Source organism: Acidobacteriota bacterium, from assembly GCA_026393675.1.
Taxonomy (GTDB): domain Bacteria; phylum Acidobacteriota; class Vicinamibacteria; order Vicinamibacterales; family JAKQTR01; genus JBAXOX01.
The window spans coordinates 1-57,671 of record JAPKZQ010000019.1; the positions used below are offsets into that span (position 1 = coordinate 1).

Here is a 57,671-nt window from a genome sequence, read left to right on the forward strand (position 1 = left end):
CGTGGGGGACGTGCTGGTGGCGCAGGGGAACCTGGCGGGGGCGCTCGAGGCGTTCGGGCGGGGGTTGGCGATCCGAGAGCGGCTGGCGGCGGCGGACCCGGGGAATGCGGCGGGGCAGCCCGACCTAGCCGTGTCGCACTACAAGCTGGCCGGAGTAGCTCATCTGCATGGCGACAGGTCGCTGCGGGCGGCAGAACTGCAGCAGTGCTTTGCGTTGCTCTCCGGGATGAAGAGCCGCGGTTTGCACTTCGATCCGCAGTTGCAGGCGATCTACGAGCAGCTTGCCGGCATGTTCCGCGAGTGAGTCCAGAAGACTGCGAGCGTCACATCCTCGCGGCCCAGGCCGCACCGCACGCGCGTCCGCCCGGCCTCATCGTGCCGGCGGCTTGGCGTCGGGGCATCTGACGTTTCCTTTTCAGAAGGGAATGAAACATGCTATAGTTTCCTCGTGGATAAGGAAACTCTGAAATACGTCCTGGCCCAATCCACCACGCGGCCGTTGCCGCCGGCTACACCTCGGACGCTGGAGTTGCCGCTGGACTCGGGCAAGGTCGTCGCGCTTATCGGCATCCGGCGCACCGGCAAGACCTATCTGCTCTATGAGACGATGCGGCGGCTGGAGGCCCAAGGGGTGGGTCGGCGTCAGATGGTGTACCTCAACTTCGAGGACGACCGCCTCCTGCCCATTCAGGTCCGTGAACTCGACTTGATTCTGCGGGCGCACGAAGAACTGTACCCCGAGGTGTCGGGCCAAAGGAAATACCTGTTCTTCGATGAAGTGCAGAACGTCCCTTCATGGGAGACTTACCTGCGGCGTCTGCATGACACCGAGGATGCCCGCCTGTTCGTCACCGGGTCCTCCTCGCACCTGCTGTCGCGTGAACTCGCCACCGGACTGCGCGGACGAAGCGTGTCCTTCGAGGTGTTTCCGCTGTCGTTCGCCGAGTTCCTGAGATTCCGCAGACTGGAGCACAAGCCGTATTCGCGGACATCCGAAAGCCGCATGGCTTCGGCGTTGGAGGAGTATCTGAAGACGGGCGGCTTACCGGAAGTCGTCCTCGCCGACGAGTCGATGCGACCGCGCATCCTGAAGGAGTACGTAGACCTGGTGTTCTACCGGGACGTGGTGGAGCGCTACGGGGTAGGCAATCTGCTCGTGATGCGGATGCTGCTCCGTCATTGCCTGGGCCATCCAGCGGCGCTCTTCAATGTCCACAAGCTTTACCAGGACTTTCGCTCCCAGGGGCTGGCGCTGTCAAAGGACACCCTCTACAACTACCTCGGCTATCTCGAGCAGTCGTTTGTCGTCTTCCCGCTGCCGGTGGCCGAACGTTCGTTGCGGAAGCAGGCGGTGAACCCGAAGAAACTCCATGCGATCGATTGGGCGCTGGCGTATCCATTTGTCGCGGAACCCAGCATCGATGTGGGTAAGAAACTGGAGACGGCCGTATTCCTGCACTGGCGTCGCAAGCGCGAGGACTTGGGCTATCTGGCTGGGGATCGTGAGGTTGACCTGGTCGTGAACCGGGACCGTCCCGAGCACCTGATCAACGTGGCCTGCTCTGTTTCGGCGTCACAGACGTGGGGGCGCGAGATCGCCGCGCTGGAGGCCGCTGCGGTGCGGTTCCCGCGTGCGAAACGCGTGCTGGTGACGCACGAACACACGACGCGCAAACCACCAGCCGGCATCCAGATGACCGATGCCTGGCGCTATCTGCTGGCCAACCCGAAAACAGGCGCCTGACGACAGGCTCCATGTCCCAAGCGAGGCCCGGCTCGGATCTGCCACGCACTCACAACAGCGGGCTCAGCGACGTGGCGGTCGTATAGCTACTTTCGAAACCGCGTCCGCGAAGTTGAGCTCGGTCGTCGTCCTGGGGCGCTGAGCGGCGCGCGTTGGCCTCAGCCGCAGTGACTGAATGTGATGCGCGGCGAATCTCGCGGCGAGTGATGCCCAATTCGCGCCTGTTCTCTTCATTTCCGCTTGCTCGTGCCTGACCCGATCCCCCTCGTCGATTCCCACCGCCGTATCCTCTCGATACGAGGTTGCAATGGCGAGCCTGTGGATGCGCGGGGAAACGGGAAAAAAAGTCGAGGTGCCGATCGGCGGCCGGACGGTCGCGCTGACCGCCGGGCCGGGTGTGGCAACAGCCGCGCCGAGCGCGGGAACAACGCTCATTCGCGCCGGCGCCGAGCCCTCCTCGCCCTGGGTGCTCATCGCTGACCATGCCGTTCACGCGACCGTCAACGGCGAGCCGATCCCCACAGGCATCCGCGTCCTCGACAGCCGCGACGAGATCCGGTGCGGGCCAACCGCGGCGGTGTTCACCGACGAGCACCACGCGCGCGTCGAGCCGTTCCCCGGCGCCGCGAACCCGGTGCGCTGCGCCCGCTGCACGTGCGACATCGCACCCGCCAGCCCGGCAATCCGCTGTCCGGTCTGCAACAGCTGGTACCACCAGCAGGAACACGGCGACTTCCCGTGCTGGACGGCCGTGCCGTTCTGCCAGGCGTGCGGCTGCGCCACCACGACCGACGGCGACGGCTGGGAGCCGGAGGAGTTCTGATATGGGGCGCACCGTTGTCGTCGTTGGCCTCGGCAACATCGGCTCACAGGTGGCACCTCACCTCGCCCGCATGCGGACTATCGGCCGCGTCGTCCTGATCGACCACGGGAAGTACGACGAGACGAACGTCGAGACGCAGGCGATCACGCCCGGCGAGGTGGGCAGAGGCAAGGCACAGGTTCAGGGGCTTCGGCTGAAGAGGATTAACCCCGCGCTCGAGGTGACGAGCATCTCCGCGCCGGTCGAAGCGGTGCCGCTCGGCCGGCTGCGCGCGGACGCGATCCTGGCGTGTGTGGACAGTCGCGCGGCTCGCCAGTACCTGAACCAGGCCGCGCGGCACCTTGGCGTGACGCTTGTCGACTCGGGCGTCCAGGCCGACAGCTCGCTCGCGCGGGTCTCTATCTTTCGTAGCGCGCCGGAGTGCGCGTGCCTCGAGTGCGGATGGGACCAGACGGACTACGACGCGATCGAGCAGACCTACCCCTGTCAGCCCGAAGGCCAGACACCGGCGCCCACGAACGCGCCGGCGCAGTTGGGAGCATTCGCGGCGGCCGTGCAGGCGATCGAGCTACAGCGCCTCTTTGCGGGGGATGCGAACGGCGACCTCGGCAGCCACGAGATCGTCATCGACGCCGCGTCGCACCGGCAGTTCGTGACGAAGTTCGTTCGGCGGAGCGGCTGCCGGCTGGCCGAGCACGGCGCGTGGGAGATCCGCACGCTCAATCGCTGGCCGGAGGACCTCACGCTCGCACAGGCACTGGCGCTCGGCGGAGTGGGCGCGGCGCACCACACCTTGCTTCGGGTCGAGAGCACACCGTTTGTGACGAAGCTCACCTGCCTGGGCTGCGGCGCCGCGAAACCGCTGCTGCGCCTGCGCCGGTCGCTCACCGACCGCGAGCGCACGTGCACGTTGTGCCGCAACCGGATGGAGGCGCTCGGCCAGGACATCGCCGACCGGCTCTGCGGCGACGCGTTGCCTGCTGACGCTGCGGCCCGCACGCTGCGCAGTCTGGGCCTCGATCCGGGCGACATCTTCAGCGTGAGCCGCGCCGGGCACACGCGGTTCTACGAACTCAGCGGTGCGACATCAACCCGGGGCGCGCGGTAGGAGGAGCATCGTGACCGACAAGATTCTCGCGGCGTTCCTGGCGCGGCAATACGAAGACGGGATGGCCCTCGCGCGCGACAGCGATCTCGTGGAACTCCTGCCGATCGGCACGCCGCCGGTGCAGCGCTACGTGGCGCGCTTCCACTGCACGGGGCTCTGCCGCACGCCGGCCGGCGACATCATGGAGATGCAGGGCGCGGAAGTCGGTATCTTCTTCCCGGACGACTACCTGCGCCGCACCGACCCGTACCAGATCCTGATCTGGCTGGGCCCGCCGGACACGTGGCACCCGAACATCTCGAACCGCGCGCCGCTGGTGTGCCTTGGGCGGCTCGGCCCGGGCACGCGTCTCGTGGAGATCCTCTACCAGCTGTACGAGGTCATCACGTACCAGCGCTACGCCACGCACGACGCGCTCAACCAGGACGCGGCCGCCTGGGCGCGCCAGAACCAGGATCGGTTCCCGGTCGACGCCCGTCCGCTGAAGCGCCGGTCGCTGCAGCTCAGGATCGAGACGCAGCCGGCCACTGGAGCCGCGTCATGACGCCGCAGATCGCCGTGCGCGACGAGCAGCGGCTCGACATCGCCGTGGATCGCGAATACGACTGGCTCGTGCTCAGCGCAGACCTGCCCGATGCCACGCGTAGCCGGGCGCCGTGGGACGCGCTGCAGGGCACCGCCGCGTCGCCCGGGTCCGCAAAGCTCGTCATCGCGCCGGCAGCGCGGACCATCGGCCTGCGCGCTGATGTCCCGGCAGAGGACGGGATCGATGTCGTGGCGCGGACGCGCGAGGCGCGCGAAGGGATGAACAGGCTCGCCGCGGGCGCGGACGACGGGGCTGACCGCCTCCGCCAAGGCTACGGCGGTCCGCCGAAGCTCTACGCGAGGGCGGAAGTTCCGTCCTACAGCAGCACCGACAGCCGCGCTGGAGAGAGCGGCCGCACCGCAGAGGCGGACCAAGCCCCGGAGATTGACCTCGGTGCGTTGGCGGCCGAGGCGGGCTGGGCGTTCGTGCAGCGCGCCTCGGGGCGCCTCGCAATCGACCTCGGCGTTCCGGGCCAGTTCCACCAGGCGATTGTCGAGCCCCGAAACGCGGGCGGATGCCGCGCCCGGGTCGAGCTCGCGCGGCTGGGCGATGCGGCCGACGACACGCGCACCGCCATTGCCGTCCTGCTGCTGACGCTCGCGTATGTGGTCCGCTTCGTCCGGGCCGGCGCCGAGCCGCGCGACGGCACAACCTCGGTTTTTGTGGAGGCGGATATTGAGCACGCTGCCACGGCGCCCGAGCTGCATCACGCGCTCTCGGCCTTGTCGGTCGCCTGCCGCATGGCCGGGCGCGAGGTGAAGGCGCTCATGGACCCGGATGTCGCACACACGTACCTGGCGGCCCGCGGGTGGGCCGTCTCATGCACACGGTGACACACAACACAGGAGAGACACATGCAAAACGCAGCTGCAACCGCACGCACCGCGATCGATGACCTGCAAGTGAGCGACGTGACAGGTCAGAAGCTCAGGAGCGTCGGCAACGTGCCGGTCGATTGCACCGTCGGCGAACTGATCCAGGGAGTACTGGGCGACATGAAGCTGCCGAAGAACGACGGCGCTGGCCGCCCGCTGGTCTATCACGCGCGTCTCGATCGCGAGGGCCGCCATCTGCACGGCGCGGAGACGGTTGGCGACGCGCTCCAGTCGGGCGACAAGGTGGTGCTGACCCCGAACATCGAGGCCGGCGCCTGACGGCCATGCTGAACAACCCGTGGGACTACTTGCTCGCGATCTACCGGGAGGACCGGACGCCGCTCGCCCAGGCGCAGGTCGACCCGGACTGGGAACCCGCGCGCGAATGGGTACGGCTGTCGGCCCTCAGCGAAGGCCGAACGCTCGGCGCGCGCAACTGTGCGGAGGTGCGCCCGATCTGGAACCCCGGCGGCGGAGCAACTCTCAGCGGATTCCGCGTCGCAATCGAGACGGACGGCCAGCCGCGCGAGGCGTCCTGCGACTTTACGGCACGCTACTTCCGCGACCTGGCGCAGCAGGCGGCGGCGCCGCTCATCGAGGCCGGCCGCCTCGCGGCCGGCGATGTGTTCCGGTATCTCGTGATGGCGACGGCCAGGGCGCGGGGCGACGGCGCGGCGGGCATGCCGTCGTTCACGGTGCGCGACATCACGCCGCCGCCGACGCTCGCCAACGCGCCGATGCTGCCGCTGCTCGGCCAGTCGGTGGCCATCGGCGAGCCGGCGCCGCACGAGGCGCCGGTCTTCGTCCCGCGGCACGTGCTGGACGAGATCACGGCCCTCACCAAGCAGGCGGCGCCGCTCGAAACAGGCGGCGCGCTTGTCGGCCACCTCCATCGCGACGCCGCGGCCCGGCAGGTGTTCACGCGCGTCACCGCCCAGCTCCCGGCGAAGCATACCGAGGCGTCGGCCGTACGGCTCATGTTCACCGCCGACACGTGGGCCAGCCTGCGCCTCGAGATCGGCGCGCGCGGCTGCGACGAGCTCATGGTGGGCTGGTGGCACAGCCACCCGGTCCAGGAGTGGTGCCGGCTCAACCAGTGCCCGGAGCGCGAACACGACGCGTGCGCGCTGGCGAAAAACATCTTCAGCGAGCACGACCGTGCCGTCCACCGCACCGTCTTCACGGGCGCCCACACCGTGGCGCTCGTCGCCAACGACGTGTCGCCAGCCGCCGTCCGTTTCTCGGTCTACGGCTGGAGCCTGGGCATGCTGCAGGCGCGCAGTGTGTTTGTGTTGGGAGCAGAGGCGCCATGAGCAGGCGCAGCCTCGCGACGTTGGTGGAGACGCTGGCGAGCGAGGGATCAAGGAGGGCTCGACCCATGTCACGCAACGCGGCACCCGAACTCGACGCGGCGACGGCCAAGCGGCTGTCAGCCATGGGCGATGGCGCGCCCGAGCCCGAAGAGAAGCTGCAGTGGCTGGCCGAGTGCCGCCGCAACACACCCGAGCTGACCGACACGCTCGATCGGCTTCTGCTCGGCGACGTCTACCGCTACCACGCCGGCCTCACGCGGGCGCGCGAGGCCCAGGAGGAACTCAAGGCGCTGCTCGACCGGCTCACGGCGCCGCCCTGGCAGCCCGCGGTGTTTCTCGGCGCTGCAAGCACGCCTGGGGGTGAGGCCGCGATGGTCGCCTACGGCTCCTCGCGTCGCGTCGTGCAGTTGAACGACGGCGTGAGCCTCGACGCGCTGTCGGCCGGCGACGAGGTGTTCCTCACGAAGGACCTCAGCGCCATCGTCGCGCGTTCGGAGGCCAACACGCTGCGCGTCGGCGACGTGGCCGTCTTCGATCGCTACACGCCGGACGGGCGCCTGGTCCTCAACGCGCGCGACGAGGAGACCATCGTCGATGCCGCCTCGTGCCTCTCGTCGGGCGTGCTGAAGAACGGCGACCTCGTCCGGTGGGACCGCGCCATGGGCATGGCCTTCGAGGTGGTCGAGCGATCCGGCGGGAACGACATCTTCCTGGAGGACACGCCGACCGAGACCTTTGCCGACATCGGCGGCCTCGACGCGCAGATCGACGAGTTGCAGCGGGCCGTGTTGATGCGCTTCCACCACGGCGCGCTCGTCGCGAAGTACGGCCTCAAGCCGAAGCGCTCGGTGTTGCTGTGGGGGCCGCCCGGCACGGGCAAGACGATGCTCGCCAGGGCGCTGGCGAGCCAGCTGAGTGCGATCTCGCGATCGGGCCGGGCCCGGTTCGCGTCGATCAAGCCCGGAAGCCTGAACTCCGTCTGGTTCGGCCAGTCCGAGCGGAACTACCGCGAGATCTTCCGCGCCGCGCGGGCCGCGGGCGAGCGCGACCCGGACATCCCGGTCGTCCTGTACTTCGACGAAGTCGATGCCATTGGCGCCGCGCGCAGCTACGCAGGCACGCGTGTCGACGATCGCGTGCTCACGGCCTTCATGGCGGAGCTCGACGGCCTCGAGGCGCGCGGCAATGTGATGGTGGTGGCGTCCACCAACCGCCGCGACGCGCTCGACCCGGGCCTGACGCGTCCCGGCCGCCTCGGCGACTGCGTGATCCACGTGCCCGCTCCTGGCCGCAAGGCGGCCCGCGCGGTGCTCGCGAAGCACCTGCGCCCCGACATTCCGTATGCGCAGAACGGTCACGGCGCCGACATGGCGGCTACCCGCGAGGAGATCCTCGACGCGGCCATCGCGCGCCTCTTCGCGCCCAATGGCGAGAGCGACCTGGCGGTGATGATGTTCCGCGACGGCAAGCGCCGCGAGGTGAAGGGGCGAGACCTGGTGAGCGGCGCGGTGCTCGCCAAGATCGCGCTCGCCGCCGTGGAGCGCGCGTGCATCCGCGAGGCGTGCGAGGGCGCTTCCGGCCTGCGCCTCGACGATGTGGTCGGCGCGCTCGATGCCGAGATGACGAGCGCGGCGCGCGTGCTGACGCCCGCGAACTGCCGCGCCTATCTCACTGGCCTCCCGCAGGACGTCGATGTGGTCAGCGTCGAGATGGTCGAGCGCAAAGTGCCTCGCCCGGAACTCTACATGGTGCAGGGGTAAGCGATGAACGCGAGCGATACCAGGCTGCCGAAGCTGTGCGGAACCGACGTCGAGGTCGGCAATTTCATCCTCGGCATCGAGCGCGCCGCAGGGAGCGGGGCGGAAGCCTCGCGGGCGCTGTTGCGCGAGATCGAGGGCTACCCGCAGGCACGCACGAGCCACTCGTACGTGCCTGCATGGACCGGCGGGGACCACCGATTGAACGGACGATACGGCGTCCGCGCCCGCGAGAAGGACAGTACGGCCATTGCGACGTACGTGCCGGACACGGCCGGCGCCGGCCATGCGCTCGCGATCGCGCCTTACTACAACCCGGGACCGGCGGCCTCCGCGTACGACCGCCAGGACTGGGGACGGAAATTCCTGGCGAATGGTTCGTGCGCGTACATTGATCTCGATCACCTGGAGCTCGCGTCCGCCGAAACGTTGAGCGCGTACGACCAGCTCGCCTGCATGCACGCGCTGCTGCGCGTGGCGCGCGGGGCGCTCTCGGCGGCCAACGCCAGGTTGCCCCGGGGCCAGCGCCTGCAGGTGCTCGTCAACAACAGCGACGGCAGCGGCAGCAGCTACGGCAGCCACGTGAACGTGCTGCTGAGCCGCGCTGCGTGGAACAACATCTTCGACCGCAAGGTGCACTACCTGCTGTACCTCGCCGCGTTCCAGATCTCGAGCATCATCTTCACGGGGCAGGGCAAGGTGGGCAGCGAGAACCACACGCCGCCGGTGGGCTACCAGATCTCGCAGCGCGCCGATTTCTTCGAGACGCTCACGGGGCCGCACACGACGTGCCGCCGCCCGATCGTCAACTCGCGCGACGAGCCGCTTTGCGGCCTCGGCCGCAGCTCGGCCTACGCGGGCCCGACCGACAACAAGGCGCGGCTGCACGTGATCTTCTACGACAGCACCCTCTGCCACGTCGCGACGCTGCTGAAGCTGGGGACGCTGCAGATCGTGCTGGCGATGATCGAGGCCGGGCGCATCGACGCGCGGGTCATCCTCGACGACCCCCTCGACGCGGTCGTGCAGTGGAGTCACGACCCGTCGCTCCAGGCCCGTGCGCGACTGGTCGATGGCACCGAGACGACGGCGGCGGAACTGCAGGCGCGGTTTGTCGAGGCCGCGCGCGCTTTTGTCGAGGACGGGGGCTGCGAGGGCATCGTGCCGCGCGCCGGAGACATCGTGTCGCTCTGGCAGGACACAGTCGACCGGCTGCTCACGAGGGACTTCGACGCGCTCGTCCCCCGGCTCGACTGGGTGCTCAAGATGTCGATCCTCGATCGCGCCATTGCGCAGCGCCCTGGCCTCACATGGTCGTCGCCGCAGATCAAGCACCTGGACCACGTCTACTCGAGCGTCGATCCCGACGAGGGCCTCTACTGGGCATACGAGCGCGCCGGTCTCGTGGATCGCCTCGTCACTGACGAGAGGGTGAACTGGCTCGTGGAACATCCGCCCGAGTGCAGCCGCGCATGGACGCGCGGCATGCTGCTGCGCCACGCGGGCGCGGTGGGTGTCGAGGACGCGAATTGGGACTGGGTGCGCATCGCCGCAACCGGCCGCGGCGGGTGGCGCATCCCACGAACCATTCACCTGGCCAATCCGCTGGCGTGGGATCAGACACAGGCCGGGCGCGTGTTCGATGAGCACGCGGACCTTGGGGAGATCGCAGACAGACTCGATGCCATGGCCTCGCAGGCCGATGGCGCAACCGAACGGAGGAGCAGCCATGGATGTGCGTGAACGACGACCGGATGAGCGCGAGTGGGCGAGGCCCGACCCGGCAGCGGGTGAGGGCGATACCGGGGCGCTGGATGCCGCGCGGGCCGCGGGCGAGCGCTTCCTGCGCGCGGGGGACCAGGCCATCGAGCTGGCCCTCTCGGGCAACAGCGAGGCGTTTCTCCGATCGAGCCGGCAGGAGGGCGGCGAGTAGCCGCGGGCTCGACCATCATGCTCGGCACCGACGCGCAGGCGCACCTCGTGACAGTCGGCCTCGACCCCGAGTCGCCGCTCGGGGCGCGGCTCAAGGCTTGTCGCGTGCGCGTGCGCGCCGAGGACCCCAACACGTTGATCCTGCAGAACGTGCCGGCAAACCGCCGCTTTTTCAGCAAGGCCGGCACGAACCTGATGGTCAGGCGGACGAAGGCGAATCTGCCGTTTCTGGTCGCCGTCGACGAGGACCTGGAATACACGGGCACCGATCCCGTGCTGGCCAGGGCGTTTGCCGGCGGCACGACGCAACAGGGATGGCGCATCATCTTCCTCGACTCGCGCATCGAGTCCGGGTTCGCCATCATCGTCGAAGATGCCCTGCGCGCCGTCGGGTTCGAAGACAAAGAACCCGGCTGGAGACCGGCGGGGGCGCCGGAGGCGAAGCCTCAGGGGAGCATGCTGGCGAGATTCGGCAGAGAGGTCGAGGCTCCGTCTGGCGATCAGAGCCGCGACGGCCGCGAGACTGTCGCGGGCATCGCGGCGTCGCTTGTCGCGCTGCATCCGCGGCTCCCGGTGATCCTCGGCGGGCCCGGCGTCGGCAAGTCCCACCTGCTCGCGCTGCTGGCCGGCCGCCTGCCGGCGATCGTTGCCGGGACCACGGTGGTCAACATCGACCTCGGCCATCTCTTCATGGGCACACTCCTCGAATCGGAGCGCGAGAATCTGCTGGCCGCGGTTCTGGATGATGCCGCCGGTGCCTCGCACGTCGTGCTGGCGCTGGAGCGGCTGGATCTCGTGCGCGCCGAGACGCGCCACGGCACGGCGGCGCTCGCCCGGGCCGTCGAGGGCGGCGCGCGCATCGTCGCGACGGTCGCCGCGTCGTCGCTGGCGATGTTCGACGACTCGCCGCTTGCGCGGCATCTCCACGGCGTCCCGGTCGCAGCGCTGTCGGTGGACGACACCTGCGACGTCGTGCGCGCCGCGCTGCCGTGCATCTCGGCGCACCACCGGGTACGCGCCGTCGACGAGCACGTTCGGCCGCTGGTGGAGCGGGCGGCCACGCTGGCCGGCCACCTGCCGGCCACGGCGCTGGCGCTTGCCGACGCGGCGTGCGCCCGGGCGCGAATCGACGGCCGCGACGAACTGGACATCGCGCATGTCTACATTGCCGCCTGCGCGTTCCGGGAGCACGAGGAGCAATAACCCATGGCCGAGCGGCTGTTTGGTCTCGAGACCGAGTACGGCATCGTCGGGTCGACGAGCGACCAGGACGGAGCGCGGCGCGATGCGATCGCCTACGACCTCGCGACGCGCGCGCGTGACGAGGTGCCGGGCATCCAGGAACTGTCGGGCAACGGCATGTTCCTGCAGAACGGCGCGCGCTTCTACATCGATTGCGGACACCACCCGGAGATGACCACGCCCGAGGTGACGAACCCGTGGGACGCCGTGCGCTACATTCTGGCGGGGGAGCGGATCCTCGAACAACTCGCGGCACCGCACCATCACCGGGCGATCGCGGCGGTGCCGCTCCTGCTGAAGACCAATATCGACTACCTGACCCGATCGTCGTGGGGGTGCCACGAGTCGATCCTGCACACGATGGACCCCGCTGGGCTGCCGAACCAGATCATCCCGCACCTCGTGTCACGGGTGATCTACACCGGGGCCGGCGGCTTCAACCCCTTCTCGCCCGGCGTGGAGTTTGTGCTGTCGCCGCGGTCGCTGATGATCGAACACTCGACCTCGCGCGAATCAACCCGGGGGCGCGGAATCTTCCACACCAAGAACGAGGCCCTGTGCAACGGCGATCACAAACGCCTGCACATCATTTGCGGCGAGAGCCTGTGCTCGGAGATCGCCATGTGGCTGCGCACGGCGACGACGGTGCTCGTCGTGGCGATGGTGGAAGGTGGCGTGCAGCCTGGTGTCGAGGTGATCCTCGACGAACCCGTCGGCGCGCTGCAGGCGATTGTTGGCGACCCGACGTGCCGGATTCGCGTGGCCGCCGCCGGCAGGCGCGTCACACCCCTTCAGATCCAGCGCCACTTCCTCCGCCTGGCAGAAGAGCACGCCCGCGCCGACTTCATGCCGCCGTGGGCCGAGACGGCGTGCCAGCAGTGGCGTACCATGCTCGACCGGCTGGACGGCGCGCCAGACTCGGTCTCGACCACGCTCGACTGGGCCATCAAGCGCGCCGTGTTCGAGCGCGTGCTGGCGCGCCACGGGTTCGACTGGGCACGCGTGGCCGCCTGGACGGAGGTGCTGGTCGAGATGTGGACGCGCCTCCGCGACGACGGCTCAATCGAGGAGATGCCACAGGTCGAACACCTGCTGGACCCCTCAGAAACACTGCAGTGGTGGATGCGTGCAGTGAGCTCGCTCGTGCACGCGAAAGGGGTCACGTGGGACGGCGTCGGGGCCTTCATCCGACTGCGCCAGGAACTGTTCGAGTGCGACATGCGGTTCAGCCAATTGGGCGGTGAGGGGATCTTCGCGTCGCTCGATCACGCCGGCGTACTCACGCATCACGTGCCCGGCGTGGACAACATCGAGCACGCCATGGAGAACCCGCCGGCGATCGGGCGGGCGAAACTGCGCGGCGATGTGATTAGACGCGTGCTGCCGAACCGCGCGGTGTTCGGCGGAACCTGGGAGTCCATCATCAACCACGCCGAGCACACCGCTCTCGACCTGTCGAACCCGTTCGAGACCGAGGAGCGCTGGAACCGGATCGTGAAGCAGGCGGAGCGCCGGCCTTAGGTGTCGCCGCCCGAAGGCGCGGAGGATAATTGAGTGGCTCTATGCGCCCGTGCGGCTCGACCGCTTTACGGCCAGCCGCCGCCCGAGCCGACGGTTCGTCTGGATGATGTCGCCCTGCAGACCCGGTTGGCAGAGTTGTTTGCGAAGCTTGCAGACGTACTTGTTGATCGTATCGGGGTTCGGCGCCTGGCCGCCGGTATGCTTGCCGATCCGTACGGACAGATCCCGCAGCGTCTTGAACCCCACACCCTCGTCCCGGCTCAGGCCCGTATCCTCGGCCAGTGCCAGCAGCAGCGCGCCGAGATGCGGCTGCAGCAGGAACGGATCCTGGCCGTTGAGGCTGACGACCAGCGAACCGTCGGGCCTCTGCTTGGTGGTGAGCTTCGATACCCACGCGACAGGCGCAGTCGTCGACCGCAGCGTCCCGCTCGCTCTGGGGCGCGGCCCCCGGCCGCCGTCGTTGGCCGACGATGCCGGCGCATCCGTGTGCCGGTCGTGCAGATCCCAGTACAGGTCGTCGATCCGTTCTTCGAGCCGGACGGCGATGTTGTACAACTGCTTCAGATCCCACAGGACATCGACAAGCGAGCGCCGCGGCGGGCGGCGTGACGAGCCCGCAAGCGGCGCCGGAGGTCGGTCTGGCGCGATCGGCGTGGTCGACCCGCCGCCGGGCACGTTCGCCAGCGGCTGAGGTGTCTGGGGCGTGCGAACCGGGATCATGGTAACGGCGCCCTCCTGCCCACCGGATTCGCGGTGATGCGCGCGACCTGGTTCGCGCCGCCCGCCGCGACCGGCGACACCACCATGAGGAGCAAGGGGCATGCCGAACCGTGAACTCAACGCCCGCGGAGTTGGCCACCGCTGGATCTGCTTCGCGCCTAAGGGGTTGTTTCAACGGGCGTCACTCCCCGCCACTCGCCGGATTGTTGAGTCCTTCGGAATCCTCTAGTAGAATCACGCGACTCCACAGTTGAGAAACCAATGCCACAATCCTGGCGCGCTCTCTGTTACGACATCGAGGCGGACCGTCTCGCACCGCGAACGCTGCCGGCGAGCGCCGACGCAATTGTCCGTAAGGGCGCGGACCCGAAACGCATTGCGATTGTCGTCGCCAGTCGCGACGAGGCATCGGTCGCCGTGAAGTCAGTGCCGGGCCTGAAGGGTCTCCGGCCACGGACCAAGGATCCCAGAAAGGGCCTCTCGATCTATGTACCCGCGCGCGGCGCTCTGGCCGTGCACGTGTCCGCACCATACCGCCATCCGGGACAAACCGAGCGCGGCATCCGCGCTCTGGCCGGATCGCCCGCTGGCAAGCGCTGGCCGGGTGTCTACCTGCTCGAGATCGACGCGAAGCTCTTCGGCGAGCTTTGGGCCCGAGCCTGGTTTGCCATGTCGGCTGGCTCCGAAGAGCGGGTCTCGTCCGAGAGCGAGGAGGCACTTGGCATGTCAAGCGGGCCGGCTGACTTCGACGCAGAGGGAGAAGATGTCGCGATTCCCGAGTCGTTGAGCCAGTCCTTCGTGGGAGCCTCGCTGGAGGCGGAGGAGGTGCGGCGGCGCATCGTGATGGCCTCGCTCACCGGGCACCCGGTCCTCATCATGGGCGAGACCGGGACAGGCAAGGAGATTGTCGCGCGCCAGATCCACCAACTGGGCAGGCGCTGCCACGCAAGCTTCATCACGGTCAACTGCGCGGCGATCGCCCACGACCTCCTCGAGTCCGAGCTCTTCGGCCACCTCAAGGGCGCCTTCACCGGCGCCACGTCGAACAAGAAGGGCCTCTACGAGATGGCTCAGGACGGCACGCTCTTCCTTGACGAGGTGGGCGATCTGCACGCGGCACACCAGGCCAAGGTGCTGCGCATGCTGAACGACGGGGACTACCGGCGCGTCGGCTCGCACAAGCGCCGGAAGGGCAACGCGCGGATCATCGCGGCGACCAACCGGAACCTCCCGCAAATGGTGGAGGCCGGGACCTTCAGGGACGATCTGTACTACCGGCTGCTCTCGTTCGTCATCGAAACGCCCGCGCTGCGCAGCCATCCCGACGACATCCCGATGATCGCAGCGTTCCTGTGGCCGAGGGTCACCGAGGGCACCGCGTGCGATGCCAAGCTGTCGCGCACCGTCGTCGACATGCTCAAGGACTACCCATGGCAGGGCAACGTGCGGGAGTTGCGCGCCTTCCTGGCGAACCTTTCGACACTTGCCGGCCCGCGCCCGCTGACCCCATCGCTCGTCAGCAAAGCCTTCCTGGCGTGGACGCGCATCAAGACACGCGGAGAAGATCGGTAGGGACACCCGCTCGGCAGGGATGCCGACCTACGGCCCTCCGTCGTGCGCTCTGGAGAGCCAGACCTTCACGGCCTCGACTGTCTGGGCCGATGGCTGGCTGTTGCACTTCGTCTTGAGCTCGCTGATCACCCGGCGCACTCGGCGCTCCCGCCGCCTGTCGAATGTCGGGTAGGATCTACAGGAGAGCTGTCAACGACATCGCGAGCCATAAAGGAAGGTCACGTGCCTGTTCGAGGTATTCGCGGCGCCATCAATGTGAGCGCCAACACCCGCGACGCCATCCAGGAAGCCACCACACGCCTGTTGCTCGCGATGTGCGAGGCCAACCGCCTCGATTCGTCAGCCATCATCTCGGCGTTCTTTACCGTCACGACCGATCTCAACGCCACGTATCCGGCTGCTGCGGCCCGGGCCCTCGGATGGCTCGATGTGCCGCTGCTCGACGCCCAGGAAATCGAGGTGCCAGGCGGCATGGCGCGAGTGGTCCGTGTCCTGCTGCACGTCGAAATGAGCATCCCTCGCAGCCAGGTCCAGCACATCTATCTGGACGACGCCGTGGCGCTTCGCCCTGACCTTCCGCAGACCCTGTGGTGATGGTGAGCCGCCGGCGTTCGACCGTGAGCCCGCGCCCCGCGAGACCCCGCCTGTTGAAGGGCGCGGAGGTGGGCATTGTCGGGACGGGGCAAATCGGCGGGTCGGTTGTCCGGTGCTTGAGCCGCCTTCGACCTGACATCACGGTGTGCGCCTTCGATCTCGACACGTCGCTCGGCGCGAAGATCCGGCCGTTCGCGCGTTTCTGTCGCACGCTGGAGATCCTGGTCCGCCAGTCGGATGTCGTCATGTTGGCGGTTCCCGTCCAGGCGGTTGTCCGCCTGTTGCCCCGCATCGCGAAGCTCGCGGGCCAGCGTCCATCCCGCCGCAGACTCATCGTGTGCGATACGTCCACAGTCAAGGCGACGGTGGTCGCGGCTGCCGTGCGACACGAGGCCGACTTCGATTTCGTTGGTCTGCACCCGCTGGCCGGAACGGAAGGCCAGGGTTGGGAGGCCGCCGATGCCGCCCTGTTCAAAGGTCGCCCAGTGGTCATCTGTCCAGCCGGTCAGCGGGCCGGCCGCGTCGCACGAGAGCTGATCGGGTTGCTCGGCGGGAATCCGGTGGCCATGAACCCGCGCGATCACGATCGGCTCGTGGCGGAAGGGATCGGACTGCCTCACATCCTGGCGTTTGCGGCGGCTGGAATGGGCACTCGCGCTGTCGGTGGAAACCTGCTCAAGGGGGGCTCGTGGCGGTCGCTCACACGCGTGGCGGCGTCAAGTCCCGCGATGGTGGCGGGATTCCTTCATGAGAATCGCGACCACCAGCTTCGTGTGCTGGCTCGGTTCAAGAAGGACCTCGATGCTGTCGCAGGGGCCCTTCGTCAACCAGCGGTCGGCGCACTGGAACGGCAGTTGGCGGCGTGGCAACGACGGGTGACGACCACAAGCAGCGGAAGAGGCTGACGGGAAGAAAGGCCGACATGGCGATCGTGTACTTCGGGGATGGTTTCGTGGACGAGGCGGACGCGCGGATTCCAATCACGACGCATGCGCTACATTACGGCACGGCCGTGTTCGAGGGCATTCGTTCCTACGGCGACGGGACGTCGGCCTCGCTCTTCCGTCCCCACGATCATTACGAGCGCCTGCTGCGAAACGCGGCGTGGCTGGAGATGAAGCCGCGATGGGATAGCGCCGCGCTTACGAAGCTCACTATCGAACTGCTCCGACGGAATCGGTTCTTCGACGATCGCTACATTCGTCCGTTGTTGTACAAGACGTCACAGACGATCGGGGCCGGGCTTCCCGACGGCGAGGCGCTCGCGATGGTGACCGTGCCGATGCCGCGTGGGCCCGTGCTGCGACCGGCTGTCCGGGCGACCTGGTCGAAATGGAGGCGGTTTCCGGCCGCGGCGTGTCCGGCTGGCGCCAAGATCACCGGACTCTACGTCAACTCGTCGCTGGCCAGGGCCGACGGCCTGGCGCGCGGATATGACCAGCCAATCCTGCTCAACATGTCTGGAGATGTGGCCGAAGGGTACGGCGCCAATATCTTCATCGCGCACGGGAGCCGGGTGGCCACGCCGCCGGTCGAGGCCGACATCCTCGGCGGCATCACGCGCGATGCACTTCTGCGCTTCTTCGGCGAACAGTCGGGTGTGTCGGTCTCGACTGATCCGCTCAGCCCCGCTGACCTCCTGCGCGCCGATGAGGTGTTCCTCTGCGGCACCGGGATGGAGATCCTGCCCATCCGCGAGATCGAAGGCCGGACCATCGGTGACGGCACCGGCCACGGCCCGCTTCTTCGACGCGCCGCGGACTGGTATCGGCGCATGGTGTCGGGTGAGGCCGACGCCCCCAAAGGCTGGCTCGTGCCGGTGAGCTAGACTCGTCGGCGAGACCCGTGAGCCAGATAGCGTCACCAGGCCCGGAGTTTTTTTGTTATCCTCGGGCCAGTGACTTCCCGCAAATTGTGGATGACGCTGGCGATAGGCGCGGTGGCTGCCGCCATCGCTGCGGCCGCCGGCCGCCTGCCTCTGGTCGACACCCTCGAGTGGAAACTGTACGACCAGCGCGTGCGTTGGGCGGCCAATCCCGCCACGGCCCGCCAGGATATCGTCATCGTCACCATCGACGAATCCAGCGTGCGCCGCCTCGAGCCGGAGGTCGGGCGCTGGCCCTGGCCCAGGGTCGTACATGCTGACGTCATCGACTTTCTCGCCGCGGCCGGCGCCAAGACGATTGTTTACGACGTGCTCTTCACGGAACGGGATCGCCGAACCGGATTCGACGTCGGGGGCACAAGCTGGACTGGCCAGGAATCCGACCGCGCGCTTGCGGAGTCGGTGGCCCGCGCCCGCAACGTCGTCGTGCTCGCCGACGCCACCTTCGAAGGCATGGTTGGCGACACCAAAAGCCGCCCGGTCAATCCAGGCCCGTTCGAATCGCGGCCAGACGTGTTGCTGCCATACGACGAACTCGCGCGCGCCGCACGCCTGATTGGGCACAACTACTTCGTGCTCGATCCGGATGGACCGGTGCGTCGTGCCGTGACCTTTATCGATCACGGCGGCCGCCTGGTTCCCTCGCTATCAGCTGCCGGCTGGATGGTCGCCGCATCGCTCGATCCCGCCAGCGCCAGGGCCGGCGGGCGAGGTGTCATCGTCGGGAGCCATGACATTCCGCTCGTGACCGACGTGTTGCCGGCATTCGACCGCGCCCAGCCGCGGAGGACCGCCCGACGCCTGCTCATCGACTTCCGAGGGCCCGCCGTGCTCGAGGACGGGAAACGGACCACGTACAAGTGGTATTCGTTCTACGACCTGTTCTACGCGCGGCAGGAACAGCTTGCCGGCGTCGCACCCTCAGTCTCGCCGGCGCTCTTTCGCGACCGGATCGTCGTCATCGGGACGACCGCCGCCGGCCTGCACGACGTGTTTACCGTGCCCTTTGCGAGTGGCGGCAAGATGCCGGGATCCCAGATTCACGCAGCCGTCATCGACCAACTACTCTCGTCGCGGTTCATCGAGCCGGCGACGACGACACTCCGCGCGGCGCTGGTGGTCATGACGGCGCTCGTCACCGCGCTACTGATCGTATTTCTGCCGCTGCGCTGGGCTGGTCCCTGCGTGCTGCTGGTGCTGTCGACCGTGATCGTCATGGCCTTCCACGCATTCACACGCGGCGCGTGGTGGCCGCTCGCCCAGCCCGGGATCGGCTGGATGACAGCCGTCGTCGGCGGCCTCGGCTATCAGTACTTCGTCGAAGGACGGGACAAGCGCGCCGTGAAGCGCTTGTTCTCGCGCTACCTCTCGCCCGACGTGTACGCGCTGGTGCTGGCCAACCCCGCACTGGCCGAACTGGGCGGCAAGCGGCGCGAGATGACCGTGCTGTTCTCGGACATCCGCGGCTTTACGACCATGACCGAGCGCGGCCAGCCCGAGGCAATCGTCGAGCAGTTGAACACGTACTTCTCGGCGATGGTGGATGTGCTGTTCGCCCATCGCGGCACGCTCGACAAGTTCGTCGGCGACATGGTCATGGCGTTGTTCGGCGCGCCGCTTGCAGACGACGAACATGCCGATCACGCGGTACAGGCGGCGCTGGCGATGATGGCGAGGCTCAACGAGTTGAATGCCGAGTGGAAGGCGTTGGGCCTGCCCGAACTCGCGATCGGCATCGGCATCAATTCCGGCGAGATGATCGCGGGCACCATCGGATCGGATCAGGTGAGGAGTTACACGGTCATCGGCGATGCCGTCAATCTTGGTTCCCGGATCGAATCACTGAACAAGCAGTACGGGACCTCCATCCTCATCAGCGAAAGTACGGTCAGACAGCTCAAACACCAGTATGATCTGCATACACTGGGCGATGTGGTCGTGAAGGGCAAGAGCCAGGCGGTGGCGATCTTCGAGGTGCGGCCGCCGCGTGCGGACGGGCCAACTCAGCCGGTGAAGGGACGTTCATGAAACGGATGTGGCTTGCAGGCGTGCTGGTGTTGACCGTGACTGTTCCGGCGGCTGCCCAGATCGGCGGAATCCTCGGCAAGGCGAACAAGGCCGTCGAGGTCGGCAAGAAAGTGGCCGACCTCAGGATCAGCGACGAAGACGAGCGTGAGATTGGCGCCGCTGTGAGTCAGAAGGTGCGGCAGCGGTACGGCGTGGTGCAGGACCCGGCCGTCCACAGATACGTGAGCCTGGTTGGCGCCGTCGTCGCGCATGCCAGCACGCGTCCCGGCATCGCGTGGCAGTTCATCGTGCTCGACACCGATGGCGTGAACGCCTTTGCGGCGCCCGGCGGATTCATTCACATCACCCGTGGAGCGCTCGCGTTGATGGGGAGCGAAGCCGAACTGGCCGGCGTGCTCGCTCACGAGGCGATCCACGTCACCGAGAAACACACAATCAACGCCATCCGCAACAACAAGCTGAAGGATTTGGGCCTCGAGATGGCTCCGGGTGGCGGCCTCACCAAGGAAGCCATCAACAAGATTGCCGGCGAGGCTTACAACCTGATCTATGCCGGATACTCACGCGGCGAAGAACTCGAGTCCGACCGGCTCGGCATCGTGCTGGCTGACAAGGCCGGCTACAACCCGAAGGGACTCGGCGGCTTCCTGACCGCGTTGACGGCGCGCAATAAGAGCGCGAGTGAGAAGCAGGGCCTGTTTGCCTCGCATCCGGAAATGAAGGAGCGCCTCGAGAAACTCGACAAGATGATTGTCGACCAGAAGCTCACGGCCACAGCCGTGCTGGCCGATAGGTATCGCGCGGCCATCAGCTACAAGCCGGCGGCGCAGACCGAGATCGCGCAGGTGGCGGCCGGCACGTCGGGCCTGACGGGCGGCGCCAAGGAAGAGCCGAAAAAGGACGAGCCGGCACCCCCGAAGAAGCGAGGCTTCGCCCTTGGGGGCCTGTTGAAACCGGGAGGCGAGGAGAATAAGACGGCGCAGGTGACCGGCTCGGGCGGCTCCCGCGGTGTGGATACCGAGCGTGGTGCCAAGGGCGGCGGCAATCCGGCCATCGTGGTCGTGACACTGACGGCTGCCGACATCGAGCAGTTCAAGAAGGACGGCAAGCTCAGGTAACCACGGTGCCCACGCTCACGTTTCACATCGTCGCCGATATCGCCCTGTTGGCGCTGGCCGTCGCGGTCCGGGTCGTGACCGTCAATCGGCTCGTCCAGCGAAAGCTGCTGCTGACGCTGATAGCCGGTTTTGCGTCGCTGGCAGCATCGGCCCTTCGCGTGGCCGGTCTGGTCCCGCCGGATCTCGTGGCCGACGTCACGGGTATCGACAACCTGCTCGCCGCGCTCGCGGCCATCAACTTTGTGGTGGTCGTTTCCATCAACCCGCTGCGCGAGGATCGAATCCCGGGCCGGTTTCCCAACATCGTCCAGGACGCGATCATTGTCGGGCTATTCCTGGTCGTCGCCACCGCGGTGCTGCAGGAGAAGTTCCTGACGACCTCGGCCGTTGGCGCGGTCGTCGTGGGCTTTGCCCTGCAGGATACGCTCGGGAACGCGTTCGCCGGTCTCGCGATTCAGACCGAGAAGCCGTATCGGGCGGGGCAGTGGATCCGGGTTGGCGAGCACGAGGGGCGCGTCGAGGAGATTACGTGGCGCGCGACCAAACTGCGCACCAAGGCGGGGACCTTCGTCATCGTGCCGAACAACGTGATGTCGAAGGAGGCGATCGTCAATTTTTCTGAGCCCATCATTCCGACGCGGATGTTCATCGACGTGGGCGCGTCGTATCATGCGCCCCCCAACGAGGTGAAGGCGGCGATTGCCGAAGCGATGAGGAACGCCCCGCTAGTGCTGGCGTTGCCCGAGCCCGATGTCGTGCTGCTGGACTTCGGTCCGTCGGCCGTGACGTATCGGGCCCGTTTCTGGATCGACGATTATGCCCGCGACGAACCCGCCAGAAGCCAGGTGCGGACGTCCATCTGGTACGTCTTCCGCCGGCGGAACATCGAGATTCCATGGCCGATCCAGGTTCAGTACGGTCGTGAGGAGGTTCCCGGGCGTTCGCCCGACACGACCCCGCGCATCGCGGCCTCGCTCGCGCAGGTCGAACTGCTGCAGTCGCTCACCGACGCCGATCGCCTCGAACTCGCAGCTCTCTGCGATGGGCGGCTCTACGCGGCGCACGAGGTCGTCGTGCGGCAGGATGCGCCAGGGAACTCGATGTTCGTCGTGTCGAGCGGTAAGGTCGAGATCGTGCTCGAGCCGGATGGACGCCCGCTCGCGGTCACCGGGGCGGGTGGCTTCTTCGGTGAGATGTCGCTGCTCACGGGGAGTCCTCGCACGGCGACGGTTCGCGCGCTCGAGGACTGCACGCTGGTCGAGTTGACCTCCGAGGCATTTCGGAGATTCGTGCTCGAGAAACCCGCGGTGCTCGACGTGATTGCGGCGGCCGTGATGAAGCGCCGGGGCGAGATCGACCAGCGGCGTTCGGAGACAGCCACTCCCGCCGCGCCGGCGGAATCGGCGACGAGCTTCCTTGGACGTATCAGGAAGTTCCTCAGAATTCCCACCTAACGGCACGCGGGTCGCGTCGCGCTCGTGCTTGCCCTGGGCGCGCGACAGCGCGGCTGGGCTGAACATTCTGAACTGCCAATACCAAAACCGAAATAAGCACATGTTAATACACATCCAGATAGTATCAATGCTAGAAATTGCTATTTATGAACCCATGAACTAATATTGCTTCTGAGGTGACACACAGGTGGCCGACGTGTCAGCTTCGTCCGGCAGAATCAGGGGATTGCGAGATCGGCTGGAGCTCACGCAGGCCCAACTCGCTGATCGGCTGGGAGTCTCGTTCGTCACCGTCAACCGGTGGGAGCGCGGCCACGTTCAACCTTCGGATCTCGCCGTCAAGCGCCTAAGAGAACTGGAGTCAGAACTAGGTCCGGCTCACGTTGCCAGTCCAGCTGCTCACCAGAGTTCCACCCCTCCAGTGGTTGACTACCTTGGCGATCCAGATCGCGTCCGGCTTGTCGTGGAGGCCGAACGCCTGTCGTTTGGACACCTCGCAAACCCCGTGTTCGCCATCGAGACGTCGCTGATTCACCCGCTGCCACACCAGCGGCTCGCGGTGTACGAGCACATGCTCATCTTGCCGCGCCTCCGTTTCCTTCTGGCAGACGATGCGGGCGCGGGCAAGACGATCATGGCAGGCCTTTACATTCGGGAGATGCTCGCACGCCGATTGTTAAAGCGAGTCCTGATCGTCGTTCCCGCCGGCCTGGTTGGGAACTGGGAACGAGAACTTCGCCGGCTCTTCAACCTCGGTTTCGGGATCGTACGCGGCTCGGACGCAAAGCGCGAGAATCCGTTTACTGGACAGGCTGGCGATCAGGTCATCTGCAGCCTCGACACGCTCGCCGGCCAGCCCATGTTCAGCCGACTTCAGGACCCGGCCGTTGAACCCTACGACCTCGTCATCTTCGATGAGGCGCACAAACTGTCCTCGTCGAGAGACGCTGATCTGACAATTCATAAGACGGACCGTTACAGGCTCGCTGAAGCGCTTGCGGGTGCGGTATCCGATGACGATCGGTGGACGTTGCACTGGTCGGTGCGGCACCTGCTGCTCCTGACGGCCACCCCTCACATGGGGAAGGACTTTCCCTACTACGCCTTGTGGCGGCTGCTGGAACCCGAAGTGCTCTCGACCTCTGACGCCTTCGCCTTGTTTCCCACAGAGGAACGAGCCAAACGGTTCATTCGGCGAACCAAGGAAGAGATGGTTCGTTACGACGGCACGCCACTCTACACGGAGCGACGGTCCGACACGCTTGGGTTTGATCTGACCCCAGGCGATGTCAGCGAGCAGGCACTCTACGACCGCGTCACCGCATACATGCGTGGGTTCTACAACCGCGCTGGCATCTTGAACAAGTCGGCGGCCCGCCTGGCTCTCAGCGTGTTTCAGCGGAGACTGGCCAGCTCTACGTACGCCGTGCTCAGATCCCTCGAGCGCCGCCTCGAATGCCTCGACGAGATCGTCGCGCAGGTGCGCGAGGGCCGCCTGTCTGTCGAGCAGATCCGTGCGGCGCAACAGAAACTGTCCGGGCTTGAAGACCCGTTTGACACGAGCACCCCCGATGATGAGTCCGCCGATGGGGACCGCGAATCGCATGAGGGTGAGGAAGACAAACTGCTCAGACTCGTGCTCGTCACGTCGATGTCCGATCTTCAGGCGGAGCGACAAGAAGTGCAGAGCCTCATCCACCTTGCTCGCGGCGTCCTGGCGATTGGACACGAGTCGAAGTTTGAGACCCTACGCGAACTGATCCTGGGCGCCGACTTCAAGGACCAAAAGCTCATTGTCTTCACCGAGCACCGTGACACGCTTGCGTGGCTCATTCAGCGCTTCGAGGCGATGGGTTTCACCGATTCGGTCGCCTCCATCCATGGAGGGATGGGCTACCGTGAACGCGACGCCGAAGTCGAACGCTTTCGCAAGCCCGGAGAGGAGGGTGGGGCTCAACTGCTGGTCGCCACTGACGCGGCTGGAGAAGGTATCAACCTGCAGTTCTGCTGGCGCATGGTGAACTACGACGTGCCCTGGAATCCCGCCCGGCTCGAGCAGCGGATGGGGAGGATCCACCGATACGGCCAGGAACACGATGTGGTCATCGTCAACCTCGTCGCCAACCAGACGCGCGAGGGGCAGGTGATTGGGACCCTTCTGCGCAAACTCGAGGCCATTCGTCGCGAGATGCGATCCGACAAGGTGTTCGATGTCGTTGGGCGCCTCTTCGAGAATGTGCCCATCGCCGAGTACATGGCGCTGGCAGCCATCGACGGGGATGCGACACCGGGTGTCTCACGAATTGAAGGAGTGCTCACGCGAGCCCAGGTTGAAGCGATAGACGCGCGCGAACGGACCCTCTTCGGCGAAGGCGGTGACGTCAAGCCACATCTCGCGCGTCTCCGAGCGGTCACCGCGCGCGAGACGCTGCGACGGCTTCTTCCCGGCTACGTGCGTCAGTTCATTAACCATGCGGCGCCCGTGATGGATCTCGGCATCCATGGGGATCTCGAAGGCGTGTTCGCGCTGCGTCCCTTGCGAGCTGGAGCCACCGACAGGATGCTGGAAGCCATGGAATCGTACCCGGCGTCGGTGCGTGGGCGACTGAGCGTCGCGCGACCGGACCCGACGTCTCCCGCGATCTTCCTCCATCCCGGCGAGCCCGTGTTCGAATACCTCCGTCACGCGGTGCTCGGGCGTTGTGCAACCGACGCTGCTCGTGGGGGGGCGTTCGTGGACCCGTGTGCGCGAGAACCGTACCTCCTGTTCGTGGCGGAATGGCAGCTCGTCGAGGCTGGCACCGACGCCGTCTCACTGGCTTCCCAAGCCAGCACACTTCAGACCGAAGTCACTGCGGTGCGGGTGCTTCTGAACGGCTCAGTTGAGACAAGCCCGCTCGAGCAGATTCTGCTGCTACGCGGAGCGGACCGTTTTCCCACCTCAGCCAGCAGATTGGCATCACGATCGGCGGACATGCAGACGCTGGCGGAGGAACACCTACGGACCCATCTGGTGGAACCGGCGGCAGACGGGCGCAAGGACGAGATCCTCCGCACGTTGAGCCAACGTGAGGACCTCCTGGTGTCCGCCTACGACCTGCAGGCTGCTGACCTGGCCCGCCAGCGGGCAAGGCTGACGGAGAAGGTTCAGCACGGCCAGCTTGGTGCAAGGGTCGTACTCGACCGCGTCAAAGAGCAGCAGCGCGCGGCCGAGGGTCGCAAGGCGGCTGCGCTCGCCGAGTTGAGATCCGAACCGGAGCGGGTGAAGGCGGGTCCGTTCAGGATCCTGGCGAAGGCGCTCGTCGTGCCGTCGAGCGTTCCCGAGGATCAGAGGCACTACGACGCCGAGGTCGAGGCGGCCGCCATGGAAGTCGCACGCGCTTGGGAGGAGGCTGCCGGCGCCGTGGTCAAGGACGTTTCGACGCCTCCCCGCGCCAGGGCTCTTGGGCTGGGCGACTACCCGGGGTTTGACCTGCTCGCGATCTACCCAGGCGGTGAACAGCGGGCCATCGAGGTGAAAGGGCGCGCCACGCAAGGCGATGTCGAAGTATCGGAGAACGAATGGGCGCGTGCGTGCAATCTGCGGTCAGGCTACTGGCTGTATGCCGTCTTTGATTGCGCCTCCGCCCGCCCACGACTCGTCCGGGTACAGGATCCCTTTGCCCAGCTGCTGGTGCGCTCGCGCGGTGTCACCATCGACGATGCCGCCATTCTGGCTGTGGGCGAAGTGGCCGACATGTCGGCGTCTGCGTCGAAGGTGTTGCCTGAGACGTTGCGTCCGCTGTTCTGGGACCACGCCTTCGATGCGCTTCGATGGCCCACTGACCGCGATCTCGTCGTCGGCCGTGTGCTCCAGCACGGAGGAGACGACGCCGTTCGATGGATCCGGGACACAGCCGGGGACGCGGCGCTAGCCGACTGGATTCGTCTACGCCAGGGCCGCGGCATCGACCAACGCCAGCTTCGCTTCTGGCAGGCCGTTCTTGGTTTGTCGGCCGCTGAAGTGGATCCGTGGGTTGAGATAGCGCGTGAGAGTGCCTGGGGCGCAAGGAGCCAGCAGTGATCGAGTTCCACGAAGAGATCCTGACCGGAACCCAGCAGGGGATGATCGCCCAGCTCGGGGCGGTCGCTTCAAAATTCGGTTATTACCTGGCCGGTGGTACTGCGATCGCGCTGCACGTCGGTCATCGTCGATCGGAGGACTTCGACTGGTTCGTCCCCACTCCTGGGCCGGTATCGCAGGCCGTTGTCGAGGCAATTGGGACTGGGGGCCTTGCGCTGGAGATCGACGACGTGGCCTCGGGCACGTTGCTGGGACGCATTCAAGGCGTGAAGGCGTCGTTCTTCGACTATCCGTACCCGCTGCTCGACGAGACCCTGGACTGGCCTGCGGCGAACGCCAGGATCGCGTCAGTGCGCGACCTGGCTGCCATGAAGCTGTTGGCGATTGCGCAACGAGGCTCTCGCAAGGACTTCGTCGACATTTACGAACTGCTTCGCCGCGGCGGCGACCTGAAGGTCATGCTGGCGGATTTCCAGGCGAAATTCCGAATGACAGAAACGATCTCCGTCAAGCGCGGCCTCGTGTACTTCGACGACGCGGAGAGAGAACGAATGCCGGAGATGCTGGTGGCGCTCTCGTGGCCCGATCTCAGGAACCGTCTTCTCGCCGAACTTCAGGCCCTGACACGTTTGTAGGCACCGGATTACGTCCTCATGACTGACCGACCCCGGCTAATCGAAGTCGCGTTTCCTCTGGAGCAGACGTCGATTGACTCCGTGCACGAGAAGAGCGTTCGGCACGGGCACATCTCGACGCTGCACATCTGGCCCGCCCGGCGGCCGCTGGCGGCTTGTCGCGCGGCCCTGATCGCCACACTGCTGCCTGACCCGGGTACCTCCGAGAAACGTCGCGAGCTGTGTGAGCGAATCGGTGGCCGCGTCGAGGAAGTGTTGATGCGCAAGCCCGGCCCGGGCGGCGCCTCGGAAGAACGCATTGTCAAGCAAACCACGGGCGGCATCCTTCATTGGGGGCGTGAGACCGAGAACAAGGCCGACCTCGACTTCTTCCGGGAGGAAATCAGGAAGGCCTACGGTGGACGTGCGCCGCGTGTCCTGGACCCCTTCGCCGGCGGCGGGGCCATTCCCCTGGAGGCGATGCGCCTTGGATGCGAAGCCACGGCGATCGATATCAACCCGGTTGCCTGGTTCATCCTGAAGTGCACGCTGGAATATCCACAGAAGCTGGCTGGACAGAAGCGACCACTGCCGGACTTCGTGAGGACCGACCGCGAATTCATGGAGTCGTTCTTCAAGGCTCAGGGCTTGAAGGGCGCCATGCTGCGCACGCAACTCAGGAAGCTCCACCTCGACGACGCCAGCAACGCCAGCGGTTCGGTCCCGGCCAGGAGGACTCGAAGAATCACAAACGACGATCATCCCGTTCTTGAAGGGTTGGAGATCGAAGAACACACACTCGAAGCAGATCTCGCCTGGCACGTTCGGGCCTGGGGTTGGTGGGTACTTCGGGAAGCGCGCCGCGACTTGGCGAAGTACTACCCGGTCTACGCGGACTGGCAGCCGTTGAGAGATGTCGCCGAATGGCGTGAGAAGCACCCAGACGAGTGGCGGCCCCTGACGTTGATCGCCGCGAAAGACGAGGGGACGCCGGACGTTGCATCCATGAACGTGGACCTGACGCCGGAGTTTCTCGAGGACGAACGGAACCCGCGTTGGGTGGCGAAGCCTCCAGTGGCTTACCTGTGGGCCCGAACAGTCACGTGCAAGAACTGCCGCGCCACCATTCCGCTCCTCAAGACGCGCTGGCTCGCCAAGAAAGGCACCAAGCGCGTTCTCCTGACGATGATCCCGAACGAGGACAGGACTGGCGTGGTCTTCGGCGTGGCATCTGGCGTCGCTTCGACGGGGGGCAACAACGCGCAGAAGCGCGAGCACGACCGCAAGTTGGGCCAGGGAACGATGAGTCGCGCAGGGGCGTGGTGTCCGTGCTGCGGAAAGCCCGATACCGTGGCGATGGAGAGCGGCGACCTGAGGGCCGAAGCCTCTGCTGGCCGGATGGGGTCGCTCATGACCGCCGTTGTCGTCGACGGTCCCTCGGGGAAAGAGTATCGACTCCCAACCGAGCATGAGCTCTCAGCAGCGGTGCCGCATGATACCGAAATCGAGAGGATCTTCGCCGAGATCCCATTCGGCATTCCGGACGAGCCCGTCCCGAAAGGAGGCAGTCGGGAGACCGGCGGCTCGCCTTTCACCGTTCATCTCTACGGACAAACCAAATGGCGCGACCTCTTCGGAAAACGCCAACTCCTGGCGCTAGGCTCGTTTGTTCGAGCGAGTCGCGCGATGCAGCGGACAGAACTGTTTGGGATGTGTGGGCCCGAGTGGCAGCAGGCCATCCGCGCGTACATTGCCGTGTGCACTGACAGACTTGCCGACTACAGCAGCGCAGTCTGCAGTTGGCATATCAGTGGGGAGAAACTCAGCCACACCTTTGTTCGGTTTGCCTTACCCATCCTATGGGACTTCACGGAGGTGAATCCAATTGGCGAAACGACAGGGGGATACAGCGGCGCGCTTGAATGGGTCACCCGCTTCATTCCGCACGCGCTCGCGTCAGGTCAGACCGCGCCGGAACCGACGGTTCTCGCTCAGAGCGCCATGAGCTCAGTCGGTGCCGGCTTCGATCTGGTTCTCACCGATCCACCCTACTACGATGCCATTCCGTATTCGGATCTCATGGACTTCTTCTATGTCTGGCTCCGTCGTTCCCTCTGGGGCCTCGCGCCGGACATCGACGCAGTGTTTTCAGGTCAGCTCTCGCCCAAGTGGGACCACGCGACCAACGATGGGGAGTTGATCGACGATCCCAGTCGGCATGGCGGCGACGGAGCCAAGTCGAAGCAGGTCTACGAAGACGGTATGGCGCGAGCGTTTGCGGCGGCCGGGAACGCACTGAACCCCGACGGTCGTCTTGTTGTGGTCTTCGCCAACAAGCAACCCGCTGCGTGGGAAACGCTGGTATCAGCTCTCATCCGAACAGGGTTCACGGTCGTGGGTTCCTGGCCAATCAGGACGGAGATGAGCAACCGGACCAGAGCGCTGTCTTCCGCTGCGCTTGCCTCGTCAGTGTGGCTCGTTTGCCGCAAGCGCCCCGAGGCTGCTCGTCCTGGCTGGGACAACCTCGTGCTCCAGGAAATGCGCCAGAACATCGGACTGAAATTGCGGGAGTTCTGGGACTCGGGCATCAGTGGCCCCGACTTCGTCTGGGCAGCGACGGGCCCCGCGATGGAAGCCTTCAGTAAGCACCCCATCGTCAAGAAGGCCAACGAGCAGGGCGCCGTCATGTCAGTGTCGGAGTTCCTGCGCGCCGTCCGGCGCCTCGTGGTGGAGTTCGTCGTCGGCCGTGTGCTCGGTGAGGCCAGCCACATCGACGCGCACGCTGCGGAGTCGGCGGCCGCGAGCCTGGACGACGTCACGACGTATTACCTCTTGCATCGTCACGACTTCAAAATGGACGATGCCCCCGCAGGTGCATGTATCCTCTACGCCGTGTCCTGCAACCTCTCCGAACACGAACTGGCAGACCGGTACGACATCCTCGCGCGTACCGGCGGAGTTCAACAGGACCAGGACGAGCCAGACGAAGTCGACGATGCCGGAGACGACGAAGCACCTGAAGGCACAGGCAGTACCTTCAAACTCAAGAATTGGAAACATCGCCATGGATCCAATCTCGGCCTCGATCCGGTGGCCGAGCGGGCCCGCACCAGACGCGAACGCGACGAAGAGTTGGGCGGCAGGTTGTTCGACAGCGGTCCGGGACCGACCGCCAACGAATCGACCCGCCCGCGTGTCGTCCCTCTCATCGACATGGTGCACCACCTGATGCACGTGTGGGTCGAGGGCGACGTCACCAAAGTGAACGAGTACGTGGACCGGCAGGGTCTTCGCAGAAGCGAGGTCTTCCGGCAGGTGCTGCAGGCCCTGGTCGAACTGTCGACGGACGGCGGGGAAGAACGCCGGGTCCTGGAGGCCGTTTCGAATCACCTCCAGGCCCGAGGCCAGGCTCCCGAATCGCTCCTGGATCGGCTGGGAGACCAGGAGTAGCTGTACGGAAAGAGGGTGAGGCGATGACGAAGCTGCCGTGGACGCCGTGGCACAAGGTGGTGACACTGCGCGAGGACATCAAGACGGGAGAACTCGCGCTCAACGAGTTCGCGGCGGATCTCTACGACGTAGTGATGAAGCGCGGGACACGGCGCATCTACGAAGATCCGGCCGAGTTTTTTGCGCTGACGTTTCCGACGCTGGCCCTCCGAGAACTGGCCAAGGACGTCGTTCAGCGCCTTGCGGCGAAGAACCAGAAAGCTGTCCGACAACTGGAAACCACCTACGGTGGCGGGAAGACGCATGCGCTGATTACGCTCTTTCACCTGGTCAACGACCCCGCGCGGCTGCCCGACCTCCAAAGCGTGAGGGAGTTCCGCGCGCACGTCGGGATCGACGCGCCCGCCACACAGGTGGCCATGCTTCCCTTCGACAAGTTCGACGTTGAAAAGGGCATCGAGGTCCGAAGCCCCGAAGGCAACGTCCGAATGCTCCGCCAGCCCTGGAGTGCGCTGGCATGGCAGTTGGGGGGGGCGGACGGGCTTCGAATGCTCCACAGGGACAGCAAGGACGAAGAACGCACGTCGCCGCCGGCCGAGAACACGCTTGCCGACCTGCTCAAGATGCCGCTCACCCGCGGCAAGTCCACACTGCTCCTGATTGACGAAGTGCTGATGTTCGCCCGCGTGGCGGTGGACGTTGACGGAGGCTGGCGCGAACGGTTGAAGAACTTCTTCCAGTACCTTACCCAGGCGGCTACCAAGGTCGACCGGTGCTGCATCGTTGCCTCTTTGCTGGCCACCGATCCGGACCGCAGCGACTCGGTGGGAAAGGAAATCACCGGCGAGCTGTACGACATCTTCAGGCGCGAGCGCGAGGCAGGTGTCGAGCCTGTCGGGAAGAAGGACGTCGCCGAGGTGCTGCGACGCAGGTTCTTCACTCCCGAGTCTCTCGAGAACCCAGCCAAGTTCCGTTCGCACGTGATCAACGCGCTCAAGGGCGTTATTGATCTCGACGACGAGACAAAGAAGTCTCAGAAGGACGCTGAAGAGCGGTTTCTGGCGAGCTACCCGTTCCATCCGGACCTGACGGAGGTTCTCTACAGCAAGTGGACACAACTCCAGGGTTTCCAGCGAACCCGTGGTGTGCTCCGCACCTTCGCGCAGGCGCTCCGGGACGCCGAACGGTGGGGTGACTGGTCGCCGCTGGTCGGTCCGAGCGTGTTCCTCGGACCAGCCGATGGTGACGTCGTTTCCCAGGCTGCGCGTGAGTTGACGCAGGTCGCGACTGTCGAAGTCTACGAAGGCAAGCGCCAGGAATGGACCGCCATCCTCGCCGGTGAGCTCGACAAGGCGCAGCGGGTCCAGACCGACTACACCAGCCTCAAACACCGGGAAGTCGAACAGGCCGTCATTGCCACCTTCCTGCACTCCCAGCCGTCCGGACAAAAGGCCCAGTTGCGAGAACTTCTCGTTCTTGTCGGTACGACGCGTCCCGACAAGATCGAACTCCGCAAGGCGCTGTGCGGATGGTTCGATACGTCATGGTTCCTTGATGAGACGGTATCTGCCGGTGGTGTCGACGATGCCGGGCTGAAGCCGCCTCCATCGGTGTGGCGGCTGGGCTCGACGCCAAACCTGAAGCAGATGCACGCGGATGCGAAGACCCGCGTGTCAGAGGAACTTGCAGAAGACCGCCTGCTTGAGGAGATCCGAAGGACCAAGAGCCTGACCGCTACCGCAACTCAGGCTGGCGCTCGTGTCCACAACCTCCCGGAGAAGCCGGCCCTGGTCGAAGACGACGGGCAGTTCCGCTTTGTCGTGTTGGGCCCCGCAGCTGCATCTGAATCGGGGAAGCCCAGCCCGGAGGCGCGGCGGTTTATTCAGGAAACCACGGCGTCCGATCGTCCCCGCAAGGAACGCAACGCGATCGTTCTGGCGGTGCCATCTCGCGACGGCATCATGGCAGCCCGCACAGCCGTGCGAGACCACCTGGCGTGGCTAGGTGTCGGGGACACACTGACAAGCGGAGGCCACAAACTCGACGCCATCCGCCATCAAAACCTCTTGTCCTACACCGCAGCGGCCCTCGGTCGGGTGACGGACACCATCCAGCAGGCGTATTGCATCGTCGTCACGGTCAGTGAGAACGACGAGATTCAGGCGTTCAAACTACAGCCACCGAGCGGCCCGCTGTTCAGTGCGATCAAAGCTGACAATCGCTCGCGAATCGAGGAAACGGCGATCAGTGCTGATGCGTTGCTTCCTGGCGGGCCCTATCAGTTGTGGCGCGAAGGCGAGGACTCGCGTTGGGCCAAGGACCTGATTGGGGCATTCGCACGTTTTCCACACCTGCCAAAGATGTTGCGGCGCGATGCGATCGTCGAGACCATTGCCCATGGATGTTCCGAGGGCTTCTATGTCGCGCGCCTGCTGCGCCCGGACAAGTCTCTGCGGACGTGGTGGCGCCAGACGATTGAGGCAGACGCGCTGGAGGATCCACGGCTGGAACTGGTGCTGCCGGACAAGGCCGAACTCGCGGGCATCTCGGCGGACTTGGTGTGTCCTGGTGCGATTGACGACTTGTGGCCCGTTGGTGTGTCGGCTCCCGTAACCGTCGGAACCGTGCGGCAGTTCTTTGACGGCCGGCATACGATGCGCGTGTCGCGTGGAGGATATGACGAACCGGTGCCGGTTCCGAAAGCCGATTCCACGGTGGTGGATGAGGCAATTCGTTCGTCGGTCGGTGACGGGCGATTGTGGCTCAGCAACGGGCCAGCCAGCCTGTTCGAAGAGGATGTGCCCATTGGGTTGGTCACCGACTCGGCAGAACTCCGGCGACCGCCGGCGCCGTTGTCTCCCTTGTCGCTTCTCCCCGAACAGCTGCCCGAGGCGTGGCGAGACGGCTGTATCGACGGCTGGTCGTTGACGGCCGCGCTTTCCGATGAGACCGGGCCCGCACTGCCATGGAAGACGGTGGCTGCCGCGCTCGACTCCGCGTTCCGTGCGGGGCTGCTCGAACGAACCCCGGACTCCGGACCCTGGCCATGTGATTACGCGGGTGCGAAATCGCTCAAGGTCTCGATGGTCAGGCGGTCGCCCCAGTCGAGAGAATCCGTCAAACAAGAGCCCGAAGTGGTGTCGCTACGGGCGGATCAACTGCAAGATCTTGTTGACGTTTTGCCGGAGTTGCTCAAGGTAACAGCCGGGCACGAACTCCGCTTCAGAGTTACCGTGGAGATCAGCGGTAAGAAGGTACCAGACGCCGTCGTCACGAGCGCCGTAAACGCGATGCTGGACAAGATCGAACCGGGACTCAAGACTCGCTAGAAGCCCGAATGCGTCCGAGCGCAACCGGGACGCCATCCTGATCGTGACGGCTCGTGACAGTGTGTCCCGACCCCCTGGCGCCCTTGGCTACCGGACGACCGGAGTCGGCGGTCTCGTCAATCCCAGGTTCTTGTACACCATGTCGAGGTACTGCTCGATCGCCCTGGCCTCTGCCGGGTTGCTCGCCGTCGCCGCGCACGGCAGGCCGTAGACTTCCCGGCCGGCCTCACCCTTGCTGACGCGACTCTCGTAGTTGTTGTTCAGCCTCGCCACCGCGTTGAACAGCTGATCCTGTTTGGCGTTCTGAGCGCACTGCGATTCCACCAGCAGCTCAAACCATCGAAGGAGCTTCGAGCGCTGAGGCAACTTGGCTTCAACGTCAGGGCATGGTACCAGAACCGCCATCGCCGGGGAGCGCCGGGCGGTGACACCCCGGCGACGGTTGTCCCAATCGTGCAAACCGGGAACCAGGCAGGCGTCACTCGATTCAGCATCTGATCCCCGCCGTTGGCACAAGGAGCGTCTGACATGATCACTCGACCCTCGCGACGAAGCGCACTGAAGTTGCTGGCGGCCGGCGGTCTGGCAACGGCGGCGGCTGCTCGCGCGACTGGAGCAGGACCCGTGCTGCATCCGCAGACACCCGCCTCCGCGCCGGACTCGCCCGCGCAGGCGGCGGACCGCGCCCGCCGCATCAAATGGTGGCACGACGCGCGCTTCGGGATGTTCATCCACTGGGGCGTGTACAGCGTTATTGGACGCCACGAATGGGTGATGGAAAACGAGGCGATTCCGGTTGCCGAGTATGAGCAGTTCGCCAGACGATTCCAGCCGAAGCCAAACGCGGCGCGCGACTGGGCGAAGCTCGCCCGCCGGGCCGGCCAGAAGTATATGGTGATGACGACGAAGCACCACGAAGGCTTTTGCCTCTTCGACACCCAGACGACCAGCTACTGCGCGCCCAAACAGGGACCTGGCCGCGATCTCGTGCGCGAGTACGTGGATGCCGCGCGGGCCGAAGGACTGCGCGTCGGGTTCTACTACTCGCTCATGGATTGGCATCACCCGGATGGCGCGCGCTGCGCGACCGATGAGGCCGCGCGGCGACTTGCTCAGTTCAGGGACCAGCGACTCCACCCGGCTCAAGGCGCAACGACCGGTGAGTCCCGTGCCGATCGGAATGCGGTGGCCGATGATGCCTTCTGGGTAATCGGTGACCGCTCGAATGACGAGGTCCGTCCCTTCCTTCAGCAGGATTGCGCAGGTGGAGTACTTGAGCGACTCCTTGATGGCCTGCACGGTGAGATTCAACAGCCGGTCCACATCGTGCTCGGCGTTGATCTGCAACCCAATCTGGAGGATCAGGTCGATATCGTGTTGCAGGACGTGGGCGTGTCGCGGTCCGTTGTCATCCATGAAACACCCGCAGTCTTCGCGGCGAGGGCGCAAGTCGGCAGTGGAGTGAGGACCATATTGCACGACTCCGGGTCATCCAGAGACGACGTGTTGGGTCGGCGACGGGAAAGGAGGTCCGCCCTCGCCCCTCAGGCTTCGGCGTGACATCGGTCGCGCGTCGCCAGTTCGCGAGGTTGTTGGTGGAGGAGTCCTTCGACTCGCTTCGGCCCTCGAGAGCCTCGGGCCGCGCTGAGTTCATCGAAGGGCGCTTGCTCCCCTCGATCTGGCCGACAACCGCCGGCGAACCAGCGTCAGCGTTCACCCAGCGGCGTCCGAGATGACCAAGCCCGATTAGAAATGTACGACTTGCACGGTGTAGGTGACTGAGGTGCTGTCAGGAATATTGCCGGAATCGTACACCTGCACGCAGAAGTTGCCTGCGACCGCCGTGCCGCTCAACGCCACGAGTCCGGCCTTCGAGTTGTCGTTTTTCGCGATCAACGTGCAGGTGGTGCCATCCCATGTGCCGATGCCGACGCCAATCGATAGGGTCGCGAGCGGGCCCACGGCGGTCAGACCAATAGTCATGGCGCCCGTGACCGTGGCAGCGAACGGGTAGGTATCAACGCCCGTTTGCGCGAGTGTGCCGGAATAGGTTTCCGTCGTGCTGACGGGCGTGGGCGCCGTCAAAGTGGCGGCGGTTGTCAAAGCGGCGGCGGTTGTCCCTCCGCCGCAAGCCGCGGAAAGCACGGATACAGCCATCGTGAGTATGCCCACGACGAACGCGCGCGCAGCAAAGCGTGTCATGTTGCTCTCTCCAAGCGAACAATTGTTCAGAGTCGAGCGTCCGGGCTGCAAGAACCACGCCGCGGGCTCAGGCGTGTTTGGTGTGACCGAAGGGGCTTGCTGTGTGGCACGCCGGTGGCATCGCCATGACACATTGGTTCTTCCAGGCTGTGGTTCGTCACAGTGGGAGGACAGGAGCGTCTCCGGGAGGTGACAAGGAGAACCCTGCCGATTGGCCCGGATGCGGAGTCCCCACGCGTCTCCACGACGCGCGTGCGCGTCACGCCATTGAATCGGCTTGAAGATCGGAGACAGCGTGTGAGCTGGTGCATTCCTTGCAGGTTTGGCGAGGCCTCCCGCCGTTCAGGGTTCGGACGCGGTGTGCCTTGACAAACACTGTGCGCGGATCGCTCCTGGCGGCGATCGACGTGTCGTCGGACGTGCGCTTGAGGCCCCCGCAGGCGTGGTTGCGGTGCGGAAGGTGAGGCCGTCCAAATCTGCGATCGAGGGAATGATTGGCATGTGGACCAAAGTAATGCTGAGCGTTGCGGTGGCGCTGACATTCGCCAGCGAGGCAGTGGCGCAGTGCCGAGTGGAGGGTGTGGTGCGGAGTCTTACCGGCGCGCCAGTGGCCGGAGCCATGGTTGTGCTCGACCCGCCGATCCGAAAGACCTCCACGGACGCAGAAGGCCGCTACGGATTCGATGATGTGAAGGCGGGCAGCCGCGTCAAAGTCACGGCGTTGCAGGGCGGACGTGAAATGGCCTGGGCGTTCTCGCTCGTGTCCCGCTGGGTCGAGCAGATTGATCTCCAGGAGAGGCCTCTGCCTCCCGTACTGAGCGCGGTCTCATTCAACGACGTCCGAGGCATCGTGCGTACGATTGATGGCCGGCCGCTCGCCGCAGTCAGTATCACGGTCGACGAACCGAAATTGAGCGTCATGACAGATGCAGCGGGTCGATATGTCTTGACGGGCATGCCGTCCGGCGTTCCCCTTGTGGTTCACGCCGGTACCACGGGCTTCAAGACGGCCACACAGGAAGTGGTGGTGCCGGCTGCGCGGGTGTTCGATGTTGATTTCAGCCTCACAGAGGCCTCGGCAACGCCGTCCGAGTCCGGGTCCGCAGGAAAGTCGAATCTCGACACCTTCGGAGAATCCGATGGCAGAACCCTCCGTCCCGAGCAGGTGAAGGGTCTGCCCAGCCTCGTTGAGAAGGACGTCTTCCGCGCCGTGCAGTTGCTGCCGGGCGTGGCGGGAACGCAAGAAGCCTCAACCGACCTCATGGTTCGCGGGAGCACGTCCGACCAGACGCTCATCACCTACGACGGCATCACGCTCTACAACGTCGATCATCTGTTCGGCTTCTACAGCGCCGTGAACATGGAAGGCATCCAGGCAGCGGACTTCACGAAGAGCAATGTCACCGCCGGCGACGGCGGTCGGCTGTCAGGAACCCTTCGCCTGACGGGCCAGTCGAAGGCCGCGGCCGGGCCGACTGGATTCGTGGACATGAGTATGCTCGGTCTGGGAGGCCTTGTCAGTGTGCCGCTCGGCGACCGTGCGTCCCTCCTTCTGGCAGCCCGACGATCCAATCCGAGTTCGCTCTACGACAATGTCCTCGATTTGATGGACATCGGCGGCAAACAAGCGGCCCGTGGTCGCCCGGTCGCATGGAGCGGCGGGATTCTCCGAGCCCCGTCGGAGTCCCAGTTCCACGACTTCAACGGCAAGTTCGAACTGAAAGCCAGCAGCACGGACCGCCTGTCAGTCAGCGTGTACGACGCCATGAGCGTTCTCGATCGTTCCCGGGATCTGCCGGTGGATAGCTCGACCATCACCGCCCTGGCGAACGAGGGAATGGCGCTGCCGTCCACCGCCGTCTCACAGAGCGCTGATGTGCAGGACTGGACGTCGCGCGGCGTCGGCGGCAGTTGGGCTCACCAGTGGTCGTCTTCTACGACGACAACGCTCACCGTCGGCCGCTCGGAGTACTCGGACCATCGAGATCGGGCGTCCATGGTGACGGATCCCTCCACCGGCGAGGACTTTTCGATGGCGGTCCGTCGAGGCGGGAACAACGCGTCGACTGACGCCACCCAGATTCGCGACACCACCGTGCGACTCGATTCGTCGATCGCTCTCGGATTCGCGCACGCGCTGTCGCTCGGCGGGGAGATGACGGCGCTCGACATCGGCTATGCCGCCACGCGGGAAGCCATCACCGGGAGGCGTCCGGACGGGGGGTACGATGAGCAACTCGGTCCCCTGCTCGACCGGTCTGGCACCGGCCGACTGACGACGGTTTTCGCACAGGATGGCTGGCGTCCGAGTGCGCGGTTCATGTTGTCGCCAGGTGTGCGCGTGACGCATTACGACGTCACGGGATCATCGTATGTCGAGCCTCGGCTCAGCTTCAGCTACCAGGCGACGTCCCTGGCACGAGTGAAAGGCGGGTGGGGGATTGACCACCAGTTCGCCAATCGTGTGACGCACGAGGATCTGGTGCAAGGCGACAGTGCTTTCTGGACGCTGGCCGACGGAACCACGGTGCCCGTGGAGCGTTCCCGACAGATCTTTGGCGGCGGCAGTCTCGAGACGTCGACCTTCCTCATGGACGTTCAGGTGTACTACAAGGCGCTCGACGACCTGGCGATCTTCGCCCCTCGATTGATGGCCGGGGCGCCTCTCGACGATGGCGCAAACGCGATGCACCTGGGGTCGGGAACGTCGCGGGGGATGGAAGTGCTCCTCCAGCAGAAATCGAGTTCGAACAACGCCTGGATCAGCTACACCCTCAGCAAGGCCGAGTACGCATTTCCGACGCTCGAGGCCAACGTGTTCCCTGGGTCTCAGGATCAGACGCATGAAGTCAAGGTCGCGGACATCGCGCGCATCGGCGCGCGATGGACCGTGGGCGCGACGTGGGTGTATTCCTCCGGGCGGCCGACCACACCAGTCAGTGGGGTTGGGCAGGCGTGGTGGCCGAGCGGGCTGGTGGTCTACCAGCCCGCCTTCGGCGCGAAGAACTCAGAGCGGTTGCCGGCGTATCACCGGCTTGACCTCTCGACACAGCGCGAATTCCGAATGGCCGGCGTCAAGAGTACACTTGGCGTGTCCGTGCTCAACGTCTACAACCGAAGCAACGTCTGGTTCCGCGACTACCAGGGGCTGGGCAGCACGTCGATCGTCAACGACGTGACGCTGATGGGCCGGACAGTCAACTTCTTCGCAAAGATCGGTTTCTGATCGGCTTGCCGGGGCAAGTGCCCAAACCAATTCCTCACGCCTCGTTGACGAGCGCACCGCAGTTCGACCGCGAGCGCGCCGAGCCGCGTTGTTCGATTCTCGACGGTACCCCGTCGCAAAGGCCCACGCGCAAGTCCCTTGACGAACGTCCCAAGGACGAACTGAACTGGGATCGGTGGTAGGATTCGCCGTGCCAATCAGAGGAGTCCTGGAGGCCGCAAAAAAGGTAGACGTGTGACCGCGTTGTGGATGGCCTACCTCTTCGTCCTGCCGTTTCACCGCATCTGGTCGCTGCCGTGGCTGGGCACGAAGCTCCAGCCGCCTGAAATCCTGTTCCTGGCACTGGCTACCGCGGCCGCCGTGCGGTGGTGGCGGGGGCAGGCGCGCTGGCAGCCCGTGCCGAGTGACGCCGCCGCGGTGGCTTGGCTCATCGCCAATGTGGTTGCCGTCGTGACGCCCACCGGCCGCCTGCGTTTCACCGATGCGGGGGCGCTCAGCGAAGCGCTCGGCGCCGTGTCGCTGGTCGGCCTGTACGCCGCCGTCCGACTCACGGCGACGCCACAACTGGTAAGCCGAGTTGGCGAATGGTATGGGAGGTCGGCAGCCGTGGCTGCGGTGCTCGGCCTCATCGGAGTGGTTCTGGCGTGGTGTGGCGCGCCGACCCGGCTGGCGACGATCGTGTGGACGCTCGTCCCGTACCTGCAGCACGCCCCGCGTGCGCAGGCCTTCACGGCAGGTCCCCAGATGCTCGCCAGCATCCTCCTGCTGGCGGTACCGCTGTTCATCGGCAACCGGCTGAACCACGGATGGCGTCGACGCGACACGGCCGTGATCCTGTTGATCATCCTCGGGCTCGCCGCCACCCTGTCGAAGACGGCGCTCTGCGCGGTGGCGGCGGTGGCCGTGATGTGGGCCTCGGGTCGACGCCCGGGCGCAGCCGATCGCGGCGCCCGGGCTCGACGGCGCATGTGGCTGGCAGGCGCCGTGTCGCTGGTCGTGGCTGTCGTCTTCACGGCGGGCTCGCACCTGATGCTGGTGCGCGGAGCCGAGGTGGAGCGGTGGCGCGTTGGACAGGTTGTCGGCGGCCGGCCGGTCGCGTCGTTCGAGTGGTCTGGAGAGTCGTGGCTGCTGATGCCCACGACCTACGCCTACAACAAGCAGGCGAGCCTGATCGCGATTGAAGAGGCCTGGCCCGCGGGCGTGGGCCCGGGTCAGCAGCCCGCCTTCGCGGCGCGTCTGCAGCGCGAGGGGCGATTCCCCACGTCGATGTGGATCACGTTCCCGCACTCCACCTACCTGGGGCCGGTGGCGGAGCTTGGCGCGCCTGGACTGCTGGCGCTCGCGCTGCTGTTGGTGACGGGGGGCCTCGCCATCAGACGGCTGCTCAGGTCGCCGCAGCTCCCGCGATGGGAGGCCGCTGCCTACGCGGGAGCAGGGGCCGCCTTGCTCATTGAGGCGATCTCGACCGACCTGCTCAACTGCCGTCACTACTGGTGGTTCTTCGCGATCATGGCGGCGCGTGTGGCGGAGGTGAGCCGGGTCGACCGCGTCGCACCACGCAGCGCCGTCTCTGATGTCGAGCCGCCCCATGACCTGCAGACAGGCGTATGATTCTAGGAGCGTTCCGGAGGCCAGTGGGGCTTTTGCAGGGCGCGGATCAAAGGAGACAGACCATGCGTGTTCGTTTCGGATTCCTCATTCTTGTTCTGGGTCTTGCCGTGACGGTGGGCGGATGTGCCACGCCCCCGACCGCGGACATCGAAGCAGCGAAGACCGCAATCACCAACGCCGGCACGGCGGGCGCGGGTGAATACGCCGCCGCGTCGTTCACGGCCGCCCAGGATGCCCAGGCCGCGCTCGACGCCGAGTTGAAGGCCCAGGAAGGCAAATCGTTCAAGTCTTTCGACAAGGCCAAGGCACTTGCGGTCGCCGCAAAGGCCGCAGGTGAGAAGGCCACGACGGACGCCGCCGCCGGAAAAGAAAAGGCCAAGGCGGATGCCACCCTGGCGATCGCTGACGCCAAGACCGCGCTCACCGAGGCCCAGGCCCTGCTCGACAAGGCGCCGAAGGGGAAGGGCTCGGCCGCTGACATCGCCGCCATGAAGACCGATCTGACCACCGCGGCGACCACGATCTCCGAGGCCAAGGCGGCCCTCGGCAACGTGAAATACCTCGACGCCAAGGTCAAGGCGGAGTCGGCCAAGAACGCGGCCACGACGGTCAAGACGGCCGTCGAGGCAGCCATGGCGGCCAAGAAGAAGTAGCACTCACCTGAAGGGACCCGGTGCAGAGGCGTGATTCTCCGCCTCTCCCGGGGTTCCTGATTCCCGCAGGACAGCAACGACGTGCGGAGAGAGCCCCATGCGACGCGGTGACCGCCACATGTGGCGCAGGCTGGCCGTGGCGGTTGTCGGCGTACTGCTCCTGGGAGGGGCGTACCTCGCCGTGCGAACCGTGGCCTCGCGCCGGGAGACGGTAATGCAGACGGCGGCGGACGCCGCGCGTGCCGCCGTACGGTCCGCCCGCGCCGAGGATGCCATGCGCTGGGCCCCCGACGAGCTGGCGGCCGCCGAGCTGGCGTCACGTGACGCGCTCACCAGCCAAAGGGTTGAGCAAGTGCGCGCCTGGCCGATACCCGACGCGGCACCGGTGGTCGACGCCTGGTTTGCCGCCGAACGCGCAGCACACGCAGCAGCGACATCGGCGCGCAGCCGCCGCACCGAGGCGGCCCGCTCCGCGAGCACGCAGATTGAAGAGGCCCGCGCGGCTTTGTCGGCCAGCGAACTGGTGGCGGCGACGATTCACCTTGGGCCCGGGCGATGGCTGCTGGCCACGGCGCGAACAGTGCTCGATGAGGCACGTGCCTACCAGCGTGCGGGCGCGCTCGAGACCGCAGCGGCGCGCGCGCGGGATGCGGCATCGCTGGCCGAGAGGGTGCGCGACCACGCCGCCGCTGTCGCGGCGCGGTATGCCGACGCCGAGACCGTCGCCCGATGGCAGCGCTGGAAGAGCGAGACCATCGCCTGGTCGCGGCGCGAGGGGCGCGCGGCCATCGTGGTCGTGAAAGACGCGCACCTGATGACGCTCTTCGTGCATGGCGAGCTTGTGAAAAGCTATACCGTCGAGCTCGGCTTCAACTGGATCGCCGACAAGCTCCAGGAAGGGGACGGCGCCACGCCCGAGGGACGGTACCGCGTCGTGGCGCGCATGGACCACCTGGCCTCCGACTACTACAAGGCGTTGCTCATCGACTATCCCAACGCCGAGGATCGTGCGGAGTTCGGCCGTGCGCACCGCCGCGGCGAGATCCCGGCGTCGGCCCGGATCGGCGGGCTCATCGAAATCCATGGCGGAGGCGGCCGCCAGTACGACTGGACCAATGGCTGCGTGAGCGTGACCAACCCGGACATCGACAACCTGTTCGGCCGCGTGAGCGTGGGCACACCCGTGACCATCGTTGGGAGCGACACCTATGGACCCATTGCCGAGTTTGCCAACCAGCACCGGCGCGACGCCACCAACCGCAGGCCCTGAGCCCGGTCCGGTCGCCGCGCCTCCGGTGGCCGGTTTGATCACGCGGGCGCTGCGCCGCCTCGTCCAGGTCCGATTCGACCGGCGCGCGGTGGTCGCGGTAGCGATATCCGCGCTGTTCGTCGGCATCGCGTGGGCCGGCACCGGCTACCGCTACCAGCCATTCATCGACGGGCCTGCGACAATTTCGGGCAAGGTCCCGACCGGCGATGGGGAACTGAAGCCACTTGCCGCGCGCCTGGATCGGCGGTTTCGCGAACTCACCGCGCGACTGAAAACCACCGCCCCTCGAGGTGTCTACATCGTCATCGACCAGACCCAAAACCGGCTCTACCTGAAACGCGATGACGACACGCTGCTCGAGGCGAGGTGCTCGGCCGGATCGGGGATGGTGCTGAAGGAGACAGGCGGCAAGAAGCGCGAATGGGTGTTCGACTCGCCCCGCGGCCGGTTCGAGGTCCTGGCGATGTGGCGCAATCCGGTGTGGGCGAAGCCCGACTGGGCCTTCATCGAAGAGGGCCAGCCGATCCCGATCAACCCGGCGGACCGGCTCGAGTCGGGATCGCTCGGCGAGTACGCCCTGTATTTCGGCAACGGCTTTATGATCCACGGCACGCTCTACGAGCGCCTGCTGGGCCGGGCCGTGTCGCACGGCTGCGTCCGCGTCGGACGTGACGACCTGCGGAAGGTCTGGGCGAATGCGCGGCTCGGCACGCGCATCTACATCTACTGACACGTCATGACGAACCATCGAGCGTTCATGCGAACCTGTCTGGCAATGATCGTCGCGGGAGCCGCCGGCCTCGCGGTTACGACGTGCGCGAAGGGCCAGGCGACGCCGTCGCCTTCGGAGATCCGGCCACAGGTGGCGCGGCTCCAGCGGATCAACAGTGTCCTGCAGCGGCAGATCGAGCTGGCCGGGGGCAAGCAGTTCTACCTGGTGCTCGACTCTGGTGCCTCAGACATCACCCTGATGCTGAGCGGCGCCGAGCTCCAGCGTTATCCCGTACTCGGGCTGCAGGTGGGCCAGCCGCGGGTCTCGTGGGTCAGACGCCGTGATCCGCGGCCGTGGCAGGACGTCGTCTGGTCACACGGTGAGCTCGACCCGCCGCGCCAGATTGATCGGCTCGTGATCGAGGCCGCTCCGCCTGGCAAGGACACGGCCGAGCCGGAGGCTCCACCCGTGCCTTCCACGCCCGAGGAGTTATATCCGGTGCCGTCGCGGTACCACGTGCGATTCGACGAGGGGCGATCCATTGAGGTTCGCCCGTTGGAAGCCGATGCACAGGCGGGAAGGCTGGCGCGCCTGCGTGCCTGGTGGAGCGCGAAGTGGCACGACGTGGTCGCGGCTGTTTTCGGCACGGACCGCGACGCCGTCCGGTTGCGCATCGTGCTGAATCCCAAAGATGCGGCGTCGCTGTATCGATCCCTGCCGCCCGCCGTGCACCTGGTCATCCTCGCGCAGGGCCGCCCGCCAGCGCCGGGAGGCACGCCGCGCCCGTCCCCCGCTCGCACACCGACAGAGGGAAAGGACTAAAGGTGACCGCCCGCCGCTGCGGCTTGTGACTGGTTTCGTCGTGTGCGCGGCGTTCGTGCTGGTGGTCCCGTCGCCAGCAGCAGCGCTTCCGCCACAACAGGGTCGCTGTCCTATCGGGACAGCCGCTTGCGCTGGACGGCTTTCTTGCCGTCGGCCGGCGGGCTCCAGAAGTCCTGGGAGCGAAGATCGCACTCGCGGATCATCCGGGCGCAGTACTCGTTGTGGCCGAGATCGGCGGCGCCCGTGTTGTTGGTGCCGCAGGCAAACTTGATCCCGGACTGTTTCGCGAGCCTGATGAAGGCGGCGCTGGGGATGCGGTAGCGGTTGTTGATCTCCATCGCGATGCCGTTCGCGGCAAGGCCCTTCACGATCTTCTTCATGCGTGCGGGCGTCCAGAGCGTGTCGTAGTCTGCCGCGATCTGTTCGGGGAGGAAGGTCGGGTTGACGTAGATGTCGATCGGCTCGTTGTCGAAGATGCCGGTGGCCCGGTTGACGAGCGTGTCCATGAACTTCTGCGGGTCGGCGATGACCCCGACCTCGTCCTTGATCCACAGCCGCATGCGCTTGCCGTTCTCGTCGGTCCAGGTCATCGAGTCGGTGAAGACGTAGTCGAATTTCTCGAGCGTCTGTCTCGAGAAGAGGCGCACCCACTCGCGGCCCTCGGCCTGGAACGCGGTGAAGGCCGGCTTACCACGCATCTCGCGCAGAAAGGCCTCAAGCCCGGCATCGCTGTTGACGGGGACGTTGAGGCCCCCGTTGATGGCGATTCCGTAAACGATGCCTGTCTCGCGCGAGCGGCGGAGGGCGTCTTCGAGGGTGAGGTCGCCCTTGACGTGCACGTGGTAGTCGACCCTCGCCCCGGTGGCGGCGCCGGGCAGAGGGGGCTGGGCGAGAGCAGGACTGGAGATCAACGCCAGGCAGGCGAACGCTCGGAGAAGGGACATGCGGGCTCCTTTGGCGGATATGCTAGCCTACTCCCGCTTCGCCGACGCGGACGAAGAACAGAGGCGGCAGGGCATCAACATCACCTGGCAAGAGTGGAGGCATCATGAACGAACATTCCCGACGCGATTTCGTGAGGCTCGCCGCGGTCACGGCGGCACTCGGTGCGATGTCGGGTGCCGGGGAGCGCGCGTTCGCCGCCGCAGGCGCCGCGGCCCCTCGTGCGCCGTTCGATCTCGGCATCGCCTCTTACACGTTCCGCTCGTTCCCATTGGACCAGGCGATCGCGATGACCGCACGCCTGCGCGTGCGGAAGCTCACGTTGAAGGACATGCACCTGCCGATGGCCATCACGGCCCAGGAGATGGAGGCGGTGCGCGCGAAGATGAAGGCCGCCGGCGTCGAACTCTCGTCGTGCGGCGTCGTCTACATGAAGACGGAAGAGGAGGTCCACAAGGCGTTCGCGTACGCCCGGTTGGCAGGCATCAGCATGATGGTGGGCGTGCCGGACGCGCCGCTGCTGGGACTGGCCGAGCAGAAGGTGAAAGAGACCGGCATCGCGATGGCTGTCCACAACCACGGCTCCAACGATCAGCGCTTCCCGAGCCCCGAGAGCGCCTACCGGCTGATCGAGAAGATGGATCGCCGCGTGGGGCTCTGCATCGACGTGGGCCACACGCAGCGTCTGGGCCTGGACCCGGCGGTCGAGGTCGAGCGGTTTTTCGATCGGCTCCTCGACGTGCACATCAAGGACGTCAGCTCCGCTGATGCGAAGGGCACCACCGTCGAGATCGGGAGCGGCGTCATCGACATCCCGAAGCTCCTGAAGACCCTCGTCAGGCTCGGGTACTCGAACACGATTCACTTCGAGCACGAAAAGGACGAGAAGGACCCGTTTCCGGGCGTGGCCGAATCGGTCGGTTACGTGCGGGGCGTGCTGGCGGCCGTGTGATGTCTCGCGTTGTCAGACGACGGTAGGGTCGAGAGAATCGGGGCTCTCCTCCCGCCGCTACGGTTTGACATCCCTCATCTGGCTTGGAGGTGCGCCTTCGTGCTTTCATTGTAATACATGTAATTGACATATGTGTCTATAACGAGTATTACTAGTTTCGGAACAGCAATGGACGCCGTCACACCCATCCGATTCGTCGAACAGTTTCATCTCCTGTTTCTCGTCCAGCTCAGCCGACGTGTAGACAAGAAGCTCTTCGTCGTCAAAGACGGATGCAATCTCCGCTTCTTCCACCGGAGCATCCGCTACTCCGAGGACATGGACCTCGATCTGGGTGACGTGGACACCCACGTCTTCCGGGACAAGGTGCGAGAGATTTTCGCTTCGCGGCCCTTCGCCCAGATCCTCGAGGCCAGGGCTATCCGCATCGACCACGTGACCGAGCATAAGCAGACCGACACGACCCAACGCTGGAAACTTGCACTCCGCGTAGAGGACGCCGCCGTTCCGCTTCCGACGAAGATCGAGTTCTCGAGGCGCGGCCTGGACGAAGGCGTGACGTTTGGCAGCGTCGATGCGAACGTGGCGCGCATGTACCAGTTGCCGCCGCTGATGGTGAGTCACTACGATGCCGCGACGGCGTTCCGCCAGAAGGTTGGTGCGCTCGCGGGACGTCGCGAAACCCAGGCGCGCGACGTGTTCGATCTGCACCACCTGCTCGCGACCGGTGGAGCAGCGGGCGCGGTGGAACAACCCGACCGGCGGGTGGCCGAGCGGGCGAGCGCCAATGCGATGACGGTCGACTTCGGGATGTTCAAGAGCCAGGTGCTGGCCTACCTTCCACCCGACGATCAGGCGCGCTACGACTCATCGTCGGTCTGGGAGACCATCGTGCTGGAGGTGGTCGAGGCGCTCAGGATGGGCCAGCCATGACGCTCCTGGACGCGCTCTCGGCGATCGCGTCGATGGACGAGACCGTGTTCACCACGAGCGACGCCGCCGCCCGTCTGCGAGTCCTGAACGGCCACGCCAGCGTCATGCTCGCGCGCCTGGCGGCCTCCGGCCAGGTGATCCGCCTCAGGCGCGGTGTCTGGGCCCTCCCGAACCGCGTCGATCCGCTCGCACTGCCCGAGTACCTGACATCTCCGTTTCCGGCCTACGTCTCGCTCCAGAGCGCGCTCTATCTTCACGGCATGATCTCGCAGATGCCCGCGGTGACCTATGCCGTCTCGCTGGCGCGGACGCGGCGGTTCACGACTCCGCTCGGCACCGTGTCGATTCATCACGTCCAGCCGGCGTTCTTCTTCGGCTTCGAGGACGCCGGTCGCTCCGGTGGTCGTCTCGCGACGCCGGAGAAGGCCCTGGTTGATTTTCTTTACCTCGCACCGGCGCGGTCCAAACTGTTTCGCGCGCTCCCCGAGCTGGAGTGGCCGAAACGTTTCAGCGTTCGCGAAGCGCGTTCGATCGTGAAGCGGATCGAGCCGGTGAGAAGACGGACGCTCGTGTCCCGCGCGTTGGACCGATTACTGGAGGAGCGAGGGAGATGAGGGTCCGAATCGTGGCCAGGAGTTGCCGAGGGGCTGTAGAAGCCCGAGGACAAGACCGCGTCACGGGGTTCCCGCGGCCGGGTCGTTGACGGCGACAGGCGTGTGGTGGGATAATCCCACCATGATCGTGACACTGGACGCGAAACGCCGACTCACAGTCCCCACCTCGCTGGCCCCGGCTGCGCCGGGCGAGTACTTCGACGCCCGCTTCGACCCTGAGGAAGATGCGATTGTCTTCCGCCGGCTTCCCGCACGTGGGGATTGGTTCACGATCCTCACCGAATGCCCCGTCAGTATGGACGACCTGCCCGCGCGTCGCCGTGAACCCGCTCGGAGGAGAAAACTGTGAGCTGGCTGCTCGACACAGACGTCCTTTCACAACCAGCCAAGCATCACGGCGATCGCAAAGTCGTCGCGTGGCTTGAGCGTGAGAAAGACCGGTGCTACACAAGCGCCGTGGTGATCGCGCAACTGGCTTACTGGGTTCGCACGAAACAGGGACGTCAACGGGAACAGTTACAGGCGTGGCTCACGCGGTTGGTCGAGGCGATGCAGGGCCGCATCCACGGGTTCAACGTGTCGGTGGCGCACGTCTGGGCGGAACAAGAGTACCTGCTCGCAAAAGCCGGCCATCGCATGCCTGTGGAGGACAGCTACATCGCGGCGACGGCCCACCGCTATGGCTTGACGATCGTCACAGGAAACGACCAGGACTTCCGTCGGCCGGGGCTGAAGGTGCTGAATCCATTCACCGAGCTCGCGGATCTGGAGTAGGCACGCGACAGAATCGAGCCTCCGATTGTCTTCGCCTGAGTTGTATCGCGCGCAACCTCGGCCCACGTGCTACACTGTCTTACATGCCTGGAACACTTACCATCCGATTGGACAAGGAACTCGAACGCAGTCTCGACCGGGTCTGCGAGCGGTCTGGCCGCACTCGCAGCGCGGTCATCCGTGACGCGCTGCGCAGGCAATTGGCTCTGTCGAGGTACGAAGACCTGCGGCGCCGCGTGATGCCATTCGCCGAAGCGCGAGGCTACCTGGTAGACGATGACGTGGTGCGAGACATCTCGTGAGGATCCTGCTCGACACAAACGTCCTGGCCAGCGCATTCGCCACTCGAGGCCTGTGTGCCGACGTGCTCCGAGTGGTGCTGTCCGACCACAAACTGGTCGTGCCGGAGGTTGTGCTCGACGAACTGCGCCGCGTGTTGCAGAAGCAGTTCAAGGTTCCGCGGCCCCTGGTTGCGGAGATCGAGGCCTTCCTGCGCGAGCACGACGTGATTCCAAAACCCAAGAGGCCTGGCCCGGTTCGGTTGCGGGACTTGTCAGATGAGTGGGTTGTTGCGTCCGCGTTGGCCGGCCGCGCGGATGTTATCGTCTCTGGCGACGGCGACCTGCTGGTCCTCGGTGACACCGGCCCGGTTCCGGTCTTGTCGCCGAGACAGTTCTGGGAGTGGCTGCAGCCGGGTGCGAAGGTAAAGCGCTGATGACGCCTGTCGGAAGCTCGCGAGGGCGTCGGTGGCTTGGAAGTCTGCCTTCGCCCTTCGGCGGACATCCGCCATAGCCCCTGGATCGCATCCGGGCGACGGAGGATGGTGCGGAAGGGGGGCTTCGGAACATCACACAGATTCTAAAACTCGACACGGTGACACAAGGGCTCAGGTAACTTATGCAGGCGCCATTGAAGAGAACACCAGCCAATCGTAGGCGGCCGCTGAGGCGTACGGCAGGCCCCTCACGAACCCGCGCGCTCATCACGCTGACTCTCGTCCTCGTGGCCGTGCTCGGGGTATCGGCGCGGCAGCGTACGAGTGGGCAGGTTGTCGCCGGTACCGCCGTGGATGCGACGGGCGCCGTGCTGCCTCGCGCACAGGTCACGCTGACCACGACCTCGAACGCCGCGGTGCAGACCACGACCACCGACGCGGCCGGCACGTTTCGGTTCGAGGGTGTGGTGCCGGGTCGGTACGAGATCCGGGTCAGCTTCGAAGGATTCCAGCCGACCATCGCGCAAGTGACCGTTGGCTCTCGGGCGCCTTCAAAGGTTCGCATCATGCTGCCGCTGGCGAACGTCAAGCAGGAAGTCACGGTTAGCAATCAGGCGCGTGAGGTGAGCACGAGCGCCGCGACGAATTCCGATGCGGTCACCGTCGACAAGAACTTGCTCGAGAGCCTGCCGGTGTTCGATCAGGATGTGGTCGCGACGGTGTCGCGATTCCTTGATGCTGGCTCGCTTGGCAACGGTGGCGTCACCGTGGTGGTCAACGGCATGGAAGTGAGCGCGCTCGTGTCATCGTTCCTGGCGCATAGCGGGCCGTGGCGCCCACAGGACTCGATTGAGCAGTAGTGCTGCGCGCTTCGTGATCGCCGCCATCTCTTCAAGGTCCGTGTATTCGCCCGGGGCGTGCTCCTGGGCGCCCAGCCCGCCGAGGCCATCGAGTCCCGAAAGCAGCGTGGCCACAAACGAGATGTCGCCCGCGCCGCGCTTGGACGGATCGTGCGCGGTGATGGGGCCCGTGCCGAGATCGCGCGACACCTGATCGAGCGTCGCGAGCAGCGCGCGATTGCCGTCGGTCGGCTCCATCGACGGCATGCCATCTTCGAACGTGATGCTCGCCGACGTCTTCGGCAGATTCGCCGCGACAATTGCCCGCATCTTTCCGCGGGCCCGCTCCAACTGCTCGCGCGACAGGAAGCGCATGTCGCCCTCGACGATCACCGAGCGGGGCACCACGTTGGTCTTGCCGGTCGCCGTGCCGGTGAAGGTTGCCGAGTCGTACTTGACCTCGGTGCCCCCGATGACCACGCTCGGGTTATAGGTGAGATACGGCTCCCGGAGTTCGGCGTGAAAAGCCTGGAGGATGCGCGCGGCTTCGAAGATCGCGCCGCTGCCGCGGTCATCGCCGAAAATCGTGGACGAGTGCCCCTGAGACCCTGCGACCTCGAGCCGCCACGAGCTGAATCCGCGGCGGCCCACGACCGCCGTTCCGGGTTCGTACCCCTCGAAGGCCAACGCGACGTCGCTGCGTTTCGCTGCCTCGACAAGCGCCGACCGGCTCGACTCGTACGGCCTGCCCGTGTCCTCCTCGTCGCCGGTGAGCACCACGATGACCTGGCGATCGGTGAGGCGCCCGGCAGCGTGAAGCGCACGAAGCGCTTCGACGATGATGACGTTGCCGGACTTCATGTCGGACGAGCCGCTGCCATAGCCACGCCGGCCATCGCGTCGGAACGCCTCGCCCTGCAGCACGGTGTCGAGATGGCCAATCAGCAGAACCCGCGTACCCTTCGTTCCCCGGTGCTCCGCGACCAGATGGCCCGCACGCCCAACCTCCTTCTGGTCAACCCACGTCGTCTCGAAGCCGAGAGACGCCAGTTCCGCGGCGTACAATTCGCCAACCCGTTTCACACCCTCGTGATTCTCGGTGGCGCTCGGGATGTTGACGCAACGCGCGAGCAGGTCGACGGCGGCTTCACGGCGCTGGTCGATAAACTTGAGAACCTGCTGCTCGGCCGACGTGAGTTCGCTGGCTGAGAGATGCACGCTCATCAACAGGCCGACGAAGACGAGGGAACGGCGGATGGTCACAACAACTCCTTTGCGGGTGTCTGGCGTACCGGACGCTCGCACAACATCCATCTCGAATCAGCTTCTCACAGTAGAACGTCCACGTCAGCTCCGGTGAAGAAATCGCCTGACACGTGTCACCGAAACCCGACCGCGACGTCGCCCAACGGCATCACACCTGCGGCTGCAGATTCCCACACGCGGAAATGCACCGGGTGCCACGCCGCCAGCAAATCACCGGAGTTCGTACCAGACACCACGCCCGCTGCCGTGCTGGTTCAGGCTTCCACGATCGACCAGCGCTCGGAAGTGCTGTTTCAGGGTGTTGCGACCTGCGCCTGTCAGGCGGATGGCCGCGCCCATCGTCACACGACCGTGCTCGCGTGCAACTTCCACGATCCGCAACGAGAGTTCAGGCAGCGACGCCAGCACCAGTTTCTCGCGCTCGACCTTCTTCTCCAACCGTCGCACCTGTTCAGCCAGAGAGAACAAGAAGAACTCCAGCCACGGCTGCCAGTTCGGGGCGTCGGTACGGATCGTCGCCTGGGTGAGCCGCAGGGCCAGGTAGTAGGCTTCCTTGTTGTGCTCGATCACGCTCTCCAGGGAGCTGTACGGGACATAGGCATAGCCCGCTTGCAGGAGCAGCAGCGTGGTGAGCACCCGGGAGAGCCGACCGTTGCCATCCTGAAACGGGTGGATTTCAAGAAACACAACGACGCACAGGGCGATGATCAGCAGGGGATGCAGACGTCCTGCATCGCGTTCCTCCTGAACCCAGGTGACCATTTCTGTCATCAGCCGCGGCGTGTCAAAAGGCGTGGCGGTCTGGAACACGATGCCGATCTGGGCGCCGTTCTCGTCAAAGGCAGCAACGCTGTTGGCGTTCGTTTTGTAGTTGCCACGATGCCAAGTGTCCTTCTCGCTGTGGCGGAGCAGGATCTGGTGCAACTGCTTGATGTGGTTCTCAGTGACGGGAATGTCCTGCCACGAGCTGAACACCAGATCCATCAACTCGGCGTAACCGGCCACCTCCTGCTCGTCGCGGGTTGCGAAGGGCGTGATCAGCAGATTCGATAGGAGGCGCTCCACGTCCCGGTCGGAGAGCTTGCTCCCCTCGATCCGCGTGGATGAACCGATGCTCTCGATGGTGGCAACCCGGCGCAGGGCCGACAACCGATCGGGCGCAAGTGTGCCCAGAGCACGCCAAGCGCCCTTGAATTCGTCGATCCTGGCGATCAAGGCCAGAATCTCCTGCGTGATTTGGATGGTGTCAGACCGGATCACGAAACCAATATTACACCCAATTACACCCATTTAGGCCCGTATCCACAAAGACACCCAATTACACCCACTCGGCGTCCGTGATCCGTCCGTACCACACACTCCGGATTCACGCCGCTGCTCATGTCGGTGCCGAGCAGGGCCGCTGGGACACACACCGGCGCGGTCGCTCAGTCGTCGGACGGCAGAACGTAACGCTCTTTGGGGGTCAGATCCTTGGGCTGAACGAATCCGACTTGGCGCCTTCTTGCATCCGTTCTCAGAATCCAGGCGATGTCTTCCATCTCGCGAATGGATGCATGCTGCCGGCTGACGTGCTCGGTGCAGAAGGTAACGGAGAAGGTGATCCGGTTGTGGCCACGAACGGCTCGCGACGATGGGCGACGTTGCGCGTCGTCAGCGATGTCAGTCAGAATGAGTCTCTGCCGGAACATCGGTGGACATGGCAACGACAACGCGAGGTATCCATGATGAACAGGACGATCGGATATGCGGCGCAGAGCGCGACGACGCCGCTTGAATCATTGTCTTTCGAACGCCGCGAACCTGGATCGAGCGATGTGGAGATCGAGATTCAGTACTGCGGAGTCTGCCATTCAGACTTGCACACGGCGCGCAACGAGTGGATGAACACCGTCTATCCTGTGGTCCCTGGTCACGAAATCGTCGGCCGGGTCAGCCGCGTGGGCAGCGGCGTGACGCGCTTCGCGGCCGGCGATCTGGTGGGCGTGGGCTGCATGGTCGATTCCTGCGGCATCTGCTCGGACTGCATCGAGGGCCTGGAACAATACTGCCAGGGTGGCTTGACGCTCACCTACAACAGCGCCGACAAGCACACCAGGACGATGACCTACGGAGGCTACTCGAAGCGCATTGTCGTCGACGAACGTTTCGTGTTGCGTGTTCCGGACACGTTGAGCCTTCCCGGCGTGGCACCGCTCCTCTGCGCGGGGATTACCACCTACTCACCCTTGCGCCACTGGGGAGTGGACAGCGGGAAGAAGGTCGGGATCGTCGGGCTCGGCGGGCTTGGTCACATGGGCCTGAAGTTCGGGCACGCGTTCGGAGCCCACGTCGTGCTGTTCACGACCTCTCCCGGCAAGGCGGCCGATGCACGCCGGCTCGGTGCCGACGACGTCGTGATTTCAACGAACCCCGACGAGATGAAGCGCCACGCCGGCAGTTTGGACTTCATCCTGGACACGGTCGCTGCCCCGCATGACCTGGACGCGCTCACCGCGCTCCTCAAGCGTGACGCGACGCTGTGTCTGGTGGGCGCACCGGCTCACCCGCATCCGTCTCCGGCCGTCTTCAACCTGATCTTCCGGCGACGGCAGATCGCGGGCTCGCTGATCGGCGGCATCCGCGAGACCCAGGAGATGCTCGACTTCTGCGCCGAACACGGCATGACATCGGACGTCGAAGTGATCCCGATGCAGGACATCAACATCGCTTACGAACGCATACTCAAGAGCGACGTGAAATACCGTTTCGTGATCGACCTCGCGTCGTTGCGCTAGCGGGATCGAATCAGGGTGAAGCAACTCGACCGGGTGTTCCGAGCCGGTTCCGAGCTCGACGCGAGAGTAGCCGCGTGGCGAGCCCAGCGACGACGACGGACGTTCAAGCCGCCGTCGCTGGAAACAAGGACGCAGTCGTCTTGCGGTTGAAGAAGTAGACCAGCCGCAACGCACCGCTGTTGCGGAGGCATCACCGAAGAGGAAAGCCGCACGTTCGCACTCCGCGCCGACCGCGAACAGCGCACCGTCTCCCAGCGCGTTGCCTACTGCTTGTCGTAGACCGCCACAGCGTTGACGGTTTGTCCCTGGGCATTCGTGCCAGTGGCCGTGATGGTCATCGTCTTCCCATCGCTGGACACGACAGCGTTCTGAGTGATGGTGACCTTCCCACCCTTCTTGTAGATGTTTCTCGTCGTATTTGCGTCGACACGCGTGATAGCCACGACTTCGCCGTACGGGCTGTTGCCCGTGATGGGGTAGTCCTTCCCGTCGTAGTTCGCGCTGTATGCCCAGTGCTTCACTGTGTCGTCGGCAGCCACCGAATCAACCGAAACCTTGGCGCCTGCGCCCGCGGCCTCGACTGTGAAGGCGGCACTCTTTGATGCGGCTGCCGTGCCAGGACTGACCTTCGTCTTCGCGACGTTCAGCTTCCAGGTGCCAATATTTGTTGGACTGCTGGACTGAGCGAACGTCGTGCCTGCGAGCACGACAACCAACCCAAGTGCGACGACCGCGAAAAGACACGTCTGCCGGATTCTTGCCTGCATGGATCCCTCTCTGTCTCTGGTGCCGAGGTTTATAGTGAGTTGTGACGGATGGGCGAGTCTACCCCAGTCTCAGCGTGTGAGCGGAGGAAATCGGACTACTTCTCTTTCTTTAACGTCGCGATCCAGATATCACCCTCGGTGCCGGTCTCCGTGTACGTAATCCACTTGTCGTCGCGCGACAGGCCGACGCTTCGGCCACCGACGTACCCGCCCACGGTAATGAGCTGGCGCCAGACCTGAGTGTCCGGATACACAATCCAGATGCCGCGACCGTCGCGGACGATCAGACGATGGCCGTCGCTCAGCCAGGCCATTGCCAGCCAGTTCGCGCTGCCCGGTTGCGTCACATACTGCCGCGAGGCCAGCGTGAGTACACCGAGGCGCATACCCGACGGGCCCTGGATGCCGCCGGCGAGGCGCGTGCCGTCGGGCGACCACGCCAGCGGCCAGAAGAAGTTCGTGGCATCGATCGGCGGCTGCAGTTCCAGCGTTCCGCCAGACTCGCCCGGACGCAGGATGTACCAGCCTCCTGGCGTACCCGCCTTCGGGAGTTCCGAGAACGCCACCCGGCCATCCCGCGCCCACGCCGGAATGCTGACAGCGATCCGCGGCGTCGGGATCAGCGTCAGCTCGGTGCTGTCGGGCCGAACGGTCCACATTTGATAGGACCCGGAGCGATCGGAGTAAAAGAGGATGCGCTGCCCATTACTCGACCACACCGGCGAGCGGTTGCGGAACGCGTCATCGGTGAGCCGGGTGTAGTGCGTGCCGTCGATTCTCGCGACGATCACGTCTTCCTGCGCGCCAATTTCCGTGAACACGACCGACTGAACGTCGGGCGACACCTCATGATCGCGAATCGTACGGGTGCCCTTGAGCACGGACACGGCGGGGCCGACGACCGCTTCGCGCGCCGGATCGAAAGCGACCTTAAGCAGGGTCGAGCGCCAGTCGAGACTCGCATAGGCGAGCTTCGTGCCGTCGCGGGAGATCGAGTAGTAACCGCTCCAGTTCGACGGCGTCGTCAGCGGCTCGGCGGCGCCGCGCGTGCGTCCGCTCGCCTCGTCTATCGGCACGCGCCACAGGTTCATGGGGCCGCCGCGAGTGCTGGAGAAATACAGGAACGTTCCGTCCGGTGACCACGTCGGACTCCAGTCGACGGCGGGATCATCGGTGACGGACACCCCGCCGGTGGCCGCCTCCGAGCCGTCGGCGGCGACCGTCCAGAGGTCGCGCTGTCCGCCGGCGCGCAGTCCCCAATAGGCGATCCGCGTCCCATGCGGTGACCAGTTCGGCTGCATCGCGTCACCGACGCCGACGACGACGCGCCGGACTCTGGTCGCAACATCGACCGCCGAGAGCCCGTCGGCCCTGGTGGCGCGATCGGTCGGCGAAAAAAAGGTCCCGTGGCTGACCGCGATTTCCCGACCGTCTGGCGACCACGCCGGGTGGTACCCGAAGTCGGTGATCCGCTTCACCGATTCACCTGTCGCGCTCATCACGAAGATACCGCCGGGGTCCCGCTCGGACCGAAACGCGATTCGCTCGCCCTCGGGAGAGAAAGCCGGCTGCGAGTCGTTGAAGCGAGAATCCGCAGTCAGCCCGACGGCATTGCGACCGCCCACGTGCACGCTGTAGATGTGAGAACTACCCGACGCGCCAGCCGCATAGACGACGGTGCGTCCATCCGGCGAGATCGTCGGCTGCGTCTCGACGCCGGGGCTGTCGGTGACCTGCTGAAACGAGACGACCGTTGGCCCGCCGGACGAGCGTCCCGCCGGCGCGACGTATCGTCCTGCGACAAACGCCGCGCCCGCAAGCAGCAGCCCCGCCGCCGCGAAGGCGATGACGGGCGCGCGAGCGCGACGAGGCGCTGGCGCCATCGAGGCCGGCGACCGCCCGCTCGGCGGACGATCAGACGCGCCACGAGCAGGACCGTCAGCAACAGAACGGTCGCAAAGGTCGCGACGACCAACGTCTCGATCCGCAACGCGACGAAGGATCGGCCGCTCGCTGCTGTGCTTCTGGCCGCTCGCGGCGGATTGTGGTAGTGCTATCGTGATATACATGTGGTAGCGTTTTATGTATACTACGAGAGCATGGTCCAGCGTCCGTTCTGGCAGCATCGCCTCGAGCAGGCATGGCGCGACGCCCCGATTGCCTGGCTCTGCGGGGTTCGTCGCTGTGGGAAAACGACGCTCGCCCAAAGCCTCGGCTCCAAGCGAACGCTCTATGTGAACTGTGACCTGCCAACGACGGAAGACATGGTCCGCGACCCCCAGGTCTTCTTCCGCTCCGTCGGCAAGCCCGTGGTGGTCTTTGACGAGATCCACCAACTGCGGGACCCGGCCCGCGTGCTGAAGATCGGAGCCGACGCGTTTCCGAAGCTGAAGATCCTGGCGACGGGTTCATCGACGCTCGCCGCCAGCAAGAAGTTCCGCGACACGTTGACGGGGCGAAAGCGGACGATCCACATGCTCCCTGTCCTGTTGGAGGAACTTCCAGCCTTCGGCGTGACCCTGAACGATCGGCTCTTTCGCGGCGGTCTGCCGTCGGCGCTGCTCGCCGACGCCAAGACTCCGGCGTTCTACCGGGAGTGGCTGGACTCGTTCTTCGCGCGCGACATCCAGCGCCTCTTCGGGTTCCGGGACATCAATCGGTTCAACGCCTTTTTCGAATACGTCCTGCGTCAGAGCGGCGGCCAGTTCGAAGTGACGTCGGCCGCGAGGGATCTCGGCATCACGCGGCCCACCGTCGAGAGCCATCTGCGCGCGCTGGAAATCACGCACGCGGCGTCGGTGGTCCGCCCATTCCACGGCGGCGGGCAGAATGAGCTGGCCAAGCAGCCCAAGGTCTACGGGTTCGACA

48 protein-coding genes and 1 pseudogene (1 of these 49 running past the window's edge) are annotated in these 57,671 nt (G+C 65.5%); 41 read left to right on the forward strand and 8 right to left on the reverse strand.

Going from position 1 to position 57,671, the window contains the following annotated elements; translation table 11 throughout:
• The 13 genes from NT151_06625 to NT151_06685 all read left to right on the forward strand — a co-directional run.
• Positions 1–304 (forward strand): hypothetical protein (locus NT151_06625; GenBank protein MCX6538589.1); only part of this gene is annotated, 304 nt, incomplete at its 5' end.
• Between the two features lie 144 nt (positions 305–448).
• Complete coding sequence (locus NT151_06630) at positions 449–1,744, forward strand: ATP-binding protein (protein ID MCX6538590.1); 1,296 nt, start codon at positions 449–451, stop codon at positions 1,742–1,744.
• Between the two features lie 307 nt (positions 1,745–2,051).
• Positions 2,052–2,567, forward strand: a complete 516-nt coding sequence (locus tag NT151_06635) for a hypothetical protein (protein ID MCX6538591.1) — start codon at positions 2,052–2,054, stop codon at positions 2,565–2,567.
• 1 nt (position 2,568) lies between these two features.
• Positions 2,569–3,675, forward strand: coding sequence for a ThiF family adenylyltransferase (locus NT151_06640; GenBank protein MCX6538592.1), 1,107 nt, complete (start codon positions 2,569–2,571; stop codon positions 3,673–3,675).
• 10 nt (positions 3,676–3,685) lie between these two features.
• Positions 3,686–4,219 (forward strand): hypothetical protein, encoded by a 534-nt coding sequence (locus NT151_06645; GenBank protein MCX6538593.1) that lies wholly within the window; start codon positions 3,686–3,688, stop codon positions 4,217–4,219.
• Positions 4,216–5,094 (forward strand): hypothetical protein, encoded by an 879-nt coding sequence (locus tag NT151_06650; GenBank protein ID MCX6538594.1) that lies wholly within the window; start codon positions 4,216–4,218, stop codon positions 5,092–5,094. The genes NT151_06645 and NT151_06650 overlap by 4 nt, the downstream gene beginning before the upstream one ends.
• Before the next feature lie 21 nt (positions 5,095–5,115).
• A complete protein-coding gene (locus tag NT151_06655; GenBank protein ID MCX6538595.1) occupies positions 5,116–5,415 on the forward strand; it encodes a hypothetical protein in 300 nt (99 codons plus the stop codon).
• Positions 5,416–5,420: 5 nt separating this feature from the next.
• Positions 5,421–6,449 carry a Mov34/MPN/PAD-1 family protein gene (locus NT151_06660; protein MCX6538596.1) on the forward strand — a complete coding sequence of 343 codons (1,029 nt, stop codon included), beginning with the start codon at positions 5,421–5,423 and terminating at the stop codon, positions 6,447–6,449.
• Positions 6,450–6,514: 65 nt separating this feature from the next.
• The gene (locus tag NT151_06665; protein MCX6538597.1) at positions 6,515–8,209 is read left to right on the forward strand and encodes an ATP-binding protein; all 1,695 of its coding nucleotides are present in this window, start codon (positions 6,515–6,517) and stop codon (positions 8,207–8,209) included.
• A gap of 3 nt (positions 8,210–8,212) precedes the next feature.
• Positions 8,213–9,949: a proteasome accessory factor PafA2 family protein gene (locus NT151_06670; protein MCX6538598.1), complete on the forward strand. Its 1,737-nt coding sequence runs from the start codon at positions 8,213–8,215 to the stop codon at positions 9,947–9,949.
• Complete coding sequence (locus NT151_06675) at positions 9,942–10,139, forward strand: hypothetical protein (GenBank protein ID MCX6538599.1); 198 nt, start codon at positions 9,942–9,944, stop codon at positions 10,137–10,139. The genes NT151_06670 and NT151_06675 overlap by 8 nt, the downstream gene beginning before the upstream one ends.
• A gap of 17 nt (positions 10,140–10,156) precedes the next feature.
• Positions 10,157–11,341 carry a hypothetical protein gene (locus NT151_06680; GenBank protein MCX6538600.1) on the forward strand — a complete coding sequence of 395 codons (1,185 nt, stop codon included), beginning with the start codon at positions 10,157–10,159 and terminating at the stop codon, positions 11,339–11,341.
• A 3-nt stretch (positions 11,342–11,344) separates the two neighbouring features.
• Entirely contained in the window at positions 11,345–12,901 is a 1,557-nt protein-coding gene (locus NT151_06685) for a proteasome accessory factor PafA2 family protein (protein MCX6538601.1), read from the forward strand.
• A 39-nt stretch (positions 12,902–12,940) separates the two neighbouring features.
• Here the strand turns inward: NT151_06685 and NT151_06690 are convergent, their stop codons facing one another.
• On the reverse strand, positions 12,941–13,621 hold the full coding sequence (locus tag NT151_06690) for a hypothetical protein (GenBank protein MCX6538602.1): 681 nt from the start codon (positions 13,619–13,621) through the stop codon (positions 12,941–12,943).
• A 261-nt stretch (positions 13,622–13,882) separates the two neighbouring features.
• Between NT151_06690 and NT151_06695 the strand changes: the two genes are divergently transcribed.
• The 11 genes from NT151_06695 (at position 13,883) to NT151_06745 (ending at position 33,728) form a co-directional block, all read left to right on the forward strand.
• Positions 13,883–15,193, forward strand: coding sequence for a sigma 54-interacting transcriptional regulator (locus NT151_06695; GenBank protein ID MCX6538603.1), 1,311 nt, complete (start codon positions 13,883–13,885; stop codon positions 15,191–15,193).
• A 222-nt stretch (positions 15,194–15,415) separates the two neighbouring features.
• Positions 15,416–15,787 (forward strand): chorismate mutase, encoded by a 372-nt coding sequence (aroH, locus tag NT151_06700; protein ID MCX6538604.1) that lies wholly within the window; start codon positions 15,416–15,418, stop codon positions 15,785–15,787.
• A complete protein-coding gene (locus tag NT151_06705; protein ID MCX6538605.1) occupies positions 15,787–16,692 on the forward strand; it encodes a prephenate dehydrogenase/arogenate dehydrogenase family protein in 906 nt (301 codons plus the stop codon). The genes aroH and NT151_06705 overlap by 1 nt, the downstream gene beginning before the upstream one ends.
• 17 nt (positions 16,693–16,709) lie before the next feature.
• A complete protein-coding gene (locus tag NT151_06710) occupies positions 16,710–17,615 on the forward strand; it encodes an aminotransferase class IV (GenBank protein MCX6538606.1) in 906 nt (301 codons plus the stop codon).
• Between the two features lie 69 nt (positions 17,616–17,684).
• Entirely contained in the window at positions 17,685–19,700 is a 2,016-nt protein-coding gene (locus tag NT151_06715; protein MCX6538607.1) for an adenylate/guanylate cyclase domain-containing protein, read from the forward strand.
• Positions 19,697–20,818 (forward strand): M48 family metalloprotease, encoded by a 1,122-nt coding sequence (locus tag NT151_06720; GenBank protein MCX6538608.1) that lies wholly within the window; start codon positions 19,697–19,699, stop codon positions 20,816–20,818. Before NT151_06715 ends, NT151_06720 begins: the two co-directional genes overlap by 4 nt.
• A 5-nt stretch (positions 20,819–20,823) precedes the next feature.
• Positions 20,824–22,272 carry a mechanosensitive ion channel family protein gene (locus tag NT151_06725; protein ID MCX6538609.1) on the forward strand — a complete coding sequence of 483 codons (1,449 nt, stop codon included), beginning with the start codon at positions 20,824–20,826 and terminating at the stop codon, positions 22,270–22,272.
• A gap of 421 nt (positions 22,273–22,693) precedes the next feature.
• The gene (locus NT151_06730; protein ID MCX6538610.1) at positions 22,694–26,335 is read left to right on the forward strand and encodes a helicase-related protein; all 3,642 of its coding nucleotides are present in this window, start codon (positions 22,694–22,696) and stop codon (positions 26,333–26,335) included.
• Entirely contained in the window at positions 26,332–26,970 is a 639-nt protein-coding gene (locus NT151_06735; GenBank protein ID MCX6538611.1) for a nucleotidyl transferase AbiEii/AbiGii toxin family protein, read from the forward strand. The genes NT151_06730 and NT151_06735 overlap by 4 nt, the downstream gene beginning before the upstream one ends.
• Before the next feature lie 18 nt (positions 26,971–26,988).
• Positions 26,989–30,399, forward strand: a complete 3,411-nt coding sequence (locus NT151_06740; GenBank protein MCX6538612.1) for a DUF1156 domain-containing protein — start codon at positions 26,989–26,991, stop codon at positions 30,397–30,399.
• 23 nt (positions 30,400–30,422) lie between these two features.
• Positions 30,423–33,728 carry a DUF499 domain-containing protein gene (locus tag NT151_06745; protein ID MCX6538613.1) on the forward strand — a complete coding sequence of 1,102 codons (3,306 nt, stop codon included), beginning with the start codon at positions 30,423–30,425 and terminating at the stop codon, positions 33,726–33,728.
• Between the two features lie 87 nt (positions 33,729–33,815).
• Here the strand turns inward: NT151_06745 and NT151_06750 are convergent, their stop codons facing one another.
• Positions 33,816–34,052: a hypothetical protein gene (locus tag NT151_06750; protein MCX6538614.1), complete on the reverse strand. Its 237-nt coding sequence runs from the start codon at positions 34,050–34,052 to the stop codon at positions 33,816–33,818.
• Positions 34,053–34,256: 204 nt separating this feature from the next.
• Here NT151_06750 and NT151_06755 point away from each other — a divergent pair.
• A pseudogene (locus NT151_06755) lies at positions 34,257–34,835 on the forward strand (alpha-L-fucosidase).
• A 639-nt stretch (positions 34,836–35,474) separates the two neighbouring features.
• Here the strand turns inward: NT151_06755 and NT151_06760 are convergent.
• Positions 35,475–35,930, reverse strand: coding sequence for a hypothetical protein (locus NT151_06760; protein MCX6538615.1), 456 nt, complete (start codon positions 35,928–35,930; stop codon positions 35,475–35,477).
• 499 nt (positions 35,931–36,429) lie between these two features.
• On the opposite strand from NT151_06760, the gene NT151_06765 reads away from it, so the two are divergent.
• From NT151_06765 to NT151_06790, 6 genes are all read left to right on the forward strand, one after another.
• A complete protein-coding gene (locus NT151_06765) occupies positions 36,430–39,156 on the forward strand; it encodes a TonB-dependent receptor (protein MCX6538616.1) in 2,727 nt (908 codons plus the stop codon).
• A 234-nt stretch (positions 39,157–39,390) separates the two neighbouring features.
• The gene (locus NT151_06770; protein MCX6538617.1) at positions 39,391–40,767 is read left to right on the forward strand and encodes an O-antigen ligase family protein; all 1,377 of its coding nucleotides are present in this window, start codon (positions 39,391–39,393) and stop codon (positions 40,765–40,767) included.
• Positions 40,768–40,829: 62 nt separating this feature from the next.
• Positions 40,830–41,420, forward strand: coding sequence for a hypothetical protein (locus NT151_06775; GenBank protein ID MCX6538618.1), 591 nt, complete (start codon positions 40,830–40,832; stop codon positions 41,418–41,420).
• A 97-nt stretch (positions 41,421–41,517) separates the two neighbouring features.
• Complete coding sequence (locus NT151_06780) at positions 41,518–42,690, forward strand: L,D-transpeptidase family protein (GenBank protein MCX6538619.1); 1,173 nt, start codon at positions 41,518–41,520, stop codon at positions 42,688–42,690.
• Positions 42,629–43,420 carry a L,D-transpeptidase gene (locus tag NT151_06785; GenBank protein MCX6538620.1) on the forward strand — a complete coding sequence of 264 codons (792 nt, stop codon included), beginning with the start codon at positions 42,629–42,631 and terminating at the stop codon, positions 43,418–43,420. Before NT151_06780 ends, NT151_06785 begins: the two co-directional genes overlap by 62 nt.
• A gap of 6 nt (positions 43,421–43,426) precedes the next feature.
• Positions 43,427–44,224 (forward strand): hypothetical protein, encoded by a 798-nt coding sequence (locus tag NT151_06790; protein ID MCX6538621.1) that lies wholly within the window; start codon positions 43,427–43,429, stop codon positions 44,222–44,224.
• Positions 44,225–44,334: 110 nt separating this feature from the next.
• Here the strand turns inward: NT151_06790 and NT151_06795 are convergent, their stop codons facing one another.
• Positions 44,335–45,168 (reverse strand): hypothetical protein, encoded by an 834-nt coding sequence (locus NT151_06795; protein ID MCX6538622.1) that lies wholly within the window; start codon positions 45,166–45,168, stop codon positions 44,335–44,337.
• A gap of 104 nt (positions 45,169–45,272) precedes the next feature.
• Here NT151_06795 and NT151_06800 point away from each other — a divergent pair, with 104 nt between their 5' ends.
• The 8 genes from NT151_06800 (at position 45,273) to NT151_06835 (ending at position 50,014) form a co-directional block, all read left to right on the forward strand.
• Entirely contained in the window at positions 45,273–46,118 is an 846-nt protein-coding gene (locus tag NT151_06800; protein ID MCX6538623.1) for a TIM barrel protein, read from the forward strand.
• Between the two features lie 168 nt (positions 46,119–46,286).
• The gene (locus NT151_06805) at positions 46,287–47,051 is read left to right on the forward strand and encodes a nucleotidyl transferase AbiEii/AbiGii toxin family protein (protein MCX6538624.1); all 765 of its coding nucleotides are present in this window, start codon (positions 46,287–46,289) and stop codon (positions 47,049–47,051) included.
• The gene (locus NT151_06810) at positions 47,048–47,665 is read left to right on the forward strand and encodes a hypothetical protein (protein ID MCX6538625.1); all 618 of its coding nucleotides are present in this window, start codon (positions 47,048–47,050) and stop codon (positions 47,663–47,665) included. Before NT151_06805 ends, NT151_06810 begins: the two co-directional genes overlap by 4 nt.
• Positions 47,666–47,786: 121 nt before the next feature.
• Positions 47,787–48,014 carry a hypothetical protein gene (locus tag NT151_06815; protein ID MCX6538626.1) on the forward strand — a complete coding sequence of 76 codons (228 nt, stop codon included), beginning with the start codon at positions 47,787–47,789 and terminating at the stop codon, positions 48,012–48,014.
• Positions 48,011–48,439, forward strand: coding sequence for a PIN domain-containing protein (locus NT151_06820; GenBank protein MCX6538627.1), 429 nt, complete (start codon positions 48,011–48,013; stop codon positions 48,437–48,439). Before NT151_06815 ends, NT151_06820 begins: the two co-directional genes overlap by 4 nt.
• Before the next feature lie 83 nt (positions 48,440–48,522).
• Positions 48,523–48,741: a ribbon-helix-helix protein, CopG family gene (locus NT151_06825; GenBank protein ID MCX6538628.1), complete on the forward strand. Its 219-nt coding sequence runs from the start codon at positions 48,523–48,525 to the stop codon at positions 48,739–48,741.
• Positions 48,738–49,154, forward strand: coding sequence for a putative toxin-antitoxin system toxin component, PIN family (locus NT151_06830; GenBank protein MCX6538629.1), 417 nt, complete (start codon positions 48,738–48,740; stop codon positions 49,152–49,154). The genes NT151_06825 and NT151_06830 overlap by 4 nt, the downstream gene beginning before the upstream one ends.
• A 194-nt stretch (positions 49,155–49,348) precedes the next feature.
• A complete protein-coding gene (locus NT151_06835) occupies positions 49,349–50,014 on the forward strand; it encodes a carboxypeptidase-like regulatory domain-containing protein (GenBank protein ID MCX6538630.1) in 666 nt (221 codons plus the stop codon).
• Here the strand turns inward: NT151_06835 and NT151_06840 are convergent.
• Complete coding sequence (locus NT151_06840) at positions 49,958–51,256, reverse strand: M20/M25/M40 family metallo-hydrolase (GenBank protein ID MCX6538631.1); 1,299 nt, start codon at positions 51,254–51,256, stop codon at positions 49,958–49,960. The genes NT151_06835 and NT151_06840 overlap by 57 nt on opposite strands.
• Before the next feature lie 213 nt (positions 51,257–51,469).
• Positions 51,470–52,519, reverse strand: coding sequence for a DUF977 family protein (locus NT151_06845; protein ID MCX6538632.1), 1,050 nt, complete (start codon positions 52,517–52,519; stop codon positions 51,470–51,472).
• A gap of 467 nt (positions 52,520–52,986) precedes the next feature.
• Here NT151_06845 and NT151_06850 point away from each other — a divergent pair, with 467 nt between their 5' ends.
• On the forward strand, positions 52,987–54,036 hold the full coding sequence (locus NT151_06850; GenBank protein ID MCX6538633.1) for an NAD(P)-dependent alcohol dehydrogenase: 1,050 nt from the start codon (positions 52,987–52,989) through the stop codon (positions 54,034–54,036).
• A gap of 263 nt (positions 54,037–54,299) precedes the next feature.
• Here NT151_06850 and NT151_06855 read toward each other — a convergent pair whose 3' ends face one another.
• Together NT151_06855 and NT151_06860 are read right to left on the reverse strand one after the other, a co-directional pair.
• Positions 54,300–54,803, reverse strand: coding sequence for a hypothetical protein (locus NT151_06855; GenBank protein ID MCX6538634.1), 504 nt, complete (start codon positions 54,801–54,803; stop codon positions 54,300–54,302).
• Positions 54,804–54,898: 95 nt separating this feature from the next.
• Positions 54,899–56,686, reverse strand: a complete 1,788-nt coding sequence (locus NT151_06860; protein MCX6538635.1) for a hypothetical protein — start codon at positions 56,684–56,686, stop codon at positions 54,899–54,901.
• Between the two features lie 216 nt (positions 56,687–56,902).
• Here NT151_06860 and NT151_06865 point away from each other — a divergent pair, with 216 nt between their 5' ends.
• Positions 56,903–57,671 carry the 5' portion of an ATP-binding protein gene (locus NT151_06865; GenBank protein MCX6538636.1) on the forward strand. It continues 362 nt past the right edge of the window, so only the first 769 of its 1,131 coding nucleotides appear in the window; the start codon lies at positions 56,903–56,905; its stop codon lies beyond the right edge, outside the window.

Bases quoted from the DNA above. Each gene is read 5' to 3' on its own strand.
- NT151_06635 (MCX6538591.1), top strand. From the start codon at position 2,052: ATGGCGAGCCTGTGGATGCGCGGGGAAACGGGAAAAAAAGTCGAGGTG.
- NT151_06640 (MCX6538592.1), top strand. From the start codon at position 2,569: ATGGGGCGCACCGTTGTCGTCGTTGGCCTCGGCAACATCGGCTCACAG.
- NT151_06650 (MCX6538594.1), top strand. From the start codon at position 4,216: ATGACGCCGCAGATCGCCGTGCGCGACGAGCAGCGGCTCGACATCGCC.
- NT151_06655 (MCX6538595.1), top strand. From the start codon at position 5,116: ATGCAAAACGCAGCTGCAACCGCACGCACCGCGATCGATGACCTGCAA.
- NT151_06660 (MCX6538596.1), top strand. From the start codon at position 5,421: ATGCTGAACAACCCGTGGGACTACTTGCTCGCGATCTACCGGGAGGAC.
- NT151_06665 (MCX6538597.1), top strand. From the start codon at position 6,515: ATGTCACGCAACGCGGCACCCGAACTCGACGCGGCGACGGCCAAGCGG.
- NT151_06670 (MCX6538598.1), top strand. From the start codon at position 8,213: ATGAACGCGAGCGATACCAGGCTGCCGAAGCTGTGCGGAACCGACGTC.
- NT151_06680 (MCX6538600.1), top strand. From the start codon at position 10,157: ATGCTCGGCACCGACGCGCAGGCGCACCTCGTGACAGTCGGCCTCGAC.
- NT151_06685 (MCX6538601.1), top strand. From the start codon at position 11,345: ATGGCCGAGCGGCTGTTTGGTCTCGAGACCGAGTACGGCATCGTCGGG.
- NT151_06690 (MCX6538602.1), bottom strand. From the start codon at position 13,621: ATGATCCCGGTTCGCACGCCCCAGACACCTCAGCCGCTGGCGAACGTG.
- NT151_06695 (MCX6538603.1), top strand. From the start codon at position 13,883: ATGCCACAATCCTGGCGCGCTCTCTGTTACGACATCGAGGCGGACCGT.
- NT151_06705 (MCX6538605.1), top strand. From the start codon at position 15,787: ATGGTGAGCCGCCGGCGTTCGACCGTGAGCCCGCGCCCCGCGAGACCC.
- NT151_06710 (MCX6538606.1), top strand. From the start codon at position 16,710: ATGGCGATCGTGTACTTCGGGGATGGTTTCGTGGACGAGGCGGACGCG.
- NT151_06720 (MCX6538608.1), top strand. From the start codon at position 19,697: ATGAAACGGATGTGGCTTGCAGGCGTGCTGGTGTTGACCGTGACTGTT.
- NT151_06740 (MCX6538612.1), top strand. From the start codon at position 26,989: ATGACTGACCGACCCCGGCTAATCGAAGTCGCGTTTCCTCTGGAGCAG.
- NT151_06745 (MCX6538613.1), top strand. From the start codon at position 30,423: ATGACGAAGCTGCCGTGGACGCCGTGGCACAAGGTGGTGACACTGCGC.
- NT151_06760 (MCX6538615.1), bottom strand. From the start codon at position 35,930: ATGACACGCTTTGCTGCGCGCGCGTTCGTCGTGGGCATACTCACGATG.
- NT151_06765 (MCX6538616.1), top strand. From the start codon at position 36,430: ATGTGGACCAAAGTAATGCTGAGCGTTGCGGTGGCGCTGACATTCGCC.
- NT151_06775 (MCX6538618.1), top strand. From the start codon at position 40,830: ATGCGTGTTCGTTTCGGATTCCTCATTCTTGTTCTGGGTCTTGCCGTG.
- NT151_06780 (MCX6538619.1), top strand. From the start codon at position 41,518: ATGCGACGCGGTGACCGCCACATGTGGCGCAGGCTGGCCGTGGCGGTT.
- NT151_06785 (MCX6538620.1), top strand. From the start codon at position 42,629: ATGGACCCATTGCCGAGTTTGCCAACCAGCACCGGCGCGACGCCACCA.
- NT151_06790 (MCX6538621.1), top strand. From the start codon at position 43,427: ATGACGAACCATCGAGCGTTCATGCGAACCTGTCTGGCAATGATCGTC.
- NT151_06795 (MCX6538622.1), bottom strand. From the start codon at position 45,168: ATGTCCCTTCTCCGAGCGTTCGCCTGCCTGGCGTTGATCTCCAGTCCT.
- NT151_06800 (MCX6538623.1), top strand. From the start codon at position 45,273: ATGAACGAACATTCCCGACGCGATTTCGTGAGGCTCGCCGCGGTCACG.
- NT151_06805 (MCX6538624.1), top strand. From the start codon at position 46,287: ATGGACGCCGTCACACCCATCCGATTCGTCGAACAGTTTCATCTCCTG.
- NT151_06810 (MCX6538625.1), top strand. From the start codon at position 47,048: ATGACGCTCCTGGACGCGCTCTCGGCGATCGCGTCGATGGACGAGACC.
- NT151_06815 (MCX6538626.1), top strand. From the start codon at position 47,787: ATGATCGTGACACTGGACGCGAAACGCCGACTCACAGTCCCCACCTCG.
- NT151_06825 (MCX6538628.1), top strand. From the start codon at position 48,523: ATGCCTGGAACACTTACCATCCGATTGGACAAGGAACTCGAACGCAGT.
- NT151_06850 (MCX6538633.1), top strand. From the start codon at position 52,987: ATGAACAGGACGATCGGATATGCGGCGCAGAGCGCGACGACGCCGCTT.
- NT151_06855 (MCX6538634.1), bottom strand. From the start codon at position 54,803: ATGCAGGCAAGAATCCGGCAGACGTGTCTTTTCGCGGTCGTCGCACTT.
- NT151_06860 (MCX6538635.1), bottom strand. From the start codon at position 56,686: ATGGCGCCAGCGCCTCGTCGCGCTCGCGCGCCCGTCATCGCCTTCGCG.